The following is a 56783-nucleotide window of genomic DNA, read 5'->3' on the forward strand; positions in this document are numbered from 1 at the left end:
GGTACAATACAGAAAGATTACATTCATCTCTAGGGTATGTTTCCCCTCTAGAAATGGAAATTAAGTTAAGAGGGAAAATTAATAAAGTGGCTTGATAAAATTTGTCACAAAATTAGTAGGAATTCCAGGTCGTCTGTTTGAAGATCCAGCACTTTTTGCGCGACTTCTGGGTAAGTATTAAAATTATAACCCTCTAATTTTTGCGCGATTTCCGCAGCTAAAGGGTCGGGGTTCCATTGGATAATATTTCCGCTAGGCGTTTGACCGACTGAAGGTATGTTATTCATATTGACAAGAGGCGTATTAAAAAAGGTCTTCGCCTGTTTCAAGAAATACAAAAAAACAATTATCACAATTACAATAATTAAGAGTTTAATAGGGTCGCTTTGTTTCTGGTATAATTTTTTAAGATCCATTTTATTAGGCTTTTTTGGTTTGGCGCGAAATTAGAATTACAACTAAAGCTGATACAATGATCGCGAGCGATAAATAAATTATAGAACGTGTTGAAATTTCTACGTCAAAATTTAAAGTTGGTAAAGAGTAAGGCTCCATATTATTTAAGTTTTGAAATCATAAATACAAACATTATTAATACCAATACGGCGCCACCTATATACAACCATTCTTTTTTTATTTTAGAATCACCTAAACAAGAAGTACACGGCGTATTTTTTTCTCCAGAAAACGGCGTTACTGTATTCATATCCGTAGCCTGTGAAGTTTCTACTTCCGAGTTTTTCGTATTGGTATTTGTATTGTGTTTGGTTGTTGTTTGCTCTTCGTTTTTCGTATTAACGGGTTTAATCAATTCTTGATTGACTAAAAAATCATCGTGCTGAACGAATGCGGCGTTATCCTCAATAATTGAAGACGCCACGCTTATTTCTAAATTATTTTCTTCCATTATTTACGTTTTTTTTTCTTGATTTTTGAACGAACGATAAAAAAAGTTATCGTTAACAAAAGCAAAGCGACACCAGCCGCGATTAATAAAGTTGCTTGGTTTGCTGATTCAACCTTGCTTTTACGGGCTTCGCTTTCTGCTATTTTAACAGCGCTTTCAGCTTCGGCGGTTGCTTCAACAGAATCAGCAGTTAAACCTTGTTCGGCTAAAATTACATTTTGCTCTGCGTTGGAATCAATAAGGTTTCTAAATGTCTCGATTGAATCATTTAAACTGGAAACCTGACTTTTAAGGCTGCTTATGTCTTTCTGAACATCTTTATAAAGGTTCATATTCTTATTCCAACCTACTAAAGCTTCCTCACGCTTAGCTTGTGAAGCCATAGCTTTTAATCGTTTTTCGTACAGCCGTTTCCAGCCGTCAGCTTGACCTTTATAATATGTGTAGTCTTTTTCTTTTTTCGCGATTTGAGCGTTTAAAGCAGTTATTTCTGCCTCATGCTCTGCAATTTTTTGGAGTGTGGTTTCAGTTGCCATTGTTATTTATTTTTAAGTAGGAAAAACATTACAACTACAACAATAAGCGCAATAGCTACAATTGCAATTGTTTTTTGATTTGCGGCGCGATCTTCTGCGGTTGCCCCAAAAGTTGGAGCATATTGAGAAAACATATTTTGATTTTGCGCTAAAGCGATCTGATCATTACGGTATTTATCCGAAAAAACAGATGCTAATTGTCCAGAATTCTCAACCAATTGACCACCAAAATTAAACACGCTATCCCAATTAAAACCGCCTGATTGCTCAGTGCTTGGCATAGCGTTTCCACTCGTAGTGTCGACAATTGGAGTTTCAAAATTTGAAATATTGGAAGTCGGTAAACTGTAATTATTTAAAGACATAATTTTTTTTTTGATAAAAAAAAGCGCCTCTAGTAAAGGCTAGGGCGCTTTTTTAAGGTGAATAAAAAACGGTTTAAAAAAAACTCTTCTTATTTCGTTTGAAGCCTTTGACCAGCCGCTAAAATATGAGCGTTAGCAATAGCACCACGACGGCGAAGAATATGAGACGCAGAGAAACCTACACCAATATCCCAATTGATTTGCATTGCTGAATTTGCTTTCAATTTGAATAGGATCACCACGTCAGACGCTAAAGTCAAAACTTTTCCTTTTGCTAAAAGTGGAATCTCCACTCTGTCGTTTTGAAATTGTCCCGCCGTTACGTAGTCACGTAAGTTAATAGACATTGCGCCGTTTGATCTCTCAAATGGAGAGATTACAGACTGCTCGATCACAGTAGAAAACTGTTCTTTTTGATTTGATTGCAAGTTCATACGAACTACTCTCGTAGGGTTTGATGCTACGTAATTCATCATGTATTCAATCGGTGACGCAGAGTTCATCGACGAAGACGTTAAAACTCCAGAGGTTCCCCCGTCTGGATCTGCTAATCCTGTGATTGCTGTACCCTCATCAGATTCGATAGCGCCATCTTTGGTTATGAAACCATCGATTCCCGCAACCTTACCTTTTAAAGCCGACGTTGTCATCCCTAACATTAACGCTGGCGAAAATGCTACTACTTTGTCTACTGCTGACGTGTTTTTCAATTCCATTCCGAAATCTTTACCCGTCTGGTGCTCGCCCTTAAAAGATCTAGCGCCTTTAAAGTCGAAAATATCTCCTTCTCCTGTATACATTTTTTCTTTTTTTTTTAATTCTTAAATAATTTAACTTTTGCCTAACCTACAACAGGATCGTTGTTTACTTCTGTTGTTTCTGTGTTTTCTTGCGCTTCTGGAACTGGCGCTGGTGCCTTTGCTGGTGCTGGACTAGATGAGCCGCCGCCTAAACGTTTTAATTTTCCGTTCTCCAGTTTAGCTGGGTAGAATAATTGAACCGCTAAAACTGCAACGAGCAGTAAAACAACTGCGATCATTAACACGTTTTTCGGCTTTTTTCTTGTGATTTTTTTTGTGGGTGTAGCCATTACAATTTCTTTAATTATTTTTTTGCTTTCGGCTTCAAATATTGGAAGGAGTTAAAGAACGGTTTGCGGTTTTGTGGATTAGGTTGTTAAAGCTTGGTTTTAACTGTCTTTAAAGGTGTTAACAAAAAAAAGCCCGTACAAAATGCACGGACTTTTTTTTAAAAATTCATGTCTTGTTTTGATTATGTCACGGAGGTTTATAAATTCTATTAAGTAAAAATACTATTAAAGCCAATAAGAAAAATGCAATGAAATATACATTAAATAGCTTTTTAAGACCTTGAAATTTTGGAGGTTCTTTGGTTTGGAATTTCGGAACCTCTCTAATAATATCATTTTCAATGTAAACAGTATCTCCAACGCATTCACCGTCTAAATAAATAATACTGTCTTTATATAGCAACTTGACTTTTAACCTGTCTTTCGTTAAATACATGGTATCCTTAGTTATTCTAAAAATTGTATCATGTTTTATTGTTGGTACATAGACAGTATCAAAATATGTAAACGTGTCAACAACTTTAATCGATTCGAATAAATAAGGGTGTCTTTTCTCAAAGCGTTCAAGGCGTTTCATCGGTGAACACGAAAACAAAAACGCTAATACGAATAAAAAAACAATTTTATTTTTAATATTTTTCATAAAGTTCAATCGAGTTTAATTCGTGTTTTTTACACGCTGGAAAAATCAAATTTTTAGAAACTTCTGGATCTGCAGGACGGTTGCAAAAATCACATTTAATAAAGGGCTTTTTTTTCGGTGGTTTTTTCATGTTTAAGCGTTTAAAGGTTCGCCCCAAAACTCTTGGAATTTTCTATAAACAACGTTCGGCACAAGTTTACAGCGTTTTTTATAACCTAAAGGCTTCAACTCTTCATATAAATGAACATTTAAAATTTTTCGAAGCGTTTCGCCCGAAAATTCATATAAATCACAAATTTCCGCTTTTGTTATTGTTCCCCTTGTTTTATGTGATGCTTCCATGGTTAATTAATTAATAAAAGCGGTTTGCTTATAATATTGATCTGTATTTTTTTTAACCTGTTCGTATAATTCCAGAATATTATCGTCTTCGTATTTACTCATTATTCGCTTTGGCTTGTCTGCGGTATGAAATAAAGTAAGTAGATCAGAACCATCGACAATTTCGGCGTTTGCTTTTCTTAATGAGTGAAAAACATAAACGGCGTCAACGTTTTTTTGCTTCGTGTCGTAAAGAATAGCTTTATCTTCATTGGTTAATTTAGTTGCAAAATATTTTGTTGCATCTTCAAAGATCAAAAGTGTATTTGTTACATATTTTGAAATTTGCGATTTCATATAATCGAAGTCACTAGAATAAATTCTATATATTCCAGATTTCCAATATTTCAATTTTTCAAAAGGAATTACAGGAATAGGAATATTTTCCCATTCTGGATTTTTATAAGTTTCCATTGTGTGCCAGCGTGAATTATCGTAAGTGTCAACAATTAACACTTTTGGCAAATTGGTTTGTTTAACCAATTCTTTTAAAAAATCTGTCTTTCCTGTTCCTCGATTTCCGCAAACGGTTGTAACTAAATTGTCACGCATAATTTTAAATCATTACAATGTTAATTAATCGACCAGAAAGAACTTTAACCAATCCAGCGCCGATTGCTAAATTTTCGTGAACGTCTATACCTTTTTTAGCGCAATACTTTACTGTCGACGGCTTTAGCGCTGCTACGTCAATCTCAGAAAAGGGTATTTCTTCGCGAATTTCGCGTAATTTAGAATCAAAAACTTCATACTGCATAGCTTCGGCGTTTTCTTCTTCGGTCATTTCTTCGCCGTTGGTTTTTTTGATAAACGAAGCTTTTAATTTATTTAATCGCTCTTTACCTCCGAATCGTTTCTGTAATTTAATGAAAGATACAGGCATAAAAATACCCTGTTGAATAACGTCTAAAATGTCGATAGCGCTTTCGGCGCTTTCTTCGGCGTCAAACTCGTCATCATCCTCTTCCTCTTCAAATTCGTCATCTTCGTAAACTTGGTTTAAGGGCGCTGTAAAATCATCGTTAGGGAGTTCCTGTTGCTCTTCTTGGTCGAAATTTGTTTTTTGATCCGTGTTTTCTGGTCGTGTTTTAGTGGGTGCGCTTAGTACGTCCGTTAAAACAACCTTTTCTAATAGATTATCCATTGTTTTCTGTTTCTGCCTGTATTTCTGCGATTAAATTTTCATGTTTCATAAGAAGCGGCTCAAACTGAGATAAAAAAGAAAAACGTTCTTCAAGCGCTGAAGAATTAAACATCATGGAACTAACAATGTCTGATAATGTTCCCATTACTTTCTTTTGTTTGGCGCGCTTGGCTTTTTTGATTTCTTTTTCTGTTGCGTTTGGATCCACCTTTAAATCTTTAGGTTCTAAATTGAGTGAAGCCAGCATTTTTAAAATAACGCGGGTAATATCTTTTAGATCTTCGTCACGATCTTTCAGTAATTTAATTAACTCTGTTTTTTCTAAATTTTCGTAGTTCATTACATTGATCTTTTACGTTTCATGAATGCTTCTCCAGTTTCTCCTGCATTACGCATAGAACCTGTGTGTTTTGTTCTTTCTGTTGTCTTGGCTTTATGGGATGGGATATTGTCAGCTTCAGGAAACTCACCTTTTGTAAAAGTTTTACCTTCTTTTGGTAATTGACCTGATAATATCTTGGCTGCTCTAGCAACTGCATCCTCCCATTTTTCTCCCTCCTTGCGAATTTCCTTCGCATAGGTCATAACATTTGGTTTTGACATCTTATTGTTATTTATAATTGATTACTATTTATTTAACCCCTGTGTACCAACCACCGTTGAATGAAATTAAGTTTCCAGAATCAAAAAAGCAGTTTTTGAACATTTCAGTTAATGTTTCAGGTTCTTCTTTTTGTTTTTTGAATTCAACAGATCTATTTGATCTTACCAATTCTGCCATTTCCAATTCATCGGATGACAATTCAAATTTGATTTCATTTGAATTTGATTCTACTGGATCAGCTTCAGTTTCTTTTTCTGTTTTGTTTTTTTCGCTTTCATCATGTCGAAGACGTTCGGCCAGTAAATCATTCAACTGTCTTTCTGAAGCTTCCAATTTTTGAGCTGTTTCCAAACTGTTTTCACTTTGGTTTCGAACTGATTCCAGTTCGTTTTCAAGTGATTTTACTTTGGTTTCAGCTGTAATCAAATTGTTTTCAGCTGTTTCCAAATCGGTTTCAAGTGATTTTACTTTGGTTTCAAGTGATTTCAATTCTTGTAAAATGCCGAAAACAACATGGTTTCCATTTGAAAACGTTGTTTCTAACTTCTCCTGGAGCTGATCAGAAACTTCTTGAAGTTGGTTCCTTTCAAAATCTGAAAGTTTAACTGCTAATTGTTTTTTTGGTATTTGATACATTTTGTTTGTTTATTTAAAGTTTATTATCTTTGTCTTAAAGGCCAAGGGATATGTACGACGTGTAAGCTATAAAAAGCCATTGCGGTAATCCTGAGGCTTTTTTTGTTCTATTACCGCATGATCATAGTACATTTCTCCTGAGTTGGTAGATCGAATAAATGTTATTACATACATATTCTCATTATCTATACTTACTTCTGTTAAAAATTTAATTACGAATAAAACTCCTTTAGACTTGCTTCTTTCAATGGAATACATTTTTCCATGTCGTAATATTTGATCTATTTTAGATACGCATAATACTTTATTGAAGCCCGCTCCTCTAGCAAACAAGGCGTGTTTTGCTCCTTTTTTGCTAAGTTTTATTATTGCTCCTGAATTAGAATTAATTACTTTCTTCCCTTTTAACTTGGTGTCAAATATTTCTAGACACTTATTTTTAAGATCGTTAATCGATAAGTCCTTGTAATATTTAGGATATTTAATTTTTACCATACTCCTTTGTTTACTGCTGTTACCAGATGTTATCAGAATGAAATCAATTTGATTTCGTTTGATACCATTTTGATATCATTTTGCTTTCATTCTGATACAAATGTGATTACACTTTGATTTTTAAACAAGGGTTTTTGGAAACCGTACCATAACTAACAACTATTAGTAGTGGGATATGGTACTAGTAGTAGTTAGAAATGGTACTCATCGTACCAAATTCTGATACTCGAGATGTAAAAATGAAATAGGAGAGAGGTATAAAAAGTTGATTCATAAAAACTCGAAATATGTCCTACTACAGCTACTACTTACTACAAAAAGCGCTATAAGCCTTATAAACATTGTGTAGTAGCTTCTATATAACCATAAAACAATCCTACTACACCAGTATTTATAATGGTTTTGATAGTGTTCTATTTTTTTGTAGTAACTTGTAGTAAGATTGAAAAATAAATCCTACTACACTCAAACCCCTTATAAATACAATACCTATAGAATTTTGTAGTAAGTAGTAGGATTAAATGTTGTTTTTTTTTGTTTTAGTGTTAAAAAACCTTTTTTTTTATTAGATTTACCTATCAAGTTTTATTTAAATCTTACTACATGATCAGGAAAACCACTAACATAATATCGTCTAATATAAAACTATTCAATTACAGATAATTTAACTCAAAAAATCAATAGGAATGATTATAAAACTACTTTGGAAATTTAAAATAGTAATTATTTTTTTACTCTTTGTTTCATGTGCCTCTTCTTCTAAGATCAATAGTCTAGAAACAAAAATTATACAAATTGAGAATGAAGAACTGAAGCTATTCTCTAAAGCAGATACAAATTCTTTAATTGCTAACACAATTAAAAAAGGTACTATCTTGTTTCTAAGTTCAGAAGAGAATGATTACCAAGAAGTATATACTCGAAACCCAAAATACATTTCACAAGGAGAGTATGAAAAATACAGATATTATCTTCATAAATCAAAATATAAATCTATTACATCAAATTATTATAGCTTAAATGCTAAGCTCATTGAATTACCATTTGACCCTAAAAAAGTATATTTAAAAGGTTCGCGAGGTGGCTGTTATTATATTAATTCAAATAACAATAAACAGTATGTTAATCGGAATTACTGTGACGGTAAAATCACACCTCAAATATCCAAACCGAAGAAATCAAAAAGTTATTCTTCAACCTGTGGTGCAAGAACACAATCAGGTGGGTACTGTAAAAGAAAAGTAAGCGGAGGCGGAAGATGTTATCAACACTAAACTTAATCACTCATGAAACAAAAAGTAACCTACAAAAATTTTAAACCTAAATGGTGGATGACTATCTCCAAAATTGGATTTTTCATCTTTTTATATATCTCTCTCACTTATTTTTATGATCGGTTTTGGACTGGTTTCTTTTACTTACTAATAGCTTTACTTTTGTTTCCAAGAACGCATTTTTTTATTTATAAAAAGATGAATGATAAATTTAATTGGATATTTAAGTCTGCTCTTGTATTGGTACTATTTATTGGATCAGGTATTTCAACTTACAATTATGATCAAATTGAACAGGCTGAAACATTAAGAATACGTCTGGAAAATGATAAGGAACGGAAAGAAGCTAAAAGAATAGAAAATCAGAGAATTGATAGTTTGACCTTTTATTATAATGAAGGATTAAACTATTTTAAGAATGAAAAATATGAAGAATCAATAGAGCAAATAAATATTTCATTAGGTTTTGCCAAAGGTGAGAAAGATTCTATTCTAGCAAGAAGAACAGACATTTATTTTAAATCGAAGAACTATCCAGAAGCTATTAATTACTATACCACATTAATCTCTTCTGAGATAAATGCTACTGAAAACTTATACAATAGAGCAGTTTGTTATATAAAAATGAATGAAATAGCTGAAGCTGTTTCAGATTTAAAAGAAGCTATCAAAATTGGGAATGAAAAAGCTGAAGAACTACACGACAAAATAAATCCCTTAAAAAGAAAAGTTTCCCATTATGTGACAAGATGTTGTGACGGTTCAACATCTAGTGCCAGAGGGAGGGGAGCTTGTTCTCATCATGGAGGCGTTTGTAACTGGAATGACCCAGTTTACACAACGTATAGAGAGTATTAAAGAAGTTAAATTGTTATTTAAGCTGTCCCTTTTTGACAACAAGCGTTAATTTTTAGTTTTAATATGAATTGTTACTTATATTTGTAATATGGTTACTACAAAAGCTCCAATAGGTGAAGTAATAAATTTTCTTTATAAAAACGATGGTTTGTATAAAGACGAACCTTTATTGAGAAAAATAAGAAATCTAGTAGATTTAATTATTTTGAGAACTGAAAAAGATGGAGTAGAAAAAACTCTTGGTTCTTTAGAAGATGATTTATTTAAATTAAGATTAGATATTATAAATGAATCTCAATTGTTACAAGACATTACTAAAAACATTAATGATACAATTCAAGATAGGGTGATAGGTCAGTTTGATAAAACTACAAATCAAAAGAAATTAGAGTTAGCATTTGTGAAATCATTAAAAATTTATGGTGAAATCACTGAAAATATTTTAGATAAGATTCCTAATAACTCGTTCTCTTCAATTAAGAATTTTCCCCAACTCAACTATAAAAGTTTCATTGATTTATTACAGAGCTTACCTGGAAAGGAGTCACAATTTATTATATCTTATCTTAAATCCTCAATAACTTTGGATTTTGCTCTAATTGTGGCAGAATTAATATTCGATAATAAATTAAAGCTTAAAAAATCAGAGGTTGAAAATTTAGTATTGACTTTAAAAAATTCTATTGAGGAATATGCTGTGTTTTCAAATAAATTTGGTTTATGGAATCCATCAGATGATGATGAGTCACAATGGATAAGAAATATTAAAATTAGAATTAGTTTATTTGAATCTAAAAACAATTCTGATAATCTAAGTTCAGACGAAATAAGCAAAATATTAGTAGCCTAATGAGTTTTGGATTTACTAGTCAGTTTAAAAAAGATTTTAAAAAGCTTAAAAGTGAGAATTCAAAACTTTCTTCTAAAGTTATGGAGCTCCTTTTTTCTATAGAAGACTGTCTAAACAGACCGCTTGAAGGAATTGGTCAACCTGAATTGTTAAAAGGAAATCTTGCCAGATGTTATTCAAGAAGGATTAATCAGAAGCATAGGCTCATTTATACATATTCCTCAAAAGATAAAATAGAACTTATCTCGTGTTATGGTCATTATAGTGATAAATAAAAAATAACGACCGAATAAAAGCCATTAAAACAGGTTTCTATTCGGTCGTTATATAACGTAGATCACTTCTCCTTTATATAATACCCCTTAATTGGATAATCCTTTTCATCTGTGCGTTGTGATGCCTGTTCGTAACCTAAAATTTTCAGCGCTACACCAACTTTTCGAATAGTAATTCTATTGGATAGTGTTTTCTGATCCAAAATAACCTTCACTTCAGTTGTGGTTTTGAAACAATATTGTTTATCGATTGGAAAACTAGGCAAGTGAAAATACTGCTGGATCAATTCCTGCTCAATTGAACGTTGCATAAACTCAACATTTCTTTCTTCGTTTTCCAATATTTCTTCCCTGGTTAATTGATGCTGAAAACCGCCTTTAAATAAATAATAAGCTTGCGCCCAAATTCGATTGATATCAATATCCTTGTTGTAATCAAAATTTATTTTCCCATCCAATTTAAAAGCTATCCAACGAACGTTACCAGTATGATCACTTAAGAACTCCGTTTCGTTGGTAGAAGCAACAAAATTAGCTCTTCTAATCAATCGTGTAGCACGAGCCGAATAAGGTAAACGAGCTTTTACGGCATCTTTTGACATTACAGATTTAATCGCGTTAATGTCATGTTTGGATAATTTAGATAATTCGTCCAGGTTAATAATGAAGTTTGTACACAAAGCAATTAAACTGTCTTTGTCAAACAAAATATCTTCAGCAATATAACTTTCTAATTCAGGAGGACAAAACCACCTCAATAAAGTCGTTTTACCATTGTGTTGACCCGATTGTACGAAAACAAAACAATGCTTGTTTAATTGAACACCTAGAGAACATGCAACCGATCTAACAAACATTTTCTTTAATTGCGTTTTAAACGCCAATTCATTTCCTTTTTCTACAGGTAAATAATTCGTAAGTTTTTCAATATAGTCAGGTTCGTTTACAGGATCATACTCATCTAAAGAATTGAAATAGTTCGTAAATGGATTATATTCTTCAACAAAATCACTGGCCAACATTGCTTTTAAATCATTAATAGAGAACTTGATATTTCTCTTCTTCAAATCTCTATAAATACTGTATTCGTTAAGTTCATTAATTTTTTTATTATCATCTTCTTTATCAATAAACTCAATTGTATTGGCCACAATGTTTCTTTTAATCTCAAACCTTTCTCTCATATAGTTTTCAACTAATTCCCATTGCGTAGGTGGCTGATTACTTTTGTTTTCGTTTTCGTTAGACATTGTATAAAGCTTTTGTAGGTTTTTGTAATATTCGAGTTTGTTTTATATCCACTTTTTTCATTTCAAAAAGATTGTAGACTTTAACCAGGGAAATTCTTTTTTTATCAATGTAGTTTTGAAATTTGAGCAACTGGTTAATTGCTTCAATGATCTCTTTTCTTAAAAAATCTTTCTTTTCAATATCTTCAACTTCTACTGTTAATTGTAAAAGGGCAAGGTTTAAGTCTTGCACTTTATAATTGATATCAAATATTAATTGCTCCGAATGGAGCGCTATCTTGTTAATTTCTTGCATGATCTTGTATTTTAAAAGATGGTGAGTTGGTTGTTTAAAATGTCTTTGACATCTTTGAAATAGATTATTCTATAATAGCCCTCTTCAGGAAAGTAGGCTTTCATTTCTTCCCAGGAACTAAAACCATCATTTATAGCAAATTTTTCTAATGCGGCTTTTTGTAATCCATAGCTAGATCCACCAATTAAAACAATGTTCCTTTTTGAATGAATATAAACTTCCAACACCATTTTTGCTTTACCTTTTGCAAATTGATGTGGGGTAGGGTTGGACTCCTTCTTTCCTGGATCACCTAACCAAAAATGAATATCCATCCCTTCATTCCAAGCCTTCTTTGAATCCTTTCTTATGGTGTGAATTTTTGATCCCTGGAGTATTTTGTATTTAAAGTCTAATTTGTTAAATGATAGCATCATGGTTTTAATTTTGGATTAGTAGTTGCGTTTCATTTCGTGGAGTTCTAAACCTCTATTTTTTTCAAGGACTTCAAATAAATAACGAATGAATGCGGTATAATCAACTGTTGAAATCGTTCTGAATATTAATCCTTGTTCTTTTTTCTCTAGCTTTAAGCTGAATAGTTTTCTTTTAAAATAAACACTAAGTTTTTCCTCTTTTTTTACTGCGCCTTTTTTAAATTCCTTCGAATTGTTCAATTCAAAAACCCAACCTTCGCAAAGCCGTTCTTCAGTAATTTCTTGTTTTATTTCGTCTATATTATTCATTGGTCTAGTGTTTTAAATTCTTCCCTTAAATCTCTATGTTGATTTTCGTCTTTATAGATCAGATCGTCTACCGTACATTCAAAAAATGATGAGATCACCATTAATTGTTCTGGTCGTACCTCTCTAGGATCACCAACTTTTATGTACTTCCAAGATTTCCATGTGGAATAAGAAATATTTAAAGCTTCAGGGATAAATTGATCTGCCTTTTTATATTCTTTCAAAGGCATCTGTAGCATTAACAGAAGAAAGTTATATTTATACATCATTATAAGTATTGTTTAGATTCATAAGTATTCATAGATTGCTTCAATTGTTGGTGTGCAAATTCCAATTGAGAAGCTCTTAACCGTGCAAACAATTCATTTTCCTGAACATCAATAGTGCTTTTTTTACGCTCTATTTCTTTGGATAAAAGATGAGCCAAGTGTATATAAGTACTTCTTATACCTTCAGTAGAAGTTGAATTTGTGTTTTCTTCTAAGGACTGAAGAAGCTCTTTTATTTTAGAGTACTCTTTTTTCGCAATTGTCTCTTTTTGCTTTATCTCGTCTTTCTTTTCTATTGAGAAGAATGCACCAAAAAGACCTGTAAAACTTAAGGAAATTAGTTTTTTAGCAATTTCTTCTTCTTTATGTTTTAAGTATTGTTTAATTTCTTTCATGGTTCTTAATCTTCAATAGTGAATAATTTCTCTAACTCTTCTTTTTTATAGAAAACTCTTTGGCCACCATTAATGCGGTATTTATTGAGTTTACCATCTTCAGCGGCACGATCTACCGTTCTTCTAGAAACGCCTAAGTATTCAGCCGCTTCTGTAGGTGTAAGCACCTCTTTAAATCTTTCGATCTTCTTTTTTATCATATAACTATTCTTTATTGGTTACAAATTTTCTTTCGCTCAATGCCGTATACAGCTCTTAATGGCGCTATTCTTGCATTATTTTGACAGTCTTGAACAACTTTAGACAAATGTAAAGGAAAACTTTCGATAATCGCAAATAAAAACTGCTTAAATCGCAAATTAAACTGCGAAAATAGAATATGGAATTGAAAATCAACACATTAACTTTAATCACATGGACGTAGTAAAAAATATAATCGAAATTAGGAAACAAAAAGGTGTTAATCAGGAACTTATCGCTGATGTTCTTAATCTAGATATCTCTACTATTAGTAAAATAGAGAAAGGAACTCGAAAGTTGAAAGTAGATGAACTTGCAAAAATCGCAGAATGTTTGCGAGTAAGTGTTATCGATTTATTCACTTATCCAAAAGTTTTTGTTGATAAGGAAAGTATTGAAGATGCGGATCGTATTTCAGTTACGTTCGAAGTAAGTCCTGATAAAAAGGATTATCTGTTGAGATTAGTAACTAATGAAAAATAGATATGCAATCAAAAATAAGACATTACACTTCAATTGCTGAAGAATTAAGGATTTCCACCCTGATTTAACAGAGTTTGAAAGACTGTCATTAGCAGTTGGAATAGAACGAAACATGATTATTGAAAACGGTTTAAATGTTAGCAGAAATGATCAATACCCTGCTTCTTTAGAAGCTATTGCAATTGCTTTAGGGTATAAATAATAATACATAAATATATGAAAGTAGAACTTGAAAACATTGATTTAATGCTTCCAACAGAAGAAGAAGCTGTAAATAGGACATTTACAATTGAGGATGATGGAGAAATTTTACAAATATCCTTTTTAGGTGAAGATGATGATCAGAATGGCCTTATCTCTTTGACAAAGGATAATGCTTCCATATTAAGAGATGTTTTAACAACATTTCTTAATAATAGATTAAAAGATTAAATACCATATTTCGTGATACCCTGTGATACGAATCATCTAGAAGTACTGCCAAAAACGAATTTTTCAAAACCTTTCGGGCTCACTAAGAATAAAAGCCTTCACGATAGTGAAGGCTTTTTTCATTTTATAAAAGTCTGAGCATTTCAAAGAAATGTTCAAGGTTTTATAAAATGAACCGTAGCGAAGCAAGCTCATGAAGACCGTATTTTTTTATATGACTGAATAAAAAGGACTAGAGTTCTGAAAGAACTCAAAGCTTTTATTCGGAATTAGGAGCTGTTTAGGATATTTAATCCTTTCGAAATAAATTCAAAGAAATGTTCAAGGTTTAAGAAGATCTCAATTTTATAATAGTTTCAAATATTAAAAATCCCGTCTTAAAGCAAGAATTCTATCAAAATTCATTCACTTTGTTTTAACGAACAATTTCTTAATCTACTTTAACACCAGTTTTTATCCTCTGATTTCCGAATTGATCCATCACCTTAAAGATGTAATAACCGTTTTCGTATGCAGATAAATCAATGACTGTAGATGAATTAAATTGTTCTTCGATTAGTAACTTACCTTGAGTGGAATAAACTTTTACTGAATTAAGATCACTATTTTTCATTGAAAGTTTGAAAATTCCTCCTGAAGGATTAGGATAGAGATTTAAATTAATAATTTCACTTTCGTTATTTAAGGAAACATAATTTTCATCTTCTTGGATTGTCCCTAATCGATTTACAATCCAATTATTTGGATCAATAACTACATTGATGACGTTTCCACCTATATTTGAGAGCGTAAAATGATCATCATTACTTGAAATATCTAATCGAATTGTTGTATCTGGCATTCCTGTTCGGTCTAAACGAACTTCAAGTGGTGTAGTAAAAGTAGGTGTTGAGCTCGATGTTGTATGACTTATATTCAATGCTAAATCATTTCCAATGTTATTAAAAACTGCATTATAGGTTGGAAATCCTTCTCCGAAATACCATTGTTCGAATGCAGCATCGAAATTAACATTAGTAGCAGCATTTAATTGATCTCTAACATCAAGTCCGATCGCAACACTGTCTTTAAAGTCATCCTGAAACTCACTTAATGTTTGAAAAAATAATGAATCATCATTGAACATAAATCTTAGTGTATGAACAAAAGCAGCTCCTTTATCATAAGAAAGGCGTCCGCTAAAAATTGATGCAGGATTTAAGCTGTCTGAAACCCAAATACTCCCACCAGGAGCTGACATAACATTATTGTGGATATTTATCATGTTACTTGCAGTTTGACCAGGATATAAATTTTCATACATCAAATGGCTACAATAAGTAGCAAAACCTTCATTTACCCAAATGTCAGACCAAGAAGCACAAGTTACATTGTTTCCCCACCATTGATGACCTAATTCGTGCGCTGTTAAACTATTACTATAAAATCCAATTTGAGTTGTCATGGTTTGATGTTCCATTCCTCCACCAATTGGAGCCATACAATGTCCATATTTTTCATCATCAAAAGGATAAGGCCCAAAGAGGTTAGCAAATAGTTCAATGAAATCTACTGTCACGTTGATATCATTTTCATAGTTTTGATAGTTAGGACTATCATAAACAAAATTTTGAATTAATACAGGTTGAGACGCTCCAACAGGATTAGCATAAACATTATATTCCTCATAATCAGCTATGGCTACAGAAATTAAATAATATGCGATTGGATGTCTGTGAAACCATTCATATCTTGTTGTGCCATTTCCTAAATCAACTGAATTTTCAAGTAAACCATTCGAGCCAGCCATACAGATATCTGGTACAGTAATTTTTACAGAAACACTATCTGCTTTATCTCTTAAATCTTGTTTACATGGCCACCATTCATAAGCAGAAAATGGTTCTGAGAGTGACCAAGTGACTTGATTTCCGTATGTACTAGATGTCTGATTCGATAACCCTGAACCTCCAAATGGAGTAGAGGAAGCATCAGGAGCTGTTCCATCGTAACTTATTTCCAATATAAAATCCTCCCCTTGATTTAAATTTACTGGTACTGCAACTACCGAATTATGTCGATTAAAGGAAACAGTATTATTATATAATTTTATCTCCGGAATATTGAAACCAGAATGCAATTCAAAGATTACAGAATCCAACGACTCCAACGTTTTCCCATGAATCTCAACTATTCCGTCGATATCCTTAGATAAATGATCCATCTCTAAATCAAGAGCATAAAAATGAACATCATATTTCTTTGCTTTAGCAATATATTGCAAAGACAAATTTGGACTTTTCGTTAAGTGTTGAGTAAAAGCATCTCTTTTTGAACAGTTTAAATGCTCTTCTTGCGCATAACTAAAGTCATTTGATAAAAAATTAAACCCTATTAAGATTAATAAATAATAAATCTGTTTCATATATTTCCTGTATTTAAATAGTGAATATCATTGAATACTTCATTTAAAAATAGATATAAATGAAAGGGATTCGTTATAAAATGTAAAGTATTGATTATACGCTGTTTTTGATTGATTTAACGCTTGATTTCCCATCAACTATTTGATTATTTTCGATCCTCTTTGGATTTAAAGTTACTACTGTTCCTCATCATTATCATTTGTAAACAGGCCTTTAAACTTTTCCCAAAATGTTTTTTCATCTTGCTCATTGGCAATGTCTTTCAAGCTAATTGTATTATCTACCTTAACTTTGTAGGCTTCAACAAATGCATTTCTAAATATATTTACAATCGTTGTTCCTAATTCGACATCAGGATTATCAATATTTCCTGAAATAGGAATTTTTGTCCCCGTCTTATCTTTAGGTATATTTTTTGTGATGTTGAATACAAGTCCTACAACCGCTTGCCAAAAAGTATTTAAGACAGGAACATCTTCTTTAATATTCAAGACTTTGACATCTTGTAAAATGGGTTTAACATATCCTTTAACTTCACCATTGAGCATTGCAAATTCTGTGGCTAAACCGAAATTACCCTTTTCAAAATCAAAATTGGCATATGCTTGAGTAAATTCATTTAATTCAGTTAAGTCTACATCTTTTACATCTAGGTTCAAATCCATATCTGGTAAATCCTTCAATATGTTTAATCCTCCATTCACATGTAAATTTCCTTTATTCAAAACTTTCGAGGTCAATTCTAGACTTGAAGGTAATTTTTCTTCTAAATCAGTAGAATTAGTAAGGTTTTCTACTTTTAGTTGAAGTTCAGTTAGTTTGAGGTTCACAGGAGGTTCAGCGACCATGTTTTCAAATTCAATCTGTCCATTGTTAATGACAAACCTATTTATTTTTAAAGGAATAAAATCGATAATTGGCTCAACCCAAGATGTCCCTCCAGTTTGTTCCTCGTCTTCTGATTTACCATCGGCAAAATACAACTCTAATTGTTCAAGAATTACCTCACTTACAATTGAACCGTGAAATATTGCATTCCATTCTATTGAGATATCCGCATTTTTACAATAGACAAAGGGTTTTGTTACTGAATTTTCTGTAACTTTAATTTCAAATTCTTGCAATACCATTGCTCCGCGTATAATTGATAAGTCTAAGTCGCCCAATGTACATTCATAACCTTCAACTTCATTTACAGCAGCTACTAATTTATCTTTGAGTAAAAAAGGAAGATAAATTCTAAAAGCGACTAATATTAATATTATAGAATATAGAACAATTCGAAGTGTTCTTCTTTTACGATTGGTAGGAAGTAGTAAATTTTTTATTCGGCTCATATTGGAATTTTGTTTTTAGTAATTTTGCAGAAAAGTGACAGGCTTTCTTATGTCCCATATAAGTTAATATTATTATTTAAATTTCGGCGTAGTATTCAGCGAAGTAAAGTGAGAATAATTTGTAATTATTATTGCAGATAAAGATCACTAAATAGTATTCATGATATAATTGCATCCTTGATTTATAGTGGTTTGCACTTCCTTTTGACCTTGTTTATAAATTAGATTTTATTGTTATTTCTGAGTAATTGTATTTAACACTTTTTATACCTTATTGGCATATAAAACACCTGTAAATAATTCCTTTTTTCATTCAAACTGATAAAGTAGACGATTTCCTTTTATTGGTTGGTTTAGATAGATTGGTTTCTCTATATTTGTTTAAAATATTAAATATTATGAAGAAAACTTTATTTTTATTAAGTGGTTTGTTTATTGGATTTGGTTCAATGGCACAAGTAAAAACTCCACAATTAAGTCCAAGAGTTGAGATCGAACAAACTGTAGGATTAACAGAAATCGAAATTGATTATTCACGTCCTTCTTTACGCGGAAGAGATTTACACAAAGAAATTATTCCAGTAGGAAAAAAATGGCGTTTTGGTGCAAACAAAAACACTACAATTTCATTTGAAACTCCAGTTAAATTTGGTGGGAAAGATGTAAAAGAAGGTGAATATGCAATGTATGCTGTTCCTGGTGAAAAAGAATGGAAGATTACCCTTTACAGTGATGTAGAAAATTGGGGAATTCCAAAAAAATGGGAGAATGAAAAGGTTGTTGCCGAATTAATGGTTCCTGTTACTAAATTGAAAAAATCAGTTGAAACATTTACAATTTCATTTGACAACCTAACGATTAATGATTTTGATTTGAATGCATCTTGGGGGAACTCAATGTTATCAATCAAGGTTGAATTGCCAACAAATGAATTAACAGTTGCTTCTATTAAAGAAACAATGAACGGAACTCCAACAGAGCGTGATTATTATAGTGCATCTACTTATTACCTAAATTCAGGTACAGAGTTGGAAAAGTCCTTAGAATACATCAACAAAGCTATTGAGTTAAAAGGTGACGCACCTTTTTATTACGTACGAAAGAAAGCTATAATCTTAAATAAACTAGGGCGTAATGAAGAAGCAATAGAAGCAGCAAAGGTTTCATTGAAAAAAGCTACTGATGCAGGAAATGCTGATTACATTAGAATGAATCAAAAATCAATAGAAGAGTGGAGTAAATAATTTTCTGCTTATTCTCAATAAAAAGGGGCATTTCTTATAGTGATGCCCCTTTTTATTACTCTTTTCTGTCTATATTTCTGTTGGAAATGCTGTTTTATATTCTGTGTATCGAATAAATATAGAACGAACATAATTGTATGTTTCAGAACCTCTCATATATCCATAGTAACATACTGGATCATGATAGTATTTTGGATTTGAAAGATTCTTAATATAAATCTCAACATTGTCATCCCATACTAATGGATCTTTTCCATATTTTTTTGCCAATCGCTGTGCGTCTAGGACGTGTCCAATTCCAGCATTGTACGTTGCAAAAGTAAACTTTACACGTTGAATGGAATCTGGAATACTTTCCCATTCGTTATAGTTTTTTACAATTTTTCTAATTCCGCCATCAATTTGTACCGTAGGAGGAGAGTCTGGATACACTCCGAAGGTTGGACCAACCGTCGGCATAAATTGCATTAATCCATAAGCTCCTGCCCAAGACTGTAAACCTAACTTAAACTTCGATTCCTGATAAATTAAAGCAGCAATCAATCTCCAATCCCAATTGTATTTTCCAGCGATGACTTTTATGGTTTGGTCATAAGGTGAAATCTTTGTTCCACTGATGGAAGAATAATCACTCTTCGATTTTGATACATTTGATGAATTGTTAAGGTATTTATATTTAATATAGTTGAAAGTTGAAGTTTTCATAAAGTCTTCCAACCAAGCATTTAGTTTTTTGCGCAATAGGGGACTTTGTTTCCTTACTCCAAATGCAATTCTTTGTTTTACGCTTAATTCTAAATCAACATCTATATTTTGAAAATATCGTTTATTGATCGAAGCAACATTTTCATCTGTAACAGTAAAGTCGATGAAACCTTCAGAAACCATTTCAATAACATCTTCTGGAATAACGTTTCCGTCCAATGGTTCTATAATAATGGTATCTCCTAATTCGTCCTGTAGATTGACTAATCGATCATAGTAACTCGAGTTTTTCCATACATGAATCGTTTTTCTCGAAAGTTCTGCAGGGTCTTGTATCACATCTTTCTTCCAATCACTTTTACGTCTTGTTCTCCAATCTTCTGGTTTTCGTTGAACTAATACTTGAGAGGTTCTCATAATCGGAATTGTAAAATCAATTTTACTTTTCCTTTCTTTGGTAACGGTATAATTACATGCGATAATATCTCCTTCGCCGTCATTTAAATTCTCAATGATGTTATCTAAGTCCTTAACAACTTTAATCTCTAATTTTACACCAAGTTCTTTTGCGAATTCATTTAGAATCTCATATTCAAGTCCCATTTTATGCCCTCTATATATAAAATAACTTGTTGCACTGTTCTCTGCTAGTACAGTTAGCTTGTTGTTTTTTAGAATTTCACCAAGATCACCCTGTTTTTCGATTGTAGCCTTACCAATTACCTTTTCCTTATTAGATTGGTTGTTTTGGCAGCTAAATGCAATTACAGTAAGTAGTGCAAGACAGATTAAAACGACATAATGTAAATTTCTTCTTTCGACCAAAATTTAGTTTTTAGATTACTTAAATATAAGAAAAAAAATGAATAAACTTAAATTTTCTTAATTCAACAATTCTGATTTGTTTATCAAACAGTTACGATAAAGGATTGTTTGAGTTCTATTTAAAATGATTTATAGCGTCCTCCATGAATTGATAGAATACGGTGGTGATTTCTTTCTCGTTACTTACGAATACTTCAGTGGCTTCATTTAAATTATTTTCAAATGAAATTCTTTTTGATAAACCTGTTGATGCCATTGTTAATCCTTCAAGGTATTTATACCGTTTTAAAAAATTATGCTCAACCATTGTTTTGATTAAAGTCTGAAAATGCTCTGGATAAACAAAGTCTTCCCCTGAAAACACCAAGTTTTCATATTGAAGTGCATAGAATGTAAAACCATCAATAAAGTCATTCAATTGATGGGAACTGAATTTACTCCAGTTTTTAGCCAAAAGATGATCAAAATATAAGTCGATTGCAATTCCTGCAATTTTTGGTAATGACTTATAAAGTTTTAATCGAAGTTGAGTGACCAATGGATGATGATCGATGTAATCATCAATTTGTCGGTGGAGTAGGACCCCTTTCTGAACAATTAAAGGTAAGTAAGTATAATCTTTTCCTTTAATAAAGTCGCCAAATAAATTGGCGACCATTAATTCATGATTTTCCTTTGAAAAATAAAGATGTCCTAAATAATTCAAATACTAATAGATATATTTTCCAGCTCTATTTACTGTAATGTCATAGATCAAAGCAACCTCAAATCCTCCAATACTTTGAGAAGATGGTAACATTGAATTGATGTTTGAATCATATGAAGCTGCAATCGTTAATCCTTTGAAAGAAAATTGAGCATTAACTACAATAGCATCTCTCAAACGGTGATAAAGACCAAATGAGAATACTGTTGGAGTATAAAAACCAGTTCTTTTCGATGCGTCTTGAAGGTAATAATCGAAGTTTGTACCAAAAATTATGTTTTGATTTGGTCCTTGAAATACTGCAAGCGCTTGCGGTGAAATACCAAAGTAGCTATTGTAAAATCTGTGACTCATTCCAAATTGACCAACATATCTGATATACAGATTATCTTGAATATTATAACCAATTCTTGGCTCTAAAACATGATTGGCTGAGAATCCGAAATATACCTTATTTGATTTAGATGTTTGATGTTTATAGAAAATACCTGCACCTAAATCAAAATTAGCAACGGAGATGTTTGGAATTCCTTCTGGATTTATACTTTGGTCGAACTCATAACCATTCCATTGGTTTTCCCAGTTTAACACACCGTTTCCTACACTACGTTGATATACTCCAGGTGAAACACCAAGAGAAATAGAGTTTTCATCATTAAAATAAATGTGGTAAGAAATCGGAACTTTAAAGTTGTTAACTGCATAGCGTCCATCTCCACTCACATCATTGATGAAAGTAGCACCAAGTCCAAAGTGATTTTTCTTTCTTTTTGACTCAAAAACTTTTCCTTCAACAGATGCTGATATCGTTCTAAACGGTGAGTCTGTAACACTAAAGTACTGGTTTCTAAAATTTGTAAAGACCCTTAGATCATTGTCGTTTGTTCCTACTGCAGCTGCATTGTGTTGCATGTTGTTTTTAAACCACATACTAAAGTTAGTACCTTGTTGTGCTGTAGCAAAAAGCACGGTAGTTAAAGCGACTGTTATTAAAGTAAATTTCATTATTATAAATTATTTTACAAGTTTAACATTACCCGATATCTTACTCTTTGTTCCATCAATAAGGGTATAACTTAGTGTATATACAAAAACTCCTTGGTTAAGTTGTTTTCCATCCATTGTTCCGTCCCAACCTTCATCTAGGTCATTTGTTGAGAAAACCATTTGACCGTATCTGTTATAGATTTTAAAGTCAATAGATTCGATACCAATACCAAGAACATTTAATCTGTCGTTTTCTCCATCTCCATTTGGCGAGAATGCACTAGGTACGGCAACGATTTCTTCAAATGCAAGGTAAACTGTAACAGTATCATAACCTACACAACCATTCATATCCGTAACAGATGGATAGTATGTAGTAGTAATTACCGGATTAGCAACAACTAATTCACATGAATCACAGTCAACACTTTCGCTTGGTTCCCAGAAAACTGAACCAGGTTGGTCTGGTACAACGAATAATTCTGCAGCACCACCGATGTCAATTAAAGTATCTCCAAATGCAGTTAATGTCGGAAGTGGTAAAACCTCAACTGGAATTGTAATTTGATCTACACCTGTACTATTTGTAACTGTTAAAGTAACTTGGTAGGTTCCATCTGTGTCAAAACAAGCAATTGGATTCTGTTCTGTAGAGAATGGGGGAGTAGCACCTCCAAAATCCCAATTCCATGTCTCTGGATCATTTTCAGATAAATCCGTAAATTGGATACATTCACCAGCACAAACCACTAAAGTATCTGCAGTGAAATCTGCAACTGGTGGATTACTACAATCTTGAACTGTAACTTGGTAAGTAACATCGTCTGTTCCGTTGTCGTCTGTAACAGTTAAAGTTACGTTGTAAGTTCCTGCAGTAGTCCAACAAATATTTGTTGGGTTTTGATTATTCGAAGTAGCAGTATTTGCTCCATTAAATGACCAATCCCATGCGTTAATATTTGTTCCTGTAGAAGCGTCTGTAAAGTCAACACAATCGTTTTCACAAATGGTTAATGCAGTTGCTGTAAAATCAGCAGTTGGTCCACCTGTAGGACCTGCATTACTTGTTAATGATAAATTGTCAGTCGCAAAAGATATCGTTTGTGTACCATTTAGGTTATTATCATTTTGCCAGTTGAAGGCAAATCTCAAATCTGCTTGATTTTCAGTAGCTACTGGTAGATTTACCGTCTCTTGTCCCCATTGTCCTTCTCCAGTTGGACATGTTGGTCCAGGTGTTTGTGTCCATATTGTTGTCCATGAAGCACCACCATCAATACTGTATTGTAATTCAGCAAAATCAACACCAGCTTCACCAACTCCTAACCAATCGAATTCAAGTTCTAATTGAGTTTCTCCTACTGTTGAAATAGGTGTGGTTAATGCTGCTTGTATATTCGTAACTCCTGGTTGTCCACCCATTCCGTTATCTCCAGGATAGTAATTTGCCCCTGGATTTAATGGTGCACATGCTGCTCCTTGACATCCTACATAAAGTGTTTTGTTTCCATTTGTATTAACACCACAACCTGGAGGTGCAACACCACCTTCCTCATCACTGATATACCAAGTATTGGCATTTGCATCGTTTTGACCGGTTTGAATTGTTAAGTTCCAATTTCCAGCTGTTGCTTCAAAATCATCACTCCAAATTTGGGTTTGACTCATTCCGGAGAAGTAAGTCATTGATAGTAAACAAAGTAGTATATATCTCATTGCTTTAATCACTTTTGTTGATTTAAAAATAAGTACCAAATGTAAATAAAATATTGTTACAATAAAATAGTAGAAGCTATTCTTAGCTAAAAAGTTTAGTTATTTCCATTTATTTTGAAAGTAATCTATTTTAAGTATAGAAAATCAAAAAAATATTGCACTTTGATTTACAAAATCTATTTTTGTACACATAAATTAAAAATAAATCTATGCTTGGTTTAAAACTTCCAACCGATCCTCGATGGGTAAATATCGTCGAAAAAAACATTGAAGAAATTCTTACTGATCATGCTTATTGCGAACAAAAAGCTGCAACAAATGCAATAACAGTAATTGTCAAATTTCCTATGTATCCTGATGTTGTTGAAGCAATGGGGGAATTGGTGAAAGAGGAAATGGAACATTTTCAAATGGTGCATAGAGAATTGCTTAAACGTGGCTTTAAATTAGGTTACGAAAGAAAGGATGAATACATTCATGACTTGTTAGCTTTTCAAAAGAAGGGAGGTTCAAAAGAGCAGCAATTTGTAGAAAAGATGTTGTTTGGAGCCATGATAGAAGCCCGAAGCTGTGAAAGGTTCCGATTGTTATCAGAGCATATTAATGATGCTGATTTAAGGGTTTTTTATCGTGAATTAATGGAAAGTGAAGCTAGACATTATACGATGTTTTTGAATTTTGCGAAAAAACATGCTACAACTATTGATGTTGATCAACGTTGGAAGGAGTTTCTTGAATACGAAGGAAAACTCATGCTGAAATACGGGAAAAAGGAAACAATCCACGGATAATATTAAACATGCCTTTACGGCTTAAGTCACTACTTTATTTATATTTACGATTTATACAACTGAGGTAAATTTTTAAACTATGAGAAAAATTAATTTTCAAGAACTTTTCAAGAAAAACTGGATTCACCTGCTAGCAATAGCATTGTTTATTCTAACAACCATAATTTATTTTCAACCTCAGTTTAATGGCTACGGATTGAAACAACATGATATTGAACAGTTCAAAGGAATGTCTAATGAAATAAATCATTTTAGAGATGTTGAAGGAACGGAGCCTTTGTGGACCAATTCTATGTTTGGAGGAATGCCAACATATCAAATCTCAACAAAGTATGAAGGGAATTTGCTTGTTCATGTCTATAAAGGATTTAAATTATGGATGGCCTCACCAGCAGGTATGTTCTTTGCCTATTTGTTAGGATTTTACATTATGCTTTTATGCATGAAGGTAAATCCAAAAGTGGCTATTTTTGGAGCTTTTGCTTTTGCTTTTTCTTCCTATTATATTATCATTTTACAAGCTGGACATAATACAAAAGCTGCTTCAATAGCGTTAGCTCCACCTGTAATTGGTGCGTTTTACATGGCTTACCGACATAATCTCAAGTGGGGAATTATTCTGTCTGCCCTTTTTATGAGTATTCATATTATTGCGAATCATGTTCAAATTACTTACTACCTTGGAATGTTACTTGTTTTTATGGGGGTTGCAGAATTTATTCGTAATGTTAAAAACAAAGAATTAGGACGTTTCTTTAAAGCTACTGCTGGTTTATTGCTGGTTTATGTATTTGCTTTGGGTATCAATTATGGAAACCTTTCATTAACAAACGACTATTCTAAATATACAATCCGTGGTGGAAATGATATTTCAATCAATGTTGATGGTAGCGCAAATAATGAAAACACAACTTCTGGTTTAGATAAGGATTATATTACGCAATGGAGTTATGGAGTAAAAGAATCCATGACACTTCTTTCTCCTTATGTATATGGTGGAAGTAGTGCGGCAATAGCCAATAGTCAATTTTCAGATGAGCTGCGAACACCAGAAATGCGTTCAAAGGCTAGTTTAATTGCTGAAAATAATGTGTATTGGGGTGATCAACCATTTACTTCTGGACCAGTATATTTAGGGATAATTGTTCTCTTTTTGGCTGTTCTAGCGATGGTGTATTTAAAAGGCGCTATGAAATGGGCCCTTTTTGGAATGACTATTTTGGCATTAATGCTTTCTTGGGGAAAGAATTTTATGGGTTTAACTGACTTTTTCTTGGATAATGTACCATTCTATAACAAGTTTAGAGCTGTAACCATTATTCTGGCAATTGTAGAACTAACTATTCCTTTATTAGCGGTATTGTTCGTAAATAAATTATTTATGAAAAAAGACGAGATTTTAGCGAATATCAAACCTTTCTATATCGCTTCAGGTGCTATGTTAGGTTTAATGATTGTCTTGACATTCACAGGTTTAGGAAATGGTTATTTATCTAATCAAGAAAGTGAATATTGGTACTCATATGGGGATCAAGTTAGAGCACAAATTGCCAATGAAGATCCTGCCAAATTGCGAGAAAATGGAATTGATGTTAATAATGCAAATCAAGTTCAACAAGTTGTTGACCAACAAACGCAAAGGGTAGATGCACAGTTTAACGCACTCACAGAGTTCAGAAAAGGAATTTATCAATCAAGTATGCTGACTTCTATTTTCTTTTTAATCATTGGAATAGGACTGATTACGGTATACTTAAAATCAAATGTCAAAAAAGAATATATCTTAATTGGTTTAGGTTTGTTTGTTGTAATTGACTTAGTGATGGTTGATTTGAATTACCTGAACAATAAAAAATCAAATGGTAGAAATTATGACCATTGGTCCAAAATAGAAGATGTTAAATTTCCTGTGACTCCAACACAGGCTGACAAACAAGTGTTGCAACAAGAAATTGAAAGTAATCCTGAATTAAAAACTTTAGTCAATAATGTTTCTGTTAAAGGCGAAGGAAGTAGAGGTCGTGTTAACCAAAATGAGTTGTGGATGAAAAAACTACAAACTCTGGGTATGGCAACAAATTATAGGGTTTATGAGCCGTCACTTGGATTCAATAGTTCAAGAGCTTCGTACTTTCATAAATCGATTAATGGGTATCATGGAGCAAAACTGAGAAGAATTCAAAATGTAAAAGACTTTCATATTAATTACAACAATATGGATGTGTTGAACATGTTGAATGTGAAATATTTCTTACAACAAGGTCAAGCAAGAAGAAATCCTGGTGCCTTAGGAAGTGCTTGGCTCGTAAAGGAGCTTAATGTTCAAGCAAATCCAAATAAAGAGTTACTTGCCTTAGGAAATATGTATTTGTTGAACAATAAATCAAATGCTAAGCTTTTAGTCAATGGTAATGAGAAACAAAGAGACACCATTGCTGGAAGAGAAAACGTGGTTTTACTTCAAAATGATTCTGTAAAAGTTGATTTAACAAATGTTGTGAGAGCAGGTGTAAGTTCTAGTTTTGTTCAAGATGCAAATGGGAATGTAAACTGGATTCCAACAGTTGAGTTAAAGAAAGATACTTTAAATAGTTTTGAAACATTATTAACGATTGAGATGATTCATGATTTCGATCCGAAAAATGAAGCAATCGTAGGTAGTGAAGTAGCAAATAGTGTTTCTTCATTAACTTACAGTGGTCAAGGAAGTATTGAGATGAAGTCGTATTTACCAAATCACATGGTTTATGCCGTAGATGTGACTGAAAAGCAATTTGCAGTCTTCTCGGAAATGTACTATCCAGATGGATGGAATGCCTACATCAATGGTGAAAAAGTTGATATCCATAGAGTCGATTATTTAATGCGTGGAATTGAACTTCCAGCAGGTGAATATGATTTAGAAATGAAATTTGAAGTACCAAAATTTGATACCGCAAATAATATTGCTTTTGCAGGTTCTTTACTATTGTTCTTTGTTATTGGAGGGTTTTTCTTTAAAGACTTCTTGATGAAAAGAAAGGACAAGGAAGAAGCTTAATAAATTGATGAATGCCAAAATCAAGTAGAGTAGGACGAGTATTTAAACTATTGTCTTTGATAAGTCTTTTAGTGCTTATTGTTTATGCTCTTTTACTTGTTTTTGGCGTTTTAAATCCAATACTTCACCTCAAATACCTTTTACTTGTTTGTTCCTTTACTTTTACGTTAATTCCTATCGGATTAATTTCTTCAATGTGTAAAATCAATAATTTACTCCGTGTGATTGGATATTTTATTCTGAGTTTTCCTTTTCTAATTATTGCCTTTGGAACCTTTTCATATACTGTATTGATTGAAAATGTTTATCCTTTTCTAGGTGGGAGTATTTTTCAAATTGGCACAACTGTGTGCTTAATAAATGGAAGTTCAAACAATAATGGTAAAAGCGTGTTATATCGTATAGCAAACGTTTTTAACTTCTCTTTATTTGTCGCTGTAGCATTAATTGCTTTCTTCGAGATTGAATTAATTTTAAATTCAATAATCCTGTTTTTCCTTGCCTTGTTGATAAGCGTTTTGAGTCTTGTAGGATTATTCAATAAGAAGGCTCAATAATTGATCTATAACTAATCTTCAAAATAAGTTCCAAAACCAGCTATTCTCTTTTTCCAATATGAAGATTGGTAAATATCAACAATTGAAATTCCTACACTTGTACTAGCGTGAATCATTTGAATACTGTTGTTGTTTGTTGAATACACAACACCTACATGAGAAATTCCAGAACCATTGTCAAAAAAGACAAAATCACCTGGCTTAACATTCTTTCTTTTAACCTTTGTGGCTGCCTTGTATTGGTCTTCTGCTCTTCGGTTTAAGGTGATTCCCATTTCTTTATTGGCTAAGTAGCAAGTAAATCCACTACAATCAAATCCTTTTGGAGTGTTGCCAGCCCATTTATAAGGAACGCCTAATAGATCATTTGAAAGTGCCAAGGTTTTTTTTCGAACATCAGAAATAGCGACAGTTTCTTTTACAATAACTTTTTCTTTTTCTTCAATCTCTTCAGGAGTCACAATGTCTTCTTCCATTTGCTCAACTTCTGGAACCTCTTCAAAAACGGTATTCACAATTTCTTCTACCATGTCAAAAGTTTTTTGATCTCCGTCTCTTTTTAACTCATACATCCATTGTTTTAAATCACTTTTCAATACACTTAATTCATAAGCGTGAGCACGAATAAGTTCTTTACCTTCTAATGATTGTTTAAGTTCTTTAAAGGTCTCTAAAGCATCAGTAACTGCATATTGATTTCGTTTATACCATCTTTCATTTTGAGCCAGTTGAAGTTGTGAAAGCGTTAAATAATAGCGCGGAAGAAAGGAAAAATCATAATCTGGCTTATCCAATAGTCTTTTTGCTTTGCGGTAAACAGCTTTATATTGTTTCTGATCATATCTCATCTCCAGTTGGTCGAATTCAAGAATTTGGCCAGTGGAAGTAAAGCCAATTAGCAATGGAAGTAGAAATATAATTAGTTTGCGCATGATTCAATATTATTCGTCTTTACAAATTTAACTTAAAGTGTTGTTCTGAAATTGTAATGGTATTGATAAGATTAACATTTTTATGTTTAAAAAGTAAAACAAATGTTTAAATTACGTGTTTTAAAATACCAAACTGTTAAATTTGGTGTCATATTTGATTAGCAATCTTAGAATCTAAAATACAAACCATGAATAGAATATTTTTAACCTTATTGACCTTTTTACTAACCATTTCTGTTTGGTCTCAAGATGATGATCCCAACATGATGAGACTTTATGAAGTTTATACCTATATCGATAGGATGTATGTAGATGATGTACCAAACAAGAAGATTTCTGAAGCAGCAATTGTTTCAATGCTGGAGGAGTTAGATCCACATTCAACCTATATTCCTGCTTCTGACGTAGAGCAAGCCAATGAAAGACTAAACGGTAGTTTTGTAGGTGTAGGAATCCGATTTAATATTCTTAAAGATACTTTGTTGGTTGTAAATCCAATTCCAGGTGGGCCTTCCGAAAAATTAGGTATACGTTCAGGTGATCAAATTATTAAAGTTAATGGTGAATTAATTGCAGGAACTGGACTTAAAAATTCTGAAGTAAGAGAGCTTTTACTAGGAGAGAAGGGGAGTGTTGTAAAGGTAGAAATTAAAAGAGGAAACAAAGATTTAATTGAATACTCTATTACAAGAGATAAGATTCCTGTTAATTCAGTAGTGAGTGCCTATATGGTTGATGAAGAAGTTGGTTATATCAAATTAACAAACTTTTCTAGAACGACAGAAGAAGAGGTTGATATAGCAATTAAAACCTTGAAAAAGGAAGGAATGAAAGACCTTATTTTTGACCTTCAAGGAAACGGAGGAGGATTGCTATACGCTGCAAAATATGTTGCAGATGAATTTTTATCTGATGATAAGTTAATCGTTTATTCAGAAGGAAGAAAACAGCCCAGAAGCGTTTTAAAAGCGGATAAAAAAGGAGATTTTGAGAAAGGACGTTTGGTTGTTTTAATTGACGAAAGTTCAGCTTCTGCCAGTGAAATTTTATCTGGAGCTATTCAAGATTGGGACAGAGGTTTAGTTGTAGGTCGTCGTTCTTTTGGAAAAGGTTTGGTGCAAAGGCCAATTGAACTTTCTGATGGAAGTCAGTTGCGTTTAACAATTGCAAGATACTACACTCCTAGTGGGAGATTTATTCAAAAACCATACGAAGACATTGCAGCATATAGAAATGATTATATGGAGCGATATTTACATGGAGAAATGATGCATAGAGACAGTATCGATTTACCTGATTCTTTAGTACATAAAACACTTATTAAAGAACGAAATGTTTATGGAGGTGGCGGAATAATGCCAGATGTATTTGTTCCTTTAGATACTTTAGAATACTCAGATTACTATAAAGATTTAAGTCGATCTGGTGTAATCAATACATTTGCTTTAGAATACGCCAATGCAAATAGAAGTTCAATTAAAAGCAAATATGAATCCTTTGAAGCGTTTAAAGCAGGATTCGATATTGATCAAACTTTTTTAGATGAATTTTTTGAATATGCAGTAGCAGAAGATACAAGTTTGACCTTTGTAGAGGAGGACTTTAAAACTAGTGAAGATCTTCTAAAAACAAGGTTGAAAGCTATGGTTGCTCAAAATTTATGGGATTATGAAGCCTTCTATCAAATTATTAATGTGAAAAATGAGATTTTCATGGAAGGTTTAAAAGCTTTAAAAAATGATACATATGATAATTTAGAGTTAATTGAAAAATAAAACCCACTGAATTGCAACACATGTTAAATTGGGCAGGTTCAACGGTAAATCTAAATTTCATTTATATATTTGTAACACCAATAACACAAGAATAAATTATTATGAAAAAAATTATTTGGGTATTCTCTTTTGCACTTTTGACATTTTCATGTGCGAATGATACGAAAACAGATGCGAGTATTGAAGTTAAAGAAGGTGAGAAAAGATCTCGTCTTTCATCAGGTTCTCAATCAGCCGAAGAATTGAAAAAAGCTGCAGCAGAAAGAGAAGAAGCACAAAGAAAAAGAGAGGAAGAAAGATTGGCAAATCAAACAACTATGGAAGTAACTCCAAGTGTTTATGATTTCGGAAGTATTCCAAAAGAAACACCAGTATCAACAGTTTTCAAAATCAAAAATACTGGAGATAAGCCTTTGATCATTAATGATGCTAAAGCTTCTTGTGGTTGTACAGTTCCACGTAAGCCAGAAGAGCCGATTTTACCAGGTGAGGTAGGAGAATTAGAAGTAACTTACAAATCTAATCCTGGTCAAGCTGGTGCGCCAATGAATAAATCAGTAACGATCTCTGGAAATATCCCAGGTGCTCAAAAAATCGTAACGATTAAAGGACAAGTTCAAAGTTAATATTTGAATGATTAAAATATACATTTGAAAATTTGGGTAGAATACTCATATATTTTCAAATAGAGGATTAAAGGAAATGGTTGTTAAACTGTTTCCTTTTTTTTTATGGTTAATCTTTCTTGTTTTAAACCTTGTTTGCAATATGAGGGTCAGGAGGAGTGGGCATTTTTAGCTTAAACAAAAGTTGGTAAGGTAGATTTAGAATCAACTTTTATATGGTTATAAAATTTAAGCAAAAAAAAGGCGAGAAATAAATCTCGCCTTCAAAATATAATAAGTTGTAAGAATTAGTTAATTCCTACTACTTCGATATCAAATGTAAGTTCTTGACCAGCTAAAGGGTGGTTACCATCAACGATAATCGCATCTTCTTTAACTTCTTTTACTACTAATTGGATTTCGTTTCCGTCTGGTGTTTTTGAAACTAGACCCATTCCAACTTCTGGCTTGATTTCTTGTGGTAAACGATCTTTAGGTACTTCTTGGATTAATTCCTGACGTGGCTCACCATATGCTTCAGCAGATGGAATTACGATTGTTTTTTTCTCATTAACCTTCATGTCAATTACACCATTTTCAAATCCAGGGATAAGTTGACCTGTACCAACTTCAAATTCCATTGGTTCGCGATCTACTGAACTATCGAAAACTTCTCCGTTAGCTAGTTTACCTGTGTAGTGTACTTTTACCTTGTCATTCTGTTTAACTTGACTCATAAAATTTGTCTTTGTATATTAATATTGATTAAAGTCTAATTACTCTAATCTTCTGCAAAGGTATGGCTTATGTGATGATGTCCAAAATTTATGGCTCCTTTTTCTTAAAATAAGTTCAATTTCATTGGTAATTTATGTTAAAACATTGAAAAATGTAGATTCAAAGCTGTTTTTAGACAAAAAAAATCCGAATTACTTAGAAGAAATCCGGATTATATTATTAGAAATAAACCTTTTAGTTATTTTTTTCTGAATCCTCCAAAAATAAGGCTAAGCACGAGAAGTGCTACAGCAATAAAAAACACGATTTTTGCAGCATAAGCCGCTCCAGCAGCAATTCCTCCAAATCCAAAAATAGCAGCAATAATAGCAACTACAATTAACCCAATTGATAATCTAAGCATAATAAATAGTTTTAAGTGTGAATAATTATCTACGTTTATCTTATTAAAAAGTAGATGTTTTTATTTTCCATACAAACTACATAAAAATTGTGATTCAATTTGTTTAACCTGAGGCGATTATCTTATTTTATGTTAATCTGTTAAAACACGCTTTTCTCTCGTCCCATCAGAATAGATATATATTAAAATAGAATTTGGCATAGGTTTCACCTCTCTACCAGTCATATCAATTACTTTTAATAGTTCTTTAGGCTCTTCCTTCTTCCACAAGTCAACAGAAGTTGTTGTTGTGTCTCCCCAAATTAAATTTGCATAATCAGGATGGTCAATAAATGGATTTCTATTGTTTTGAAAATCGTAGTAAATTACGTCATTTCTATTTCTTTCCCAATCATTTACTGGGTCTTCGTTATGCCATGCCAACAAATCAGATAATAATGCATGTACCGGATCTGTCGTGCTATTATTTGAAGGTAAATAATCAATCACCTCTAAATCTGGTTCACCATTTTGTCCTTCGTATCGCGTAGCCATATAAAATATCATTCTAGCAATATCTCCTTTAACTTCATCTCTTGGTTTCCAAAGATGTAGACTGTTGTTGTAGAAGTTTCCAGTTGCAGAACCATTATAAGTATGAGGTGTTGAACAGTTTCCAAACCATTTATTTCCTCTATCTCCGTTCACTTGAATGTTACTCGGTCTAAGGTGGTGAGCATCGGTTCCTGGACCTTGACTATTTCCAAAATCCCCATGAGATTTAGCCCATACATGTTCTCTGTTCCATCCATTTCCATTGTTGTATTCTTGATCTCCGTTTACTGAAGCACCAGTGTAGATCAGAATTACATTGTTTGGGTTTGAAGGGTCTTTATCCGTTTCTTTAAGCATATCCCAAACGTCAGTTCCTCCACTAGAATAGGGGAAGGTAGTATGTCCTTTTATGATGTTGTTTAAGGCAGATTTTAATGCTGTTCCCGTGAGTCCATTAGCTGTATCGTAATATCCAGTTGGAATTTGTGCAAATAATGTTTGAATACTCATGGTCAATACTGTTGCCATCAGCAATCTTGTGTAAATTCGTTTTTTCATATTGCGAAATTATTTGTTTTTTTGATGATAATGAAATTTATAGTTATTCAATTGAAATAATGGTTTTACATTACAATTTAATATGTGGACTAACGTTTGATGAATTGACAATAATGTTAGGAGGTTAATGAAATCAAGATTGAATTCGTTAAACTCTATTAAAAATTGCAATTAAAGTCATAAAAATTATACTTTTGCGAAGATGAAAATGATTTTAAGGTTTCTAACAGTAATTCTATTTCTAGGCGTTTTTTCAGCGTGTAGTGAATATCAGAAAATAGTTAAAGGAGACAACTACGAAGAGAAGTTTGCACATGCGAACCGTATGTACGACAAAGGTTCATATACCAAAGCTTTAACTTTATACGAGCAAATTTATCAACGTTATCCAAAAACGGATAAAGGAGAAGTTGCTTATTATAGAATTGGTAAATCTTATTTTGCGTTGGAGGATTATTACATGGCTGGATATTACTTCAATCAGTTTACTCAACGTTATCCTGTAAGTGAAAATGCTGAAGAAGCATTGTTTATGACTGCAATTTGCTCTGTGAAAAATAGTCCAAAACCTTCACTTGATCAAGAGGAAACAGATTTAGCTTTGAATGATTTACAACTTTTTGTTCAACGTTATCCTGATAGTGATTTGATTGATTCTTGTAATAGAACAATGGATAGGTTGAGATTTAAATTGGAAACAAAAAAGTTTGAATCTGTTGAATTGTATGATAGAATGGAGAATAATAGAGCAGCGGTAGCCGCTTCAAAATCTTTTTTAGAAGATTATCCTCGTTCAGAATATATTGAAGAAGCAGCCTATATTCAATTTAGAAATTCATACGTTTTGGCAATGAATAGTGTGCTGAGTAAAAAGAAAGAACGAGTTGAAAATGCGATGGAAACTTATGCGAAGTATAGCTATTTGTTTGAAGACGAGTCTTACGCTAAGAGGACAAAAAGATATAATGAAGAGTTATCTGACGAATTGATTTCAGTTGCGGAACAATATTCATTTAGAGAAATAGGGGAAGCGTATGAGTTGTCAAGAACAACTTCAGAGAAGAAAAAAGTTTATTATCTTGAGGAAACATTGAAAAGATTTGATAACTTTGCAAAAAAATACCCTGAATCGGAATTATTAGATAAGGCAAAGGCAATTCATAAGAGAGCCGAAAAAGAATTAGTCAATAGTTAATATAATTATATAAATATGAGCTTCAAAAATAGTAAAGCAGAACGTTCTACAATTACTAGAGATACAGTAGATTTAGAAAAAGGTACAAATAATATCTATGAATCTATTGTTATGCTTTCAAAGCGTGCAAACCAAATTAATGTTGATTTAAAAGAGGAGTTGACGCAAAAGCTTCAAGAGTTTGCATCTTCTACAGATAACTTAGAAGAAATTTTTGAAAATAGAGAGCAAATAGAAATCTCTCGTTTTTATGAACGTTTGCCAAAGCCAACTGCTATGGCAATCGATGAATTTGAAAACGATGAGCTTTCAAAAAGAGCACTTGAAGAATAAATAGCTTCAAATGTTAAAAGGAAAACGCGTTGTAATTGGTATCTCTGGAGGTATTGCAGCTTATAAAATTGCGTTTTTAATAAGAATATTAAAGCAAAAAGGGGCAGAAGTTAAATGTGTTTTAACTCCTGCCTCTTCTGATTTTATAACCCCTTTAACTGTTTCGACACTTTCACAGAACCCCGCACACATTGACTTTTGGAATAAAGACAATGGTGAGTGGACAAATCATGTTGATCTCGGAGCGTGGGGAGACGTTATGCTTCTTGCGCCGTTAACTGCGAATACACTTGCGAAAATTGCAAACGGTTTTTGTGATAATCTTCTTACTGCAACTTACCTTTCTGCAAAATGTCCTGTCTTTATTGCCCCTGCAATGGATTTGGATATGTATGCCCATGATACAACAAATGAAAATTTAAGTAAAGTTGAGGCCCATGGAGTTCATATAATTCCTGCTGAAGATGGATTTCTAGCAAGTGGATTAATTGGAAAAGGTCGTATGGCAGAACCTGAAACAATTGTTGAACATCTTGAAACATTTTTTGAATTAAATCAATCAATGAAAGGTCAGAAAGTACTTGTGACTGCCGGACCAACCTATGAGGCAATAGATCCAGTACGTTTTATTGGGAATCATTCAACAGGTAAAATGGGATTTGCCTTGGTCGATAATCTTTTGAAAAGAGGAGCCGAGGTGATTTTAATTACAGGTCCAACAAAATGTAAGCTTCATCATAAAAACTTAACCAGAATAGAAATCAAAACGGCAAATGAAATGCTTGAAGCTGCAGAGAAGTACTTTCCTGAATGTAATGGAGGTATATTTTCAGCAGCAGTTTCAGATTATCGTCCAAAAAATATTGCTACGCAAAAAATAAAAAAATCTTCTAATGAAATGAACATCGAAATGGTGAAAAATCCTGATGTTTTGAAAACAATTGGAGGAATCAAAAAAAAACATCAATTTCTTGTTGGATTTGCTTTGGAAACCAATAACGCATTAGAATATGGTGCGGAAAAACTCAAGAAAAAGAATTTAGATTTAATTGTAATCAATTCTCTTGAAGATGAAGGCGCTGGATTTGGACATGATACAAATAAAATAAGCTTGTTGGACTTCAACAATAAAACCACTACATTTGAGTTATCATCTAAGAAAGTTGTAGCCAAAAATATTTTGGATTACTTAATGAAATTAACGAAATGAAATATATAATTCTCTTTTTTTTACTTGGTATTGCTTCAGTTGCTTTGTCACAAGAGCTTAATTGCCAGGTGAATGTTGTAGCGAATCCTGCACTAGATGTAACAACTACTGAAAAGGAAATCTTCGAAGAACTTGAACAAAAGGTCTTTGATTTGATGAATAATACCACTTGGACCAAAGATAATTTTGAAGTAGAGGAGCGTATAAATTGTGTTTTTCAAATTTCAATAACTAAAATAATAGGAACAGGTGCTTATGAAGCTTCCTTGCAAGTGCAAGCGACAAGACCTGTATACAATTCAACGTATAACACGACCTTGTTTAACTTTTTAGATGAAGATTTAAGCTTCTCTTTTCAACGAAATGCCCAATTGCTTTTTACAGAAAACCAGTTCAGTTCAAATTTAGTCTCTGTTTTATCTTTCTATGCTTATTATATCATAGGATTAGATGCAGATTCTTTTTTGTTGAATGGTGGAGACCCTCATTTTGATAAAGCACAAAATGTTGTTTCTTTGGCCCAAAGTGGAGGTGGATCTGGATGGAGAGCAAACGAAAAAGGAAGAAAAAACCGCTATTGGTTAATCGAAAATACATTGCAAGAATTGTTTTCACCATTCAGGGAAGGGTATTATGATTACCATAGAAAAGGGGTTGATAATTTATATGAGGATCAGGCTTTGGCAAGAACAGAGATATTAAAAGCTACAAAAAAACTATTGAAAGTTACAAGTTCCAGACCCGGATCAGTAAACATATTAAACTTCGCCTATTCTAAAAGAGAAGAAATCAAGAAGATTTTTAAAGATGGAGATAGAAAGCAGAAGGTTGAGATCGTGAACACTTTGAAAAGACTCGACCCAGCAAATTCTTCTAAATATCAAGAAATTCTCGAATAATGCTCAAACGGTTATCAGTTAAGAACTTTGCATTAATTGAAAATGCACAGCTTGAACTCAATAAAGGATTCACTGTAATAACAGGTGAAACAGGTTCTGGTAAATCTATATTACTCGGTGCTCTTAAATTAATTTTAGGTGAAAGAGCAGACTATACTGTAATAAGAGACGAGACGAAAAAAACAATTGTAGAGGCTATTTTTGTTATTGATGACAAACTTTATGCTGATTTCTTTAAGACCAATGATTTGGATGTTGAATCTGAAACCATTATCCGTAGAGAAATTAATGCTAAAGGGAAATCACGTGCATTTATTAATGACACGCCTGTTCAACTTAACGTTTTAAAATCTTTAGCAAGTAGGTTAATTCATATACACTCTCAACATCATACCTTGTCTTTGAAAGATACACAATTTCAAATGTCAATTTTAGATGTTTTAGGGGATAATCAAAAATCCTTAAAATCATTAAAGAGCGTTTTTAACGAACGAAAAGCCTTGATAAAGGAAATTAAAAGGTTAGAAGAAAATAAATCTAAAATTGAATTAGAGCATGATTTCAATTCTTTTCAACTCGAGGAGCTTTCTAAATTAAATCTTACAAGTGTCGATTATGAAAAGATTGAACAAGAGGTTGAAAGAGGTGAACAGTTTGAAGAAATAAAATCAGCCTATCAATCTATTTCTCATCTTGTAAACAACGATGACGAAGGTGTAATATCAATTTTGAATCGACTTGTAAAAAGTGCCAACGTAAATGACACTAAAGTTCAAAGTTTGATTGAACGTATTCAATCTGTAAAACTTGAACTAGATGATATTGCTGCCAATGCTGAAGATGATTTGTCAGAAATGACTTTAGCGCCGGAGACCTTGAATGAATACATTCACCAAATGGATGCATTTAACTCAGCGTTAAGAAAGCATAATTTAAATACTCAATCGGAGCTATTAGAACTTTACGAAAGTTTATCAAAAGAAGTTGAAGATTCAGGTCAAATAGACGAACGCATTATAGAACTGAATCAAGAGCTTACGGAAGTCAATAAAAAAGCACTTCAATTTGCTGATAAATTATCAACCTCACGTAAAAAGGTTGCTAAGAAATTAGAAAAAGAGGTTGCGGAATTATTGAATCAATTAAAATTAGAAGGAGCAACAATTCGTTTTGATTTGAATACAGTTGAATTAAACGAACTAGGTACAGATAGTGTTGCACTCTATTTTGCGCCAAATAAAGGAATGACGCCAAAAGTGATTGAAAAATCAGCCTCAGGAGGTGAATTGTCTCGATTAATGTTGGTCATTCAATATTTACTTTCTGAAAAACAACAGTTGCCAACAGTGATATTTGATGAAATAGATACTGGGGTATCAGGAGAAGTTGCACAAAAGATTGGAGATCATTTAAAACGAATGGGAGAGAGAATGCAATTGTTAGCAATTACACACTTACCACAAGTTGCTAGTAAGGGTTCAGACCATATTTTGGTGGAGAAAAATGATGAACACGGAATAACAAAAACATATTTACGTCGATTAACAGAGGAAGATAGAGTGGAAGAGATTGCTAAATTGATGAGTGGAAGTAAAATTAATGAAGCAGCTTTAATGAATGCAAAGAATTTAATGAATGAGTGATAGAAAGTTTATATTGATTGGATTGATCTTCATCGTTCTAGGAATTATTCTAGGAGCAATGGGAGCGCATTATTTAGAGACCATAGGCATTGATAAAGAGAAGATAGATAGTTTTGCCACAGGAACGAGTTATCTATTGTACAACGGAATCGCTTCGCTCGCAGTAGCTGGAATTGCACATAAGTTTGATTTCGAATTGCGCATGCAATTTGGAGCTATTTTGTGGGGAACAGTAATGTTCTCCGGATCTATTTTTGCATTGGTATTGTTACCAACTGCTGGAATAGAGATGAATAAATTTATCGGACCAATTACTCCTATTGGAGGGTTGTTGTTGATATTTGGTTGGTTAACTTTGCTTATTAAGTATATAAGAACTTATAAATCATAGTTTTTCAACATTTAAAAGTACATTGTGAATAAAATACAGAATATATTAAGTAGTTGCGATTAATATCGTTTAAATTTGTAAAATATAAAGCCCAACGTAAAAAATAAAATCATGAATGAATTTGGTAAAAGAGGTTCGAATACCAATTTAAAGTCGGACATAGGTTTGGACAACCTTGGAAGTATTTTTTGGAACATGAGTCCAGCAGAATTAGTTGAAGATACAGTTCTTCTAGGAGAAGGAGTATTGACTGACTCAGGTGCAATTGCTGTTAATACAGGAACTTTCACAGGTAGATCTCCAGAGGATCGTTTCATCGTTTGTGATGAAAAAACAGAAAACTCTGTTTGGTGGGGAAAGATTAACAAAAAGTTTGACGCTGAAAAGTTTGATGCACTTTACGACAGAATGAAAGCATACCTTACAGGTAAGGATGTTTATGTAAGAGATGCTTATGCATGTGCAGATGAAGATTATAGAATGAATATTCGTGTGGTAACTGAGTTACCATGGTCAAATATGTTCGCACACAATATGTTTTTACGTCCAACGGATGAAGAGATTCAAAACTTTACTCCTGAGTGGCATGTTGTATGTGCACCTAATTTCATGGCAGATCCAGAAATTGATGGAACAAGACAATCAAATTATGCAGTAATTAACTTCACTAAGAAGATGATTATTATTGGAGGTACTGGATATACTGGTGAAATCAAAAAAGGTATTTTCTCAGTATTGAACTACGTTCTTCCATTTGAGAAAAATGTTCTTTCTATGCACTGTTCAGCAAATGTTGGAGAGGATGGAGATACAGCAGTATTCTTTGGTTTATCAGGAACAGGAAAAACAACTTTATCTTCTGATCCATTACGTCGTTTAATCGGTGATGATGAGCATGGATGGGCTGATAACGGAAGCGTATTTAACTTCGAAGGAGGTTGTTACGCAAAAACGATTAACCTTTCTAAAGAAAAAGAACCTCAAATCTACGATGCTATTAAATTTGGAGCAATCTTAGAAAACATAGGTTTTGAAGGAGAGTCTTCAACTCCAGATTACGATTGTGATAAAATCACGCAAAATACACGTGTTTCATATCCTATTCACCACATTGACAATATTATGGTTCCTTCAAAAGGAACTGCTCCAAAAAATATTTTCTTTTTAACATGTGATGCATTTGGTGTTTTACCTCCAATCTCTAAGTTAGATTCAGGTCAAGCAATGTACCACTTTATTTCAGGTTATACTGCAAAAGTTGCTGGAACAGAGGCAGGTATTACTGAGCCACAAACTGTATTTTCAGCATGTTTCGGTGCACCATTCTTGCCTTTACACCCAACAAAATATGCAGAAATGCTAGGTGAAAAAATCGAGAATAATGATGTAAACGTTTGGTTAGTAAACACTGGATGGTCTGGTGGTGCTTATGGAACTGGTTCTAGAATGAAATTGAGTTACACAAGATCAATGATTACTGCTGCATTAACTGGGAAACTTGACAATGTAGAATACATCAAAGATGATATTTTTGGATTGAATATGCCAACAGAGTGTGAGGATGTTCCAACTGAAATCTTAAACCCTGTAAATACATGGGAAGATAAGGCTGCATTTGAAAAGAAAGCCAATGAGTTAGCACAAGCTTTTGTGAAGAACTTTGAGATTTTCGAAAGTGATGCTTCAGAGGAAATTATCAACGCTGCACCTAAGGTGATGGTGAAGTAATTCAAATCAAAATAATTGAAGAGCCTCAGCGTTATCGTTGAGGCTTTTTTTTGGTATAATTTTTGAATCATGTAACAACAAATTTAAAATCAAGACTATGAAATATTTTACAATTGTTTTTTTTCAAATACTGGCTTTTAGCTTATGGGCAAAGGTTGAAAATCAAGACGTTCCTTATGAAAGAAGAGATTCTGATCATTTAAAAGAAGTTTTTACTGCTTGGGATGAAATTAAAGGCGAATATCTTTATGAAAGTATGGCTGCAATGGTAATGCGTGAACAACAACCAAAAAGACCTTCAAACTTAAGTCAAACTCCATATGAATTAATGCAGTCAATGGACGATTATCGTGTCAAAAGGATTAGTCGAATAGCCTCCTCAGAATTGGATAATGAAAGAAACACAAGTAGAAATGATCAATACTATTGGGAAGAATGGTTAAATTATCTAAACTCTTCACAATGTGATATGAATAGCAATGGTAGTTCTAATGGTGATCCTCACATACGTACCTTTGATGGTGAAAGATACGATTTTCAAAATGCAGGAGATTATTTGTTGAGTGCATCAGATGATAATACCTTTATGATTCAAACGCAGCAAGTAAGAAGTTCACCTAGTATTGCTATTAACGGAGCCGTAGCTATGAATATTAATGGTGATTTACTTACTTTCACTTCGGTAGGAAAAGACAGTGAGAAAAAAATGATTCACGTAAATGATCAAGAAATTCAAAATGAAAAATCTAACTTGGTTTTGCCACAAGGTGGAGTAGTTGAATATAAGAAAAATCAATACTTAGTGAAGTGGCCAACAGGTGAACAATTAAGTATTTCAAAAAGAGATTTTAGTGATCAACAGCTATTTGATTTAAAACTATACATTCCTGAATGTAAAGAAAACTATTACGGATTATTAGGGAATAATGACGATGAAAAGAATGATATTGTTGCTTACGATCAAGAGACTGGAAAGGAATTGACCCGTGAAAAAGCATCGAGAGAAAAAGTAGATGTTTTTGGAAGCAACAGAACAAACCCAGAAATATTGTCAGAAGCTTCAGCGGAATTGTTTTTTATCACACGTACATTTGGAAGTCAATTCCAATTAGATTCTACAAACTCTTTAATGAGGAATCAAATGACCAATATTCCAGACAGTATTCGTTATCCTAAAGAGGTTTTGACTTTGGCACAGCTAGAAGATGATGAAATTGAAGAGGGATTGAGAAAGGCTAAAGAAGCAGGAGTAGCGGAAGAAGATTTGTTTGGAGCTGTTTACGATTATGGTCATCTTGGATTAGAACCTGTTGCTTTAAAAGATGTTTACGAAGCGCCAAAAACAACAGATAAAGGAACAGAGCCAAAGATAGATAATGAAAGAGAAGCCAAGGATAAAAAAGGAAATTCTGAAATTAGAATTAACCCATCAGTTTTCATTGGTGTTGGAGGAAAAGTAAGTCCACCAAAAAGACGTCGTCCACCTTCAACTCCAAGACCTGGAGGAGTAAGAGGGGTTCCTGGTAAACGATAGTTAAATGAATAATTAATTTATATTTGGACCCTAAAAGCTGAGGATTTGGCTTTTGGGGTTTTTTACTTTCAAGGACTTGTATATGGAGCATAAAATTCAATCAATTTCCACAGCAAATGGAAGGATTTATTTTTGGTTTGATGAAAATCTCATAAATTCTAAAAAGTATAAAGAGTTCAAGCAGAATGCAGAGCGAAAAGCTGTTTCCGAAATGTTGAAGGAGTTATATCCAGAGACGGAACTTTATCGCATAGAAAATGGAGCACCAGTGATAAAGAACTCTAGGTATGCTCATATATCAATTTCACATTATAAAGGATGGTTCTCTATTTTTCTGTCGAATGAATGTTGTGGAGTTGATATCCAAGTTTTCAAACCTTCATTAGAAAAAGGGAAGCATTATTTTTTAAATTCTAATGAAGAAAATATGGATTTTTCCTTAGAAGAACTTCAATTGATTTGGTGTGCAAAAGAGGCGTTTTATAAGTTTAAACGAGGTGCAATAGAAGATCTGAAAAATGAAGTGTCTATTTTTAAAATAGACCATTTTGAGCATGAAATATTCTTAAATCATACTGGAATTATTTACCGATTAAATTACCAACAAAATGAAAAACTTTTTCTTGTTTGGATTTAGTTGAAGATATGAAAGCATAATAAATTTGTAAGTCTAAAATTATTATATTTTTGTGATTAAACATAAATGCCTGACTATTTATTAATTGATATTACTTCGTGAAAAAAAACATTTTAGTCATATATTACTCTCAAACTGGACAGTTAAAAGATATTGTTTATAATTTGTTACAACCATTTGAAAGAGAGGATGATTTTAATGTAGATTACTATAATATTTGTCCTGAAAAACCATATGAATTTCCATGGAGTAATTCCGCTTTTTTTGATGTCTTTCCAGAATCCTTTCAACAAATTCCAACAGCTATTAAAGCACCGAATCAAGATTTTTTAAGACAAGAATATGACTTAGTAATTTTAGCTTATCAAATCTGGTTTTTAACTCCATCAATTCCCATTAATTCATTTTTGAAAAGTGAGTATGCTTCACAAATTTTGAATGGAAGGAAAGTTGTAACTGTTATTGGGTGTAGAAATATGTGGGCTAAATCTCAGGAGAAAATGAGAAAGTTGATTGCTGAAGCTAAAGGGGAACTCGTTGGAAATGTTGCTTTTGTTGATCGTCACCTAAACCATATTAGTGTAATAACAATTGTGCATTGGATGATGGGAGGTAAGAAGAACCGTAAATTTGGAGTTTTTCCCAAACCAGGTGTTTCAGATGAAGACATAGATAATGCTTCACAATTTGGTGAGCTAATATTGTCATCCAGTAAATCCAATGACTATACCACTTTACAAAAATCAATTATTGAAAAAGGAGGTGTGAATATCAAGTCATTTGTTATTTTAATGGATGAAAAAGCCAATAAAATGTTTAATATTTGGTCTAAGTTTGTTTTAAAGAATAAACAAAGTCGAAGGCTTAAGTTAAAATTTTTTAAAGTGTATTTAATCATTGCTATTTGGGTGTTGTCACCGATAGTCTATGTATTATTTCTAGTTACTTACTTATTTAGAATAAAGAGAATAAACGAGAAAAAAGTTTATTACTCAAAAGCAAATTAGCAAAATTAATATGAGCGAAGTATATATAACTAAAGCCTCTAAATATTTGCCTAACTCCCCAATATCCAATGATGAAATGGGAGAAGTTTTAGGTTTCTTTAATGGTTCGGAACGTGTTAAGAACATTGTTTTACGAAATAATGGAATACTTAATCGTTACTATGCAATTGATAAGAGTAAGAATATAACACATTCTAATGCGGAATTAACATACAAAGCAATTAAAGGGCTTTTAGATTCCGAATTTAAAATTGAAGATATTGAATTACTGTCTGTAGGAACTTCAACACCAGATCAACAGTTGCCTTCACATGCTGCCATGGTGCACGGTTTGATGAAAGGAAGTAATAGACTTGAAATTAACTCTGCTTCTGGTATTTGTACTTCTGGAATGAATGCTTTGAAATATGCATTCATGGCTATTAAATCTGGAATGGTGAATAATGCGGTTGCAGGTGGGAGTGAAAGGGTTTCTCCAATGCTATCATTGGGAAATTTTAATTATGAAATGGATACCGCTGCAAAAATTGAAGAAAACCCCGTTTTGGCTTTTGAAAAGGAGTTTCTTAGATGGATGCTATCTGATGGTTCGGGAACATTTTTATTGCAAAATAAACCCGATCCTCGCAATGAAGTTAACCTGAAAATAGAATGGATGGACGGACAATCATTTGCATCGGAGTTAGAAACATGTATGTATTCAGGAGCGGAAAAAGCTGAGAATGGTGATTTGATTTCATGGATGAACTTTTCATCGTCTGAATGGGCAGAACGTTCTATTTTTTCAATACGTCAAGATATTAAACTATTGGACGAACAAATTATCAAGAACGGTGTTGAGAGCTTAAAGAATGTGCTGAATCGTCATGAATTTGAAGCTAGTGAAATAGATTATTTTCTACCTCATATTTCTTCTTTTTTCTTTAAAGAAAAATTAATGGAAGGTATAAGAGCAGAAGGATTAGATATTCCAGATGATAAATTATTTATTAACTTGGATCAAATTGGAAATGTTGGTTCAGCTTCAATTTATTTAATGTTGGAGGAATTAATGTATAGTAAACGTCTTGTAAAAGGAGATAAAATACTATTGTCTGTGCCAGAAAGCGGTCGATTCAATTATGCGTATGCATTAATTTCTGTAGAGTAAAACTAAATATCGTTATGGAATCTATTATATCAGAACATGAAATTCAAAATTTATTACCTCAAAAAGCTCCCTTTACTATGGTGAGTCATTTGTTGAGTTTTGATAGTGAGTCGATTAAAACTGGGTTAAACATTGAGGATCACAATATTTTTATTGAAGAAGGTTGTTTTAATGAATCTGGTATGATTGAGAATATTGCTCAATCTATAGCTTTACATATTGGTTATAGATATCAACTTTTAAATATTGAAGCTCCGCTTGGTTATATTGGTGCAGTGAATAAAGTTCAGTTGTTTAAACGACCAAAAGTAAACTCAGAAATTGTAACTGTCGTAAATGTAATAAAGGAGTTTATGGGAGTAACTTTAGTTGAAGGGAAGGTGTTGTGTAATGATGAAATTATGTTGACAGCTTCAATGAAGACGGTATTGTCTGAAACCTAAAGCTACACAATTAGATATTTAATTATCTTTGTAAGATGAAACTACCTATGAGTATAAGAGAGTACCTTCCTCATCGTGAACCAATGTTAATGGTTGACACTATAGTTCGACTGGATTCTCAATTCATAGAAACAACTTTTCAGATTAAGGATAGTAATATTTTTTTGGAGAATGAATATTTAAATGAGATCGGGATTATTGAAAATGCCGCACAAACTTCATCAGGAATTGTAGGCTGTCCTCATTTTGAATCAAATAAACATAAGGAAGGATATAAAATTCAGGGTTATATTTCAACAATAAAAAGTGTCAAAATACACAGTTTACCACCTAAAAATTCAATTTTACAAACCAAAGGAGAGCTTTTAGGTATACATTCAATTGATGACATTTATAATTGTAATATGAAAAGTGAAACTTTCATTGATGATGAATTAGTCGCTCAATGTTTTTTCAATTTGATAATTAAAGCTTAACTTTAGTATAACTACTTAAAGAGTTGTATAATTTAGACTAAATTATTTTTAATGAGAAAAGATGATATTCCGCAAGATGACAGTAAGCTCTCTGATAAAAACATGAAAGAGTTGTGTTATGCTGTTGATAAAAATGGTAATTATACAACTGGATTAAGTACAGGGTGGGAGGCAAAATCAATTGCTTTAGATTTAACGATAAAAAATTTAGACCAACAAATCGAAGAAGCCAAAAACGAAGTGCTTAAGGGTCAAAAAAGTCCAATTTACTATTTCATGATTCGTGAAAAAATGGATATTGGAATATTAGCTGGATATATGAGCAGACCAAAATGGATTATTAAAAGACATTTTAAGCCTCATGTTTTTGAAAAATTAAAAATATCTACCGTTAAAAAGTATGCAGATATCTTTTCGGTTGATGAAACTAAACTGACAAAATTTAATGAGTAATATTGATTTTTACCATCACCAATCAGCTCATTGTGAGAATGGTGTTGCTTCTAACATCTTTAAATTTAATGGCTTTGACCTTTCTGAACCGATGGTTTTCGGAATAGGATCAGGACTTTTTTATATTTACATTCCATTTTTAAAGGTAAATCAAGCGCCTGCAATTAGTTACCGTCCAATGCCAGGATTTATATTTTCAAGGGCCTCAAAACAATTAAATGTAAAAATAAAACGTGAACGATTTTCAAATGTCGATAAATCATTTGATGCTTTGGATCGTAATTTAGACAATGGAATTGCCAGTGGTTTGCAAGTAGGTGTTTATCATTTACCTTATTTTCCAGATGAGTATAGATTTCATTTTAACGCCCATAATTTAGTTGTTTTCGGTAAACAGGGGAATGAGTATCTCATTAGTGATCCTGTTATGGAGACAACAACTACCTTAACGCGCAGTGAATTAGAAAAAGTTCGTTTTGCCAAAGGTGTATTTGCTCCAAAAGGTCATATGTATTACCCAGTTCAGTTTCCTAAAGAAATGGAGTTGGAATCAGCAATAATTAATGGGTTAAAGAAGACCTGTAAAGATATGCTTGCACCCGTTCCTTTTGTAGGTGCGAACGGTATAAAATATGTTGCAAAAAAAATACCCTATTGGGCCAATAAAGTAGGTACTAAAAAAACCAATCATTATTTGGCTCAAATTATTAGAATGCAAGAGGAAATAGGAACAGGAGGAGGAGGATTTAGATTTGTTTTCGCTGCTTTTCTTCAAGAAATAGCATCAATAATGAATCGGTCTGAATGGCTTGAATTATCTCATAGAATGACGGCAATTGGCGATGACTGGAGAGATTTTGCATTAAAAGCTTCACGGATTTGTAAATCAAGAGATAATGATGAAAATGCATATCAAAATATTTCTTCATTAATGCTAGAAATTTCAAAAAGTGAAAAGCAGTTTTTTAAGGATTTAAAAAAATCGATATAGTTGAATGAGTTATAGTATTGAGATAGATCAGCTAAGTTTAAGTTATAAAAACACCGATTTTAAGGCAATTAATAATTTAAGTTTAAAGGTAAAAAGAAATGAAGTGTTAGGTTTATTAGGGCCTAATGGAGCTGGAAAAACCACTTTAATTTCAATGCTAACAGGTTTACAAAGACCGGATAAAGGAAAAATTTTCATTGAAGGTTTGGAGACTTCAGCAAACATTCATGAGATTCAAAAAATTTTAGGAGTAGTACCCCAAGAATATGCATTGTATCCTAAATTAACAGCCAAAGAAAACCTTCAGTTCTTTGGAAGTATGTATGGTGTTGATAGGAAAATATTAAAGAAAAGAATCGATGAGGGAATCGAAAAGATGGGGCTCTCAAAGTTTTCCAACAAAAGAATTGATACTTTTTCTGGGGGAATGAAGAGAAGAATTAATTTGCTGGCGGGTGTATTACATGAACCGAAGTTAATTTTTCTTGATGAACCGACAGTAGGAGTGGATGTCCAATCTAAGCACGTAATTATTGAATTTTTAACTTCCTTGAATCAGGCTGGTACAACGATTGTTTACAGCTCACATTTGCTGCATGAAGCTCAGTCATTTTGTTCGCGAGTTGCAATTATAGACCATGGAGAAATTCAAGTAGAAGGAGCAACAAAAGATATTTTAGTAAGTGAAGGTAGGGTGAAGTCTTTGGAGGAGATATTTATTGAGAACACAAGTAATTCAAAGTAGGAAATGAGTAAAGTTTTTAATGCTATTATAAAAGAATTGCGATTATTGCGTAAGGATCTCCTTGGTTTTGCAATTATTTTTCTAATGCCGGTAGTGCTAATAATTACCATTACATTTATTCAAAATAGTGTAGAAAATAATTCGAACAATGTCAAGTTGCCTATATTAATTGTAAATAATGATGAAGGTGAATTATCAAAAAAAATCATCAATAAACTTGTAGATGAGAACAATCTTAAACTTGTTACAGAATATAAAGGCAAAGCTTTAACCGAAGATACTGGAAGAAATTTAATAAAGTCAGGAGTTCAAAAGATATTAATTGTTATACCCAGTGACTTTTCTAATTATATTCATCAGCAAACAGATTATCATGTGAGTCAATTGTTGGCCGAAGTGATGCCTAATCCTTCCCAGTCTTCTCAAGTAGAAAAATCAACATCATCATTAAAAGAAGTTCAAATTCACTTTGATCCTGCGATAAGCAATAGCATTAAGTTGGATATTAAAAGAGCGATGGAAGGAATGGTGTCAGACCTTGAAGCAAAAGCACTTTATGATACATTTGAAGAAGAATTTGAGGCGGATTTAAGTTTTTTAACCGAACAACAGTTAATTTCTTTTAAAGAAATTTCAGTTTCTATTCTTGATAAAAACTTGACTCCAACACCTGTTCAGCACAATCTTCCTGCTTGGACTTTATTTGCCATATTTTTTATTATTCTTCCTTTGTCTATCAATATCGTAAAGGAGAAAAATCAAGGTACATTTATTCGATTACAGGCTTTACCAGTTTCGTCATTAACATTAATGACGAGTAAAATTATCGTTTACTTATTGGTTTGTATGGTTCAGTTTTATCTTATGCTTTTGGTGAGTATTTTCCTCTTTCCAGTTTTAGGATTGCCAGCATTGATCGTTGAAGGTAAATTGATAGGATTAACTGTAATGGCCTTATTTTCGAGTTTAGCAGCAATCGGATATGGAGTTTTAATTGGAACTTTTGCCAAAACCCATGAACAAGCTGCACCATTTGGAGCAACTTCAGTTGTAATCTTAGCGGCCATTGGAGGACTTTGGTTTCCTGTTTTTGCAATGCCAGAAACAATGCGGATGATTGCTAAGGTTTCACCAATGAACTGGGGATTAGAGGGGTTTTATAACGTTTTACTTCGTGATGCAAATTTTATTTCCCTTGCACCATACTTGTCGCTACTATTGGTATTCTTTATAATTAACATTACTATTGCAGTTATATATGAGAAAAAGATCAACCAATTATAAAAAAATAGATCATTTAACAACAACGTTTTCTGCTCGTGTAAAGTTTAATGAAGCTGATCCTCTGGGAATCGTATGGCATGGAAATTATGTTTCCTATTTTGAAGAAGGAAGAGAGGCCTTTGGAAGAGAACATGGAATCACCTATTTAGATATCAATAATCATGGCTTTAGTATTCCTATCGTTAGAATGGAGTGCGATAATAAGTTTCCTTTGAAATATGGCGATACTTATACCATCAAAACACATGTGCTAGATTGTCCAGCTGCAAAAATTATTCATACTTATGAAATTTATAATCAAGATGGCGTGCTCGCATGTGAAGGGAAAACAATACAAGTTTTTGTAAATAAAGAAGGAGCCTTGTCATTGACATTGCCTAAGTTTTACGAAGAGTGGAAAAATAAAGTTAATTTTAAATCATGAGTGCTTCGTCAAATAAGATATCTGTTTATGTATCGAGAGGTAATTGTTTAAGCCCTATGGGTATTGATGTTACTGAAAATATGAACGGTTTAATACAAGGAGAAATTGGAATTTCAAAAATCGTTGATCAAAAGCTGCAAGAGGATTCTTTTTATGGTGCAATTGTAGATAAAAATAGACTCCATACTTCATTTCAAGAACTCAATTACGTAGGAGAGTATAGTGATCTTGAAAAAATGATGCTCATCACAGTAGATAAAATAAAATCAGAATTTAAAGTACTTTTTAAAGATGATTGTGGACTCATTATTTCGACCACAAAAGGCAATATAGATGAATTATCATCAGAAGTTGATGAAGAAAATTATGCATTATATGGTTTAGCCAACAAGATAAAAAATACAATAGGTATAGCAACAGAACCTATTGTATTGTCAAACGCTTGTGTTTCTGGGGTTATGGCTATATCGGTTGCTAAAAGATTAATTCAATCTGGGAGCTACAAACATTTCGTAATTATTGGAGCTGATGTGTTTTCTAAATTTGTGTTTAGTGGTTTTCAATCATTTCAAGCGATAAGTAATCAACCTTGTAAGCCCTACGATAAGAGTAGAGATGGAATAACATTAGGAGAGGCAGCTGCAGCAATTTTTGTTACAAAAAATAAAAGTTTGATCGATAACCAACCTTTTTATGAGCTGATCGGTGATAGTTCAATAAATGATGCTAATCACATTTCTGGTCCGTCTAGAACAGGTGAAGGGTTGTTTAAAAGTATCTCAAATGCTATTAAGGAAGCGGAGACGGATAAAATTGATATGATATCTTCCCATGGTACAGCTACCAATTATAATGACGAAATGGAAGCTCAAGCTTTCAATAGGGCATCACTCCAAGATGTTCCGTTATTCAGTTTGAAATCTTGTTTTGGACATACATTAGGAGCCGCTGGATTATTAGAGACTGTGATTGCTTTAAATTTTTCAACACGCAATATGATTCCTCCATCGATAGGGTATGAAGAACACGGTGTTACATTGCCGTTGAACGTTTCAAAATCCTTTCAACAAAAGGAAATAAATGTGATTTTAAAAACAGCATCTGGCTTTGGAGGAAGTAATACAGCCGTTTTATTTAGAAAAGGAAAATCGAATGAAAAATAACATTATTCATTATTGTAATATAAAAGATGGTTCAGTCTCTGTAAATGGAAAATCACTTTATGTAAATACCGTAGAGAAAGATTTTTTGTCGTTTATCAAAACCGTTTATAAGCAATTTGATTTAGCATATCCAAAGTTTTATAAAATGGATCCTTTGTGTAAGTTATCTATAGTAGCAGCCAGTATTTTGTTAGAAAATACAGGTTCAGAAATAGATCCAAATATGGCTTTGGTATTGTCCAATAAATCTTCATGTATCGATATAGATAGAAAGCATCAAGAAACAATTTCTCAAGAAGCGGATAGTTACGCCAGTCCAGCAAATTTCGTTTATACACTACCTAATATAGCGCTTGGTGAAATAAGCATAAAATATAAGCTTCAAAGTGAGAATTCTTTTTTTATCTTTGAGTACTTTAACCCAAAGTTTTTAATCGATTATACCAATAGTTTGATTGATTTAGGTAAATCAAATCGTGTTTTGTCAGGATGGGTCGAAGTAAATGAGAATAATTACAACGCCTTCTTGTTTATAGTGGAAAAATCAGATGGTATTGAATTAACACAAAAGAATCTAATAAAATTGAAATAAATAATAAAATGGAAGATTTAAAGAAGGAATTGAAATTGAAAATTATCGAGGCCCTAAACCTTGAAGATATGTCAGTAGAAGATATTAGTGATGATGAAATGCTTTTTGAAGAAGGTCTAGGTCTTGATTCAATTGATGCATTAGAGTTGATAATCATCCTTGATAAAGATTACGGAATTAAATTAACGGATTCAAAAGACGGGAAAAAGATATTTAGGTCAATTGAAACGATGGCCACTTATATTGCTGAACACAGAAGTAAATAAGTAGAATGGATAGAGGTGTTGCCATATCTGGAATGGGGATTGTTTCTGCAATTGGAATGAATGCCAAAGAAAATTTTGAAGCCCTTAAAAAAGGCCAACATGGAATTTCAGAAGTTGAACTTGTCGATACAATTTTAAAGGAAAATATTCTTGTTGGAGAAATAAAGAAGTCAAATCAAGAATTAGAGCAAATTTTAAAACTACCAACTCCAAATAGTTTTTCGCGTTCTTCTATGTTGGGAATGATAGCCATTAAAGAGGCCTTTCGCGACGCTGAGATTCAAGTAAAAGACAATACATCAATGGCTTTCGTAAATTCAACGACTGTTGGAGGTATGGATATGGTAGAAAAGTTCTATGATAGTTTTTTAACTGACAAAAAAAATCAACATTATATCAGTGTCAATGATGCGGGAAGTAATACTCATTTAATGGCTGATTACTTTAATATTAAAGGATTTGTAACTACAATAAGTACTGCGTGTTCTTCTGCAGCTAATGCAATTATGTTAGGAGCAAGATTGATTAAAAGCGGTAGAGCAGAAAAGGTGGTTGTTGGCGGAATGGATGGACTTTGTAAGTTTACGCTAAATGGCTTTAATACACTTATGTTGCAATCAAATGGTTTCAATAAGCCTTTTGATGATGAAAGAGTTGGTTTAAACTTGGGAGAAGGCGCCGCCTATTTAATATTAGAATCTCAATCATCACTTCAAAAACGAGATAAAACGCCGTTGGCTTATTTAACAGGGTATGCCAATGCGAATGATGCATATCATCAAACAGCGTCTTCTGAACAAGGTGAAGGAGCATTTTTAGCGATGAAAAAAGCATTTGAGGTAGCAGGAATTCAACCAGAACAGGTTGATTATATCAATGCGCATGGAACAGCCACTCCAAATAATGACCTTTCTGAAGGTCGTGCCTTATTGAATTTCTTTGAAAACAAGATACCTGATTTTAGTTCAACAAAACCTTTTACTGGACATACTTTAGCTGCAGCAGCATCTATTGAAGCTGTATTCAGTATTTTAGCACTGCGAGAAAATATAATTTATCCTAATTTGAATTTTAAAACTAAAATGAAAGAATTTGATTTAACCCCTCAAATTGAAATTAAAAAGAAAGAAGTGAATACCGTACTTTCGAATTCCTTTGGGTTTGGTGGAAATTGTTCTAGTTTAATTTTCGAGAAATAATTTAGTTAATCATTATAATTGCATCAACATGAATAGTTGTTTTATTAATGGAATAGGTTGTGTTTCGGCACAAAATACCTTTGAAAATACATTTTTTGAAGATGCTATTGACATCTCTAATTTGAACATTGTAAAAGCAATTAAACCCAATTACAAATCTTTTATTCCACCGGCATCAATTCGAAGAATGAGTGCGGGAGTAAAAAATAGTATTGTAGCCTCTTCAGTAGCTATAAAAGAAGCTTCTGCTGATCAATTAGATGGAATTATTGTTGGAACAGGATTGGGGTGTATTCAAGATTCTGAAAACTTCTTAAATAAGATGATTGGATACAATGAGGAGTATTTAACCCCAACCGCTTTTATTCAATCGACTCATAATACTGTGAGTGGACAAATTGCTTTAAAGTTAAAATGTAAGGCCTATAACTTTACTTATGTTAATACTGGAGGTTCCTTTCAATCTGCATTGATTGATGGATTATTAATGTTTGAAGGGGAAGAAGCAAACAATATTTTAATTGGTGGAGTAGATGAACATGCAGAATACACCAATAAATTGTATCAGGCAATTGGATATTACAGACAAGATGAGGAGGGGAAAAAAAATATTCTTAAACAAAGAAAATCAGGTGTTATTCCTGGTGAAGGAGCGTCTTATTTTGTTTTAGGAAATGAACAATCAGATTCCACCTATGCTAAAATATTAGATGTTCAGTTGGTAAATAAGCTTGATCAAATAGATTTACCTTCTTTTATTTTAGATTTCTTATCCAAAAATGAATTGAAGTTAGATGAAATTGATGTGGTCATCTTAGGTAATAATGGAGATGATGAATTTGATACATATTATGATGAAGCATCATCTATTTTTGAATCTTCAACTCTACTGTATTACAAACATTTATTCGGTGAGTTTTTAACTTCATCTTCTGTGGCTACCTATATCGCTGCTAAGATACTTAGAGAACAAGTTATCCCTGAACATTTATTAGGAGAGCAAAAAGTGCGTAAATCTGATAAAATTGGAAACATTCTTATCTACAATCAATATAGAGGGAAGGACCATAGTTTAATTTTAATGGAAGATGTCTAAACATCAAATTGGATATACTATTTTTGGTGTTTTCACACTATTTTATGTTTATGGATACATCGTGAATGGATGGTCTGTCATATATTATGTTAGCTTTTTTGTACTGTGGTTTGTAATGGTGTTGTATGGTTCGTTTTTCATCCGTTCCAATTATCATTTAAAGGCTATTTCAAGTGTGAAAACAGATGAAAGAGTTGTTTCAATAACCTTTGATGATGGACCAACAGTTCATACAAACGCTGTTTTAGATATACTTAAAAAAGGAGGGCATAAAGCAAGCTTCTTTTGTATTGGTCAAAGAATACAGGAAAATCCTTTAATGGCAGAAAGAATTGTTAAAGAGGGCCATTCTATAGAAAACCATACTTATTCTCATTCTAAACATATAAGTTTTGCAAGCACGAAAAAATTGATTGAAGAGATTGAAAAAACAGATGAAATAATAAAAAGACAAACTGGTGTTAAACCTCAATTTTTTCGACCACCGTATGGAGTAACAAATCCCAATTTTATGCGTACGATTAGGCAATCTAAACATGTGGTTATTGGTTGGAATATTAGGTCTTTAGACACTGTTATAGAAAGTGAAGATAAAATATTAAAGCGTATTACTAAATTGGTTAAAAATGGAAGTATAATCTTGCTTCATGATACTTCTGAAAAATCTATTATTGTTTTGGAGCGTTTATTGCAATACCTTAACGACAACAATTATCGCAGTGTTACAGTGGATGAATTATTAAAATTAAGAAAGAAATGAAACCAGTATTGCTCTTATTTATTTTTATTAGCCTCAATATTTATGCTCAAGAAGTTCCATTAACAGAAACTGAATTAAAAGCGTTTACAACACGTATTGAAACGGAAACGAAAAAATTAACTTCCCTTACCACTGACTTTGAGCAACAAAAACATTTGGCTTTTCTATCTAATGATATACAATCTTATGGTAAAATGTTTTTAAGGGCTGATGGTGCTTTGAAATGGTCTTATACAGAACCGAATAAATACAGTGTGATATTTAAGAATAATGCCATTTATATTAATGATAATGGTAAAAAAAGCACTGTTAGTGGAGATCAAGATATGTTTAAAAAGATAAACCATCTTATTGCTGGAAGTGTAAGTGGTAAATTATTTAATGACAATGATTTTTCTATTCGTTATTTCAAAGTGGATAATGAAATCAAAGTGAAATTGATTCCAGATAATAAAACCTTAAAAAAATATCTAACAGAAGTACATCTCTATTTTCCACAAAATGAAGCCCTTGTTTCAAAAGTGAAGTTGATTGAACCTTCAGGAGATTATACCTTGATTTTATTTAAAAATAAAAAGCTAAATGTTAAAATTGATCCAAATATTTTTAAGCATTAGTTTATTGATTTTAACCTCCTGCACTCATTATAAGCCAATAGGAGAGAAGGTTGCCAACGAAAAATCAATTTATTCCTCTCCTTATTTTAATGAGATTGATGGTGAGTTTTTGTTTGATGCTAAAATGCAAGTTTTCGGGAATGATTTGAACGGAATTTTAGTGATTAAAACAATAGATGAAAACAAGAAAAGATTAGCGCTCATATCTGATTTTGGAAATACCTTACTCGATTTTGAGTTTGTTAACGATGAGGTCAATGTGATTTATATTATGGATGATCTAAATAAAAAACTAGTCATCCAAATGCTTGAAAATTACTTTCAACTTATAATACATCCTTCTTTTACCATAAAAAAAACATACCTTGCTGAAGAAGGAAAAACTTATATTTCTAAATTACAAGGAAAGCGCATATTTTTGTATGTGAATAAGGAAGATCAGTTGGTGTATTTAAAGCAGTCTTCTATTTTTAGAGATAAAGTTGGAGTCTATTTTTATGCAAAATCAACCCAAATAGAGACGATACAATTTGAATCATTTG

Annotated in this window: 68 protein-coding genes (1 of these 68 running past the window's edge); 38 read left to right on the forward strand and 30 right to left on the reverse strand. The window is 32.6% G+C overall.

Annotation, left to right across the window (positions count from 1 at the left end):
• Positions 1 to 556: 556 nt before the first annotated feature.
• The 13 genes from DXU93_RS03270 to DXU93_RS03330 all read right to left on the reverse strand — a co-directional run bounded on the left by DXU93_RS03270 (position 557) and on the right by DXU93_RS03330 (position 6801).
• Positions 557 to 907 carry a hypothetical protein gene (locus tag DXU93_RS03270; RefSeq protein WP_116879833.1) on the reverse strand — a complete coding sequence of 117 codons (351 nt, stop codon included), beginning with the start codon at positions 905 to 907 and terminating at the stop codon, positions 557 to 559.
• On the reverse strand, positions 907 to 1443 hold the full coding sequence (locus DXU93_RS03275; protein ID WP_116879834.1) for a hypothetical protein: 537 nt from the start codon (positions 1441 to 1443) through the stop codon (positions 907 to 909). Before DXU93_RS03275 ends, DXU93_RS03270 begins: the two co-directional genes overlap by 1 nt.
• Positions 1444 to 1445: 2 nt before the next feature.
• A complete protein-coding gene (locus tag DXU93_RS03280; protein ID WP_116879835.1) occupies positions 1446 to 1808 on the reverse strand; it encodes a hypothetical protein in 363 nt (120 codons plus the stop codon).
• A gap of 89 nt (positions 1809 to 1897) precedes the next feature.
• The gene (locus DXU93_RS03285) at positions 1898 to 2518 is read right to left on the reverse strand and encodes a hypothetical protein (RefSeq protein ID WP_123776030.1); all 621 of its coding nucleotides are present in this window, start codon (positions 2516 to 2518) and stop codon (positions 1898 to 1900) included.
• A gap of 131 nt (positions 2519 to 2649) precedes the next feature.
• Positions 2650 to 2898, reverse strand: a complete 249-nt coding sequence (locus DXU93_RS03290; RefSeq protein ID WP_116879837.1) for a hypothetical protein — start codon at positions 2896 to 2898, stop codon at positions 2650 to 2652.
• A 187-nt stretch (positions 2899 to 3085) separates the two neighbouring features.
• Entirely contained in the window at positions 3086 to 3541 is a 456-nt protein-coding gene (locus tag DXU93_RS03295) for a hypothetical protein (protein ID WP_116879838.1), read from the reverse strand.
• Positions 3542 to 3673: 132 nt separating this feature from the next.
• Positions 3674 to 3883, reverse strand: coding sequence for a hypothetical protein (locus tag DXU93_RS03300; protein WP_116879839.1), 210 nt, complete (start codon positions 3881 to 3883; stop codon positions 3674 to 3676).
• A 6-nt stretch (positions 3884 to 3889) separates the two neighbouring features.
• Entirely contained in the window at positions 3890 to 4474 is a 585-nt protein-coding gene (locus tag DXU93_RS03305; RefSeq protein ID WP_116879840.1) for a hypothetical protein, read from the reverse strand.
• 4 nt (positions 4475 to 4478) lie between these two features.
• A complete protein-coding gene (locus DXU93_RS03310) occupies positions 4479 to 5066 on the reverse strand; it encodes a hypothetical protein (RefSeq protein WP_116879841.1) in 588 nt (195 codons plus the stop codon).
• Positions 5059 to 5406 carry a hypothetical protein gene (locus DXU93_RS03315; protein ID WP_116879842.1) on the reverse strand — a complete coding sequence of 116 codons (348 nt, stop codon included), beginning with the start codon at positions 5404 to 5406 and terminating at the stop codon, positions 5059 to 5061. Before DXU93_RS03315 ends, DXU93_RS03310 begins: the two co-directional genes overlap by 8 nt.
• Complete coding sequence (locus tag DXU93_RS03320; RefSeq protein ID WP_116879843.1) at positions 5406 to 5669, reverse strand: hypothetical protein; 264 nt, start codon at positions 5667 to 5669, stop codon at positions 5406 to 5408. Before DXU93_RS03320 ends, DXU93_RS03315 begins: the two co-directional genes overlap by 1 nt.
• A 28-nt stretch (positions 5670 to 5697) precedes the next feature.
• Positions 5698 to 6306, reverse strand: a complete 609-nt coding sequence (locus tag DXU93_RS03325) for a coiled-coil domain-containing protein (protein WP_116879844.1) — start codon at positions 6304 to 6306, stop codon at positions 5698 to 5700.
• Between the two features lie 66 nt (positions 6307 to 6372).
• Positions 6373 to 6801: an LPD3 domain-containing protein gene (locus DXU93_RS03330; protein WP_116879845.1), complete on the reverse strand. Its 429-nt coding sequence runs from the start codon at positions 6799 to 6801 to the stop codon at positions 6373 to 6375.
• Positions 6802 to 7487: 686 nt separating this feature from the next.
• Between DXU93_RS03330 and DXU93_RS03335 the strand changes: the two genes are divergently transcribed.
• The 4 genes from DXU93_RS03335 (at position 7488) to DXU93_RS03350 (ending at position 10058) form a co-directional block, all read left to right on the forward strand.
• Positions 7488 to 8075 carry a hypothetical protein gene (locus DXU93_RS03335; RefSeq protein ID WP_116879846.1) on the forward strand — a complete coding sequence of 196 codons (588 nt, stop codon included), beginning with the start codon at positions 7488 to 7490 and terminating at the stop codon, positions 8073 to 8075.
• A 12-nt stretch (positions 8076 to 8087) separates the two neighbouring features.
• Positions 8088 to 8933, forward strand: a complete 846-nt coding sequence (locus tag DXU93_RS03340; protein ID WP_116879847.1) for a tetratricopeptide repeat protein — start codon at positions 8088 to 8090, stop codon at positions 8931 to 8933.
• Between the two features lie 88 nt (positions 8934 to 9021).
• Positions 9022 to 9783, forward strand: coding sequence for a hypothetical protein (locus DXU93_RS03345; protein ID WP_116879848.1), 762 nt, complete (start codon positions 9022 to 9024; stop codon positions 9781 to 9783).
• On the forward strand, positions 9783 to 10058 hold the full coding sequence (locus tag DXU93_RS03350; RefSeq protein ID WP_116879849.1) for a Txe/YoeB family addiction module toxin: 276 nt from the start codon (positions 9783 to 9785) through the stop codon (positions 10056 to 10058). The genes DXU93_RS03345 and DXU93_RS03350 overlap by 1 nt, the downstream gene beginning before the upstream one ends.
• 62 nt (positions 10059 to 10120) lie before the next feature.
• Here the strand turns inward: DXU93_RS03350 and DXU93_RS03355 are convergent, their stop codons facing one another.
• The 7 genes from DXU93_RS03355 to DXU93_RS03385 are packed head-to-tail and all read right to left on the reverse strand — an operon-like array spanning position 10121 to position 13192.
• The gene (locus DXU93_RS03355) at positions 10121 to 11308 is read right to left on the reverse strand and encodes a VapE domain-containing protein (RefSeq protein WP_116879850.1); all 1188 of its coding nucleotides are present in this window, start codon (positions 11306 to 11308) and stop codon (positions 10121 to 10123) included.
• Positions 11301 to 11603 (reverse strand): hypothetical protein, encoded by a 303-nt coding sequence (locus DXU93_RS03360; RefSeq protein ID WP_116879851.1) that lies wholly within the window; start codon positions 11601 to 11603, stop codon positions 11301 to 11303. Before DXU93_RS03360 ends, DXU93_RS03355 begins: the two co-directional genes overlap by 8 nt.
• 11 nt (positions 11604 to 11614) lie before the next feature.
• Positions 11615 to 12019 (reverse strand): hypothetical protein, encoded by a 405-nt coding sequence (locus tag DXU93_RS03365; RefSeq protein WP_116879852.1) that lies wholly within the window; start codon positions 12017 to 12019, stop codon positions 11615 to 11617.
• A gap of 15 nt (positions 12020 to 12034) precedes the next feature.
• Positions 12035 to 12328 (reverse strand): hypothetical protein, encoded by a 294-nt coding sequence (locus tag DXU93_RS03370; protein ID WP_116879853.1) that lies wholly within the window; start codon positions 12326 to 12328, stop codon positions 12035 to 12037.
• Complete coding sequence (locus DXU93_RS03375; protein ID WP_116879854.1) at positions 12325 to 12597, reverse strand: hypothetical protein; 273 nt, start codon at positions 12595 to 12597, stop codon at positions 12325 to 12327. The genes DXU93_RS03370 and DXU93_RS03375 overlap by 4 nt, the downstream gene beginning before the upstream one ends.
• Positions 12597 to 12992 carry a hypothetical protein gene (locus DXU93_RS03380; protein WP_116879855.1) on the reverse strand — a complete coding sequence of 132 codons (396 nt, stop codon included), beginning with the start codon at positions 12990 to 12992 and terminating at the stop codon, positions 12597 to 12599. Before DXU93_RS03380 ends, DXU93_RS03375 begins: the two co-directional genes overlap by 1 nt.
• Positions 12993 to 12997: 5 nt before the next feature.
• Complete coding sequence (locus DXU93_RS03385; protein WP_116879856.1) at positions 12998 to 13192, reverse strand: helix-turn-helix domain-containing protein; 195 nt, start codon at positions 13190 to 13192, stop codon at positions 12998 to 13000.
• Positions 13193 to 13406: 214 nt separating this feature from the next.
• Here DXU93_RS03385 and DXU93_RS03390 point away from each other — a divergent pair, with 214 nt between their 5' ends.
• Positions 13407 to 13715, forward strand: a complete 309-nt coding sequence (locus tag DXU93_RS03390) for a helix-turn-helix domain-containing protein (protein WP_116879857.1) — start codon at positions 13407 to 13409, stop codon at positions 13713 to 13715.
• A 216-nt stretch (positions 13716 to 13931) separates the two neighbouring features.
• Positions 13932 to 14147, forward strand: a complete 216-nt coding sequence (locus tag DXU93_RS03395) for a hypothetical protein (protein WP_116879858.1) — start codon at positions 13932 to 13934, stop codon at positions 14145 to 14147.
• Positions 14148 to 14577: 430 nt separating this feature from the next.
• On the opposite strand, the gene DXU93_RS03400 is transcribed toward DXU93_RS03395, so the two are convergent.
• Positions 14578 to 16551 carry a M1 family aminopeptidase gene (locus tag DXU93_RS03400; protein WP_116879859.1) on the reverse strand — a complete coding sequence of 658 codons (1974 nt, stop codon included), beginning with the start codon at positions 16549 to 16551 and terminating at the stop codon, positions 14578 to 14580.
• Positions 16552 to 16728: 177 nt separating this feature from the next.
• A complete protein-coding gene (locus DXU93_RS03405) occupies positions 16729 to 17889 on the reverse strand; it encodes a DUF748 domain-containing protein (protein WP_116879860.1) in 1161 nt (386 codons plus the stop codon).
• A 398-nt stretch (positions 17890 to 18287) separates the two neighbouring features.
• On the opposite strand from DXU93_RS03405, the gene DXU93_RS03410 reads away from it, so the two are divergent.
• On the forward strand, positions 18288 to 19133 hold the full coding sequence (locus DXU93_RS03410; RefSeq protein WP_116879861.1) for a DUF2911 domain-containing protein: 846 nt from the start codon (positions 18288 to 18290) through the stop codon (positions 19131 to 19133).
• A gap of 69 nt (positions 19134 to 19202) precedes the next feature.
• Here DXU93_RS03410 and DXU93_RS03415 read toward each other — a convergent pair whose 3' ends face one another.
• The 4 genes from DXU93_RS03415 to DXU93_RS03430 form a co-directional block, all read right to left on the reverse strand.
• Positions 19203 to 20663, reverse strand: coding sequence for an MltF family protein (locus DXU93_RS03415; protein WP_116879862.1), 1461 nt, complete (start codon positions 20661 to 20663; stop codon positions 19203 to 19205).
• Between the two features lie 115 nt (positions 20664 to 20778).
• On the reverse strand, positions 20779 to 21369 hold the full coding sequence (locus DXU93_RS03420; RefSeq protein WP_449374870.1) for an acyl carrier protein phosphodiesterase: 591 nt from the start codon (positions 21367 to 21369) through the stop codon (positions 20779 to 20781).
• A 3-nt stretch (positions 21370 to 21372) separates the two neighbouring features.
• A complete protein-coding gene (locus tag DXU93_RS03425) occupies positions 21373 to 22374 on the reverse strand; it encodes a PorP/SprF family type IX secretion system membrane protein (protein WP_116879864.1) in 1002 nt (333 codons plus the stop codon).
• Positions 22375 to 22383: 9 nt separating this feature from the next.
• Positions 22384 to 24072, reverse strand: coding sequence for a PKD domain-containing protein (locus tag DXU93_RS03430; RefSeq protein ID WP_123776031.1), 1689 nt, complete (start codon positions 24070 to 24072; stop codon positions 22384 to 22386).
• A gap of 209 nt (positions 24073 to 24281) precedes the next feature.
• Between DXU93_RS03430 and miaE the strand changes: the two genes are divergently transcribed.
• From miaE to DXU93_RS03445, 3 genes are all read left to right on the forward strand, one after another.
• Complete coding sequence (gene miaE / locus DXU93_RS03435; protein ID WP_116879866.1) at positions 24282 to 24863, forward strand: tRNA-(ms[2]io[6]A)-hydroxylase; 582 nt, start codon at positions 24282 to 24284, stop codon at positions 24861 to 24863.
• A gap of 79 nt (positions 24864 to 24942) precedes the next feature.
• Entirely contained in the window at positions 24943 to 27903 is a 2961-nt protein-coding gene (locus DXU93_RS03440; RefSeq protein WP_116879867.1) for a glycosyltransferase family protein, read from the forward strand.
• A gap of 11 nt (positions 27904 to 27914) precedes the next feature.
• Complete coding sequence (locus DXU93_RS03445; protein ID WP_123776032.1) at positions 27915 to 28460, forward strand: hypothetical protein; 546 nt, start codon at positions 27915 to 27917, stop codon at positions 28458 to 28460.
• An 11-nt stretch (positions 28461 to 28471) separates the two neighbouring features.
• Here DXU93_RS03445 and DXU93_RS03450 read toward each other — a convergent pair whose 3' ends face one another.
• Positions 28472 to 29392 (reverse strand): C40 family peptidase, encoded by a 921-nt coding sequence (locus DXU93_RS03450; protein ID WP_116879869.1) that lies wholly within the window; start codon positions 29390 to 29392, stop codon positions 28472 to 28474.
• A 188-nt stretch (positions 29393 to 29580) separates the two neighbouring features.
• Between DXU93_RS03450 and DXU93_RS03455 the strand changes: the two genes are divergently transcribed.
• Positions 29581 to 31167: a S41 family peptidase gene (locus DXU93_RS03455; protein WP_116879870.1), complete on the forward strand. Its 1587-nt coding sequence runs from the start codon at positions 29581 to 29583 to the stop codon at positions 31165 to 31167.
• Positions 31168 to 31268: 101 nt separating this feature from the next.
• Positions 31269 to 31793, forward strand: a complete 525-nt coding sequence (locus DXU93_RS15160) for a DUF1573 domain-containing protein (RefSeq protein WP_240623412.1) — start codon at positions 31269 to 31271, stop codon at positions 31791 to 31793.
• A 287-nt stretch (positions 31794 to 32080) separates the two neighbouring features.
• Here the strand turns inward: DXU93_RS15160 and DXU93_RS03465 are convergent, their stop codons facing one another.
• From DXU93_RS03465 to DXU93_RS03475, 3 genes are all read right to left on the reverse strand, one after another.
• Complete coding sequence (locus DXU93_RS03465) at positions 32081 to 32509, reverse strand: FKBP-type peptidyl-prolyl cis-trans isomerase (protein ID WP_116879871.1); 429 nt, start codon at positions 32507 to 32509, stop codon at positions 32081 to 32083.
• Positions 32510 to 32748: 239 nt separating this feature from the next.
• Positions 32749 to 32913 carry a DUF1328 family protein gene (locus tag DXU93_RS03470; RefSeq protein ID WP_116879872.1) on the reverse strand — a complete coding sequence of 55 codons (165 nt, stop codon included), beginning with the start codon at positions 32911 to 32913 and terminating at the stop codon, positions 32749 to 32751.
• A 132-nt stretch (positions 32914 to 33045) separates the two neighbouring features.
• Positions 33046 to 34005, reverse strand: a complete 960-nt coding sequence (locus DXU93_RS03475; RefSeq protein WP_116879873.1) for an endonuclease I family protein — start codon at positions 34003 to 34005, stop codon at positions 33046 to 33048.
• Positions 34006 to 34207: 202 nt separating this feature from the next.
• Between DXU93_RS03475 and DXU93_RS03480 the strand changes: the two genes are divergently transcribed.
• From DXU93_RS03480 to DXU93_RS03605, 26 genes are all read left to right on the forward strand, one after another.
• Positions 34208 to 35200, forward strand: coding sequence for an outer membrane protein assembly factor BamD (locus tag DXU93_RS03480; protein WP_116879874.1), 993 nt, complete (start codon positions 34208 to 34210; stop codon positions 35198 to 35200).
• A gap of 15 nt (positions 35201 to 35215) precedes the next feature.
• Positions 35216 to 35533, forward strand: coding sequence for a DNA-directed RNA polymerase subunit omega (locus tag DXU93_RS03485; RefSeq protein WP_116879875.1), 318 nt, complete (start codon positions 35216 to 35218; stop codon positions 35531 to 35533).
• Positions 35534 to 35543: 10 nt separating this feature from the next.
• A complete protein-coding gene (coaBC, locus tag DXU93_RS03490) occupies positions 35544 to 36743 on the forward strand; it encodes a bifunctional phosphopantothenoylcysteine decarboxylase/phosphopantothenate--cysteine ligase CoaBC (RefSeq protein ID WP_116879876.1) in 1200 nt (399 codons plus the stop codon).
• Complete coding sequence (porD, locus tag DXU93_RS03495; protein WP_116879877.1) at positions 36740 to 37642, forward strand: type IX secretion system protein PorD; 903 nt, start codon at positions 36740 to 36742, stop codon at positions 37640 to 37642. Before coaBC ends, porD begins: the two co-directional genes overlap by 4 nt.
• Positions 37642 to 39285 carry a DNA repair protein RecN gene (recN, locus tag DXU93_RS03500; protein WP_116879878.1) on the forward strand — a complete coding sequence of 548 codons (1644 nt, stop codon included), beginning with the start codon at positions 37642 to 37644 and terminating at the stop codon, positions 39283 to 39285. Before porD ends, recN begins: the two co-directional genes overlap by 1 nt.
• The gene (locus DXU93_RS03505; RefSeq protein WP_116879879.1) at positions 39278 to 39676 is read left to right on the forward strand and encodes a DUF423 domain-containing protein; all 399 of its coding nucleotides are present in this window, start codon (positions 39278 to 39280) and stop codon (positions 39674 to 39676) included. Before recN ends, DXU93_RS03505 begins: the two co-directional genes overlap by 8 nt.
• A gap of 111 nt (positions 39677 to 39787) precedes the next feature.
• Positions 39788 to 41404 carry a phosphoenolpyruvate carboxykinase (ATP) gene (gene pckA / locus DXU93_RS03510; RefSeq protein ID WP_116879880.1) on the forward strand — a complete coding sequence of 539 codons (1617 nt, stop codon included), beginning with the start codon at positions 39788 to 39790 and terminating at the stop codon, positions 41402 to 41404.
• A 97-nt stretch (positions 41405 to 41501) separates the two neighbouring features.
• Positions 41502 to 42938, forward strand: coding sequence for a VWD domain-containing protein (locus DXU93_RS03515; RefSeq protein WP_116879881.1), 1437 nt, complete (start codon positions 41502 to 41504; stop codon positions 42936 to 42938).
• An 82-nt stretch (positions 42939 to 43020) separates the two neighbouring features.
• A complete protein-coding gene (locus tag DXU93_RS03520) occupies positions 43021 to 43575 on the forward strand; it encodes a 4'-phosphopantetheinyl transferase family protein (protein ID WP_116879882.1) in 555 nt (184 codons plus the stop codon).
• Between the two features lie 98 nt (positions 43576 to 43673).
• Positions 43674 to 44582 carry an NADPH-dependent FMN reductase family protein gene (locus DXU93_RS03525; protein ID WP_116879883.1) on the forward strand — a complete coding sequence of 303 codons (909 nt, stop codon included), beginning with the start codon at positions 43674 to 43676 and terminating at the stop codon, positions 44580 to 44582.
• A gap of 10 nt (positions 44583 to 44592) precedes the next feature.
• On the forward strand, positions 44593 to 45732 hold the full coding sequence (locus DXU93_RS03530; RefSeq protein WP_116879884.1) for a beta-ketoacyl-ACP synthase III: 1140 nt from the start codon (positions 44593 to 44595) through the stop codon (positions 45730 to 45732).
• A gap of 14 nt (positions 45733 to 45746) precedes the next feature.
• Entirely contained in the window at positions 45747 to 46175 is a 429-nt protein-coding gene (locus DXU93_RS03535; protein WP_116879885.1) for a hypothetical protein, read from the forward strand.
• 47 nt (positions 46176 to 46222) lie between these two features.
• Positions 46223 to 46651, forward strand: coding sequence for an ABC transporter permease (locus DXU93_RS03540; protein ID WP_123776033.1), 429 nt, complete (start codon positions 46223 to 46225; stop codon positions 46649 to 46651).
• Between the two features lie 51 nt (positions 46652 to 46702).
• Positions 46703 to 47104 (forward strand): hypothetical protein, encoded by a 402-nt coding sequence (locus DXU93_RS03545; protein ID WP_116879887.1) that lies wholly within the window; start codon positions 46703 to 46705, stop codon positions 47102 to 47104.
• Entirely contained in the window at positions 47097 to 48095 is a 999-nt protein-coding gene (locus DXU93_RS03550; protein ID WP_116879888.1) for a BtrH N-terminal domain-containing protein, read from the forward strand. Before DXU93_RS03545 ends, DXU93_RS03550 begins: the two co-directional genes overlap by 8 nt.
• A 4-nt stretch (positions 48096 to 48099) precedes the next feature.
• The gene (locus DXU93_RS03555) at positions 48100 to 48840 is read left to right on the forward strand and encodes an ABC transporter ATP-binding protein (RefSeq protein ID WP_116879889.1); all 741 of its coding nucleotides are present in this window, start codon (positions 48100 to 48102) and stop codon (positions 48838 to 48840) included.
• A gap of 3 nt (positions 48841 to 48843) precedes the next feature.
• Positions 48844 to 50124: an ABC transporter permease gene (locus DXU93_RS03560; protein WP_116879890.1), complete on the forward strand. Its 1281-nt coding sequence runs from the start codon at positions 48844 to 48846 to the stop codon at positions 50122 to 50124.
• Positions 50099 to 50548 carry an acyl-CoA thioesterase gene (locus DXU93_RS03565; RefSeq protein ID WP_116879891.1) on the forward strand — a complete coding sequence of 150 codons (450 nt, stop codon included), beginning with the start codon at positions 50099 to 50101 and terminating at the stop codon, positions 50546 to 50548. The genes DXU93_RS03560 and DXU93_RS03565 overlap by 26 nt, the downstream gene beginning before the upstream one ends.
• 80 nt (positions 50549 to 50628) lie before the next feature.
• Positions 50629 to 51711: a beta-ketoacyl synthase N-terminal-like domain-containing protein gene (locus DXU93_RS03570; RefSeq protein ID WP_240623413.1), complete on the forward strand. Its 1083-nt coding sequence runs from the start codon at positions 50629 to 50631 to the stop codon at positions 51709 to 51711.
• Positions 51701 to 52303 (forward strand): 3-oxoacyl-ACP synthase, encoded by a 603-nt coding sequence (locus DXU93_RS03575; RefSeq protein WP_116879893.1) that lies wholly within the window; start codon positions 51701 to 51703, stop codon positions 52301 to 52303. The genes DXU93_RS03570 and DXU93_RS03575 overlap by 11 nt, the downstream gene beginning before the upstream one ends.
• An 8-nt stretch (positions 52304 to 52311) precedes the next feature.
• Positions 52312 to 52569 carry a phosphopantetheine-binding protein gene (locus DXU93_RS03580; RefSeq protein ID WP_116879894.1) on the forward strand — a complete coding sequence of 86 codons (258 nt, stop codon included), beginning with the start codon at positions 52312 to 52314 and terminating at the stop codon, positions 52567 to 52569.
• A 5-nt stretch (positions 52570 to 52574) separates the two neighbouring features.
• Entirely contained in the window at positions 52575 to 53768 is a 1194-nt protein-coding gene (locus DXU93_RS03585) for a beta-ketoacyl-[acyl-carrier-protein] synthase family protein (RefSeq protein WP_116879895.1), read from the forward strand.
• A 28-nt stretch (positions 53769 to 53796) separates the two neighbouring features.
• Positions 53797 to 54864: a beta-ketoacyl synthase chain length factor gene (locus tag DXU93_RS03590; protein ID WP_116879896.1), complete on the forward strand. Its 1068-nt coding sequence runs from the start codon at positions 53797 to 53799 to the stop codon at positions 54862 to 54864.
• Positions 54857 to 55624, forward strand: a complete 768-nt coding sequence (locus DXU93_RS03595) for a polysaccharide deacetylase family protein (RefSeq protein WP_116879897.1) — start codon at positions 54857 to 54859, stop codon at positions 55622 to 55624. The genes DXU93_RS03590 and DXU93_RS03595 overlap by 8 nt, the downstream gene beginning before the upstream one ends.
• Entirely contained in the window at positions 55621 to 56241 is a 621-nt protein-coding gene (locus DXU93_RS03600) for an outer membrane lipoprotein carrier protein LolA (RefSeq protein ID WP_116879898.1), read from the forward strand. Before DXU93_RS03595 ends, DXU93_RS03600 begins: the two co-directional genes overlap by 4 nt.
• Positions 56207 to 56783, forward strand: partial view of a hypothetical protein gene (locus DXU93_RS03605; protein ID WP_116879899.1) — the 5' portion only. Its footprint extends 35 nt past the window's final position; the window shows 577 of its 612 coding nt (coding positions 1-577); it begins with the start codon at positions 56207 to 56209; its stop codon lies off the right edge, out of view. The genes DXU93_RS03600 and DXU93_RS03605 overlap by 35 nt, the downstream gene beginning before the upstream one ends.

This window comes from Brumimicrobium aurantiacum, from assembly GCF_003402975.1.
Lineage (GTDB): Bacteria > Bacteroidota > Bacteroidia > Flavobacteriales_D > Crocinitomicaceae > Brumimicrobium > Brumimicrobium aurantiacum.

Coding starts and splice junctions, on each gene's coding strand:
- DXU93_RS03270 (WP_116879833.1), bottom strand. CDS start 907: ATGGAAGAAAATAATTTAGAAATAAGCGTGGCGTCTTCAATTATTGAG.
- DXU93_RS03275 (WP_116879834.1), bottom strand. CDS start 1,443: ATGGCAACTGAAACCACACTCCAAAAAATTGCAGAGCATGAGGCAGAA.
- DXU93_RS03280 (WP_116879835.1), bottom strand. CDS start 1,808: ATGTCTTTAAATAATTACAGTTTACCGACTTCCAATATTTCAAATTTT.
- DXU93_RS03290 (WP_116879837.1), bottom strand. CDS start 2,898: ATGGCTACACCCACAAAAAAAATCACAAGAAAAAAGCCGAAAAACGTG.
- DXU93_RS03295 (WP_116879838.1), bottom strand. CDS start 3,541: ATGAAAAATATTAAAAATAAAATTGTTTTTTTATTCGTATTAGCGTTT.
- DXU93_RS03300 (WP_116879839.1), bottom strand. CDS start 3,883: ATGGAAGCATCACATAAAACAAGGGGAACAATAACAAAAGCGGAAATT.
- DXU93_RS03305 (WP_116879840.1), bottom strand. CDS start 4,474: ATGCGTGACAATTTAGTTACAACCGTTTGCGGAAATCGAGGAACAGGA.
- DXU93_RS03310 (WP_116879841.1), bottom strand. CDS start 5,066: ATGGATAATCTATTAGAAAAGGTTGTTTTAACGGACGTACTAAGCGCA.
- DXU93_RS03315 (WP_116879842.1), bottom strand. CDS start 5,406: ATGAACTACGAAAATTTAGAAAAAACAGAGTTAATTAAATTACTGAAA.
- DXU93_RS03320 (WP_116879843.1), bottom strand. CDS start 5,669: ATGTCAAAACCAAATGTTATGACCTATGCGAAGGAAATTCGCAAGGAG.
- DXU93_RS03325 (WP_116879844.1), bottom strand. CDS start 6,306: ATGTATCAAATACCAAAAAAACAATTAGCAGTTAAACTTTCAGATTTT.
- DXU93_RS03330 (WP_116879845.1), bottom strand. CDS start 6,801: ATGGTAAAAATTAAATATCCTAAATATTACAAGGACTTATCGATTAAC.
- DXU93_RS03335 (WP_116879846.1), top strand. CDS start 7,488: ATGATTATAAAACTACTTTGGAAATTTAAAATAGTAATTATTTTTTTA.
- DXU93_RS03340 (WP_116879847.1), top strand. CDS start 8,088: ATGAAACAAAAAGTAACCTACAAAAATTTTAAACCTAAATGGTGGATG.
- DXU93_RS03345 (WP_116879848.1), top strand. CDS start 9,022: ATGGTTACTACAAAAGCTCCAATAGGTGAAGTAATAAATTTTCTTTAT.
- DXU93_RS03350 (WP_116879849.1), top strand. CDS start 9,783: ATGAGTTTTGGATTTACTAGTCAGTTTAAAAAAGATTTTAAAAAGCTT.
- DXU93_RS03355 (WP_116879850.1), bottom strand. CDS start 11,308: ATGTCTAACGAAAACGAAAACAAAAGTAATCAGCCACCTACGCAATGG.
- DXU93_RS03360 (WP_116879851.1), bottom strand. CDS start 11,603: ATGCAAGAAATTAACAAGATAGCGCTCCATTCGGAGCAATTAATATTT.
- DXU93_RS03365 (WP_116879852.1), bottom strand. CDS start 12,019: ATGATGCTATCATTTAACAAATTAGACTTTAAATACAAAATACTCCAG.
- DXU93_RS03370 (WP_116879853.1), bottom strand. CDS start 12,328: ATGAATAATATAGACGAAATAAAACAAGAAATTACTGAAGAACGGCTT.
- DXU93_RS03375 (WP_116879854.1), bottom strand. CDS start 12,597: ATGATGTATAAATATAACTTTCTTCTGTTAATGCTACAGATGCCTTTG.
- DXU93_RS03380 (WP_116879855.1), bottom strand. CDS start 12,992: ATGAAAGAAATTAAACAATACTTAAAACATAAAGAAGAAGAAATTGCT.
- DXU93_RS03385 (WP_116879856.1), bottom strand. CDS start 13,192: ATGATAAAAAAGAAGATCGAAAGATTTAAAGAGGTGCTTACACCTACA.
- DXU93_RS03390 (WP_116879857.1), top strand. CDS start 13,407: ATGGACGTAGTAAAAAATATAATCGAAATTAGGAAACAAAAAGGTGTT.
- DXU93_RS03395 (WP_116879858.1), top strand. CDS start 13,932: ATGAAAGTAGAACTTGAAAACATTGATTTAATGCTTCCAACAGAAGAA.
- DXU93_RS03400 (WP_116879859.1), bottom strand. CDS start 16,551: ATGAAACAGATTTATTATTTATTAATCTTAATAGGGTTTAATTTTTTA.
- DXU93_RS03405 (WP_116879860.1), bottom strand. CDS start 17,889: ATGAGCCGAATAAAAAATTTACTACTTCCTACCAATCGTAAAAGAAGA.
- DXU93_RS03410 (WP_116879861.1), top strand. CDS start 18,288: ATGAAGAAAACTTTATTTTTATTAAGTGGTTTGTTTATTGGATTTGGT.
- DXU93_RS03425 (WP_116879864.1), bottom strand. CDS start 22,374: ATGAAATTTACTTTAATAACAGTCGCTTTAACTACCGTGCTTTTTGCT.
- DXU93_RS03430 (WP_123776031.1), bottom strand. CDS start 24,072: ATGAGATATATACTACTTTGTTTACTATCAATGACTTACTTCTCCGGA.
- miaE (WP_116879866.1), top strand. CDS start 24,282: ATGCTTGGTTTAAAACTTCCAACCGATCCTCGATGGGTAAATATCGTC.
- DXU93_RS03440 (WP_116879867.1), top strand. CDS start 24,943: ATGAGAAAAATTAATTTTCAAGAACTTTTCAAGAAAAACTGGATTCAC.
- DXU93_RS03445 (WP_123776032.1), top strand. CDS start 27,915: ATGCCAAAATCAAGTAGAGTAGGACGAGTATTTAAACTATTGTCTTTG.
- DXU93_RS03450 (WP_116879869.1), bottom strand. CDS start 29,392: ATGCGCAAACTAATTATATTTCTACTTCCATTGCTAATTGGCTTTACT.
- DXU93_RS03455 (WP_116879870.1), top strand. CDS start 29,581: ATGAATAGAATATTTTTAACCTTATTGACCTTTTTACTAACCATTTCT.
- DXU93_RS15160 (WP_240623412.1), top strand. CDS start 31,269: ATGAAAAAAATTATTTGGGTATTCTCTTTTGCACTTTTGACATTTTCA.
- DXU93_RS03465 (WP_116879871.1), bottom strand. CDS start 32,509: ATGAGTCAAGTTAAACAGAATGACAAGGTAAAAGTACACTACACAGGT.
- DXU93_RS03470 (WP_116879872.1), bottom strand. CDS start 32,913: ATGCTTAGATTATCAATTGGGTTAATTGTAGTTGCTATTATTGCTGCT.
- DXU93_RS03475 (WP_116879873.1), bottom strand. CDS start 34,005: ATGAAAAAACGAATTTACACAAGATTGCTGATGGCAACAGTATTGACC.
- DXU93_RS03480 (WP_116879874.1), top strand. CDS start 34,208: ATGAAAATGATTTTAAGGTTTCTAACAGTAATTCTATTTCTAGGCGTT.
- DXU93_RS03485 (WP_116879875.1), top strand. CDS start 35,216: ATGAGCTTCAAAAATAGTAAAGCAGAACGTTCTACAATTACTAGAGAT.
- coaBC (WP_116879876.1), top strand. CDS start 35,544: ATGTTAAAAGGAAAACGCGTTGTAATTGGTATCTCTGGAGGTATTGCA.
- porD (WP_116879877.1), top strand. CDS start 36,740: ATGAAATATATAATTCTCTTTTTTTTACTTGGTATTGCTTCAGTTGCT.
- recN (WP_116879878.1), top strand. CDS start 37,642: ATGCTCAAACGGTTATCAGTTAAGAACTTTGCATTAATTGAAAATGCA.
- DXU93_RS03505 (WP_116879879.1), top strand. CDS start 39,278: ATGAGTGATAGAAAGTTTATATTGATTGGATTGATCTTCATCGTTCTA.
- pckA (WP_116879880.1), top strand. CDS start 39,788: ATGAATGAATTTGGTAAAAGAGGTTCGAATACCAATTTAAAGTCGGAC.
- DXU93_RS03515 (WP_116879881.1), top strand. CDS start 41,502: ATGAAATATTTTACAATTGTTTTTTTTCAAATACTGGCTTTTAGCTTA.
- DXU93_RS03520 (WP_116879882.1), top strand. CDS start 43,021: ATGGAGCATAAAATTCAATCAATTTCCACAGCAAATGGAAGGATTTAT.
- DXU93_RS03530 (WP_116879884.1), top strand. CDS start 44,593: ATGAGCGAAGTATATATAACTAAAGCCTCTAAATATTTGCCTAACTCC.
- DXU93_RS03535 (WP_116879885.1), top strand. CDS start 45,747: ATGGAATCTATTATATCAGAACATGAAATTCAAAATTTATTACCTCAA.
- DXU93_RS03540 (WP_123776033.1), top strand. CDS start 46,223: ATGAGTATAAGAGAGTACCTTCCTCATCGTGAACCAATGTTAATGGTT.
- DXU93_RS03545 (WP_116879887.1), top strand. CDS start 46,703: ATGAGAAAAGATGATATTCCGCAAGATGACAGTAAGCTCTCTGATAAA.
- DXU93_RS03550 (WP_116879888.1), top strand. CDS start 47,097: ATGAGTAATATTGATTTTTACCATCACCAATCAGCTCATTGTGAGAAT.
- DXU93_RS03555 (WP_116879889.1), top strand. CDS start 48,100: ATGAGTTATAGTATTGAGATAGATCAGCTAAGTTTAAGTTATAAAAAC.
- DXU93_RS03560 (WP_116879890.1), top strand. CDS start 48,844: ATGAGTAAAGTTTTTAATGCTATTATAAAAGAATTGCGATTATTGCGT.
- DXU93_RS03565 (WP_116879891.1), top strand. CDS start 50,099: ATGAGAAAAAGATCAACCAATTATAAAAAAATAGATCATTTAACAACA.
- DXU93_RS03570 (WP_240623413.1), top strand. CDS start 50,629: ATGAACGGTTTAATACAAGGAGAAATTGGAATTTCAAAAATCGTTGAT.
- DXU93_RS03575 (WP_116879893.1), top strand. CDS start 51,701: ATGAAAAATAACATTATTCATTATTGTAATATAAAAGATGGTTCAGTC.
- DXU93_RS03580 (WP_116879894.1), top strand. CDS start 52,312: ATGGAAGATTTAAAGAAGGAATTGAAATTGAAAATTATCGAGGCCCTA.
- DXU93_RS03585 (WP_116879895.1), top strand. CDS start 52,575: ATGGATAGAGGTGTTGCCATATCTGGAATGGGGATTGTTTCTGCAATT.
- DXU93_RS03590 (WP_116879896.1), top strand. CDS start 53,797: ATGAATAGTTGTTTTATTAATGGAATAGGTTGTGTTTCGGCACAAAAT.
- DXU93_RS03595 (WP_116879897.1), top strand. CDS start 54,857: ATGTCTAAACATCAAATTGGATATACTATTTTTGGTGTTTTCACACTA.
- DXU93_RS03600 (WP_116879898.1), top strand. CDS start 55,621: ATGAAACCAGTATTGCTCTTATTTATTTTTATTAGCCTCAATATTTAT.